Here is a 57,671-nt window from a genome sequence, read left to right as displayed (position 1 = left end):
ATTATTGTTGCGCTTGGATTTAGTACGATTTTGTGGTTGAACTGGTGGAGTAGACGGAATATGAGGCGATATTCAAATGAAAAGTAAAGTAGGTGTGCCCATGCTTGAAGTGACGATACAAAAACAACTTGCGCACTTTCCATTGGATGTTTCGTTTACGATGAGAGATGAAATTCTTGTGCTATTTGGACCTTCAGGAGCAGGCAAGACGACCATTCTGAATTGTATCGCAGGGCTAGCCAATCCAGATGGCGGAAAGATCGTGTTAAATGATCAACCGTTTTTCCACTCACCGAACAATTCACTACCCACTCAAAGAAGAAATATTGGCTATCTTTTTCAGGATTACGCCTTGTTTCCACATATGACGGTCGAGAAGAATATCTATTATGGTGTAAAAAAAACAACGGTCAAGGTAAATACCATCATTGAGCAACTTATGAATGTGCTTGGAATTGAACATTTACTGGACAAGTATCCGCACCAAATTTCCGGCGGTGAAAAACAACGTGTAGCATTAGCAAGAGCGTTAGCGACGGAACCATCCATTCTTTTATTGGATGAACCGTTATCCGCACTGGATAAGCAAACGCGTATCGAGTGTCAGAATGAGCTCATTCGCATCCATGAAATGTGGAAAATCCCGTTCATTATTGTGACACACGATCAAGAAGAAGCTGAAAAATTGGGGCATCGGATGTTATTGATGGAGCAAGGAAAAATCATTGAAGAAAGAAGATGTAGAATAAGTACATGAATTCATACTACACAGTGCCTTCTGAACATCATACGGATGGTGCTTTTTCATTGTAAACCCTTGAATAACTAGACGATCAAGCGCATACTTAATAAGTTACTTATCTAATTTAGGAGTTTTGATCATATGACAACTTACAGTATTGAAAACCGTCCGATGACTGTTGAAAACGATCCGTGGGAAGCGTATATGGATGTCAAACAACACGGTCAATTGACGTTATCGAGTATCGAATTTACTACGACTTATTTATGTAATATGCGTTGTGAGCATTGTGCAGTCGGATACATGTTACAACCGAAAGATCCGGACGCTTTGCCGATCGAACTATTGACCGCTCGATTGGATGAAATTCCACATTTGCGGACAATCAGCATTACGGGTGGCGAGCCGATGTTCTCAAAAAAATCGGTTGAACAAGTCGTGTTACCCCTTTTGAAATATGCACACGGACGTGGCGTCAAAACGCAGATGAATTCTAATTTGACAATGCCACTCGAACGTTATGAGCAAGTAGCCCCTTATTTAGATGTATTGCACATCTCACACAATTGGGGGACGGTAGATGATTTTGTGGAAGGCGGATTTGCCAACATGGAAAAGCAGCCGCCACGTGAACGAAGAGCAGCGCAGTTCCAACGCATGATCGATAACAGTAAAGCTCTAGCTGATATGGGTGTGATGGTTTCAGCAGAAACGATGCTGAATAAACGGACATTGCCACATTTACAATCTATTCATAAACAAGTAGTCGAAGAGATGAAGTGTGCACGTCATGAAATCCACCCGATGTATCCGAGTGATTTTGCAAGTTCTCTAGAAGTATTGTCGCTTGCAGAAACGAGAAAAGCATTGCATGATTTGCTCGATGTCCGTGATGAAGATACGTGGATGCTATTCGGCACGTTACCATTTTATCCTTGCAGCCCACTCGAAGAAGACCTTCAACTGTTAAAGCGGATTTACAACAGCAAAAATGTTTCCGTTCGAAATGATCCGGATGGACGCTCTAGATTGAACGTCAATATCTTCACAGGAGATGTCATTGTCACAGATTTTGGTGACACACCGCCGATGGGGAACATTACATCGGATTCGTTACCACACATGCTCGATCGTTGGTTAGAACGTCCACTCGCCAAGTCGATTAGTTGCCATTGCCCAGCTGTTCAATGCCTAGGGCCCAATTTACTTGTCAAGGATGCCTATTACAAGGACGTCGATTTTACTACGCGAAACGCAAAGATTACACGCTAATCAGATGGAACCATTCTCTAACAATTTCGTTTAATGAGTAGAAAGAAGTTTGTCGGAGGAGGTGTTCCATTGTCCGCGCCATTTGTCATGTTTTCGACCGTCCACATCGCTACATTATGCGTCATTTTAGCGTTGATGATCAGTTTGTTTGCATTCCGGAAGAAATTCCAATTTGACATGCAAACAACGAGACGTATAGAGCGGGGAATTGCACTTTCATTAATTGGGATGGAAATCCTTTATCATGTATGGATGGTACAATCGGAGCGTTGGCGATTAGTCGATTCATTGCCATTGGAGCTATGCAGCTTGTCGCTACTCGTTACAGCTTTTCTGTTATGGACGGGAAATAAGCATGTCGTCGATTTTGTTGTTTTTGCGGGGATTGGAGGCGCGCTCCAAGCAATTGTAACACCCGTGTTGGATATGGATTTCCCACATTTCCGTTATTTTCATTTCTTTTTTACCCATGCAATGATTATCCTAACGGGTTTATATTTCATCTGGATAAAAGGATATCGACCGACTTTTAAAGGTGTTGTTAAAACGATGGTCGTCTTAAATATTCTATTGCCAGTGATCTTGCTTGTGAACAAGTTAGTTGACGGGAATTACATGTTTTTACGAAACAAGCCCGATAATGGTAGTTTATTAGACGTGCTAGGACCGTATCCATGGTATATTCTTTCACTTGAGGCGGTTGCGTTTCTCATTTTTACACTTTTGTGGCTAGGATTACGAAAATCTACTCGTCAATCTCGATCTGTGAGCGGAGACTGACGAAACTCTAAAGCGACGTATATAGGTACGTTCCATCCTCGAATTTATGTAGACAATGCTATAAGGGAAATGGTACGATTTAGGAACTACGATGAAGAAAACCAAGGAGGACATGCGATGACTGAACAAAAAACGAAAATCAGTTTAAAAGACGCAGTCAAACAACAGCTTGAAGCAAAGAAGAACAAAGCTTCCGTTAACAAACGAACTGGCAACCCTATTCAACAAGGCCCTAAAATGAAAAGCCAGCAAGCAAAACCGGTCACACAGTCAAGTAGAAAAATGGGGATTTAATGATAATTAGGTAGAGGGGAAGAATTCCCTCTACCTTTTTAATGAAATTTGTTATGCAAAGTAATCTCTTCAGCCTGATTGAAAACGCTTGTCGGGTGGAAGGCAGTCTAAATTCGGGACTTCCTGTCCCAACGACTGCATGACCTGCATCCTGCAGTCCCCCGCGAAGGTGAGAGAAGACGCGAATAGAACTAAAGTTCATGAGCGGACGAGCGAGACGAGCAACAACGGATGCGAGCGTTTGTCAACAGGCTGCGTAGAGGGGAAGATCCCCCTCTACTTTTTTTATGCCATCGCTTTGATCAAGTTTGCCATTTCAATGGCAGCCATTCCAACATCCCAACCTTTGTTACCCGCCTTCGTGCCTGCACGCTCGACAGCTTGTTCAATCGTCTCTGTCGTCAACACACCAAAAAGCACGGGAATCTCTTCTGTCATATTCAAAGAGGCGATCCCTTTTGCCACTTCATTACATACATAGTCAAAATGAGGAGTTGCTCCTCTAATGACCGTACCGAGTGCGATAACGGCGTCATATTTCTTTGAGGCAGCCATACGCTTGGCTATCAAGGGAATCTCAAATGCACCTGGCACCCAACAGATTTCGATATCTTCCGGTGCGACACGATGTCTGACTAAAGCGTCTTGTGCTCCGCTTAGTAGTTTGCCGGTAATAAACTCATTAAATCTTGAAACGACGATGCCTATTTTTAAGCCATCACCTATTAAATGTCCTTCATATTTTGTATACATCGCTCATTTCGCTCCTTCGTATAAAAGATGTCCAAGTTTCTCTTTCTTCGTTTTCATATACTGTTCATTCGCTTCGTGTGTCGGTATTTCAATTGGAACTCTGCGCGTGATTTGAATGCCATGCGCTTCAATACTGTCCATTTTTCGTGGGTTATTCGTTAACAACTGGATTTGTGTACAACCGAGCTCTTTCAAGATTTGTGCACTGACGTCATACGTACGGCAGTCATCGTCAAAACCTAAAAGGGCATTCGCTTCGACCGTATCATAGCCTTGTTCTTGCAACTGATACGCTTTCATTTTATTGACAAGCCCAATCCCACGCCCTTCTTGCCGCATATAAAGAAGGACACCGACTCCAGCTTGTTGGATAGTCGCAAGTGCGGCATGTAGCTGGGGGCCACAATCACATCGACAAGAACCGAAGACATCTCCTGTTAAACATTCGGAGTGAATTCTGACGAAAGGGGCTTCGACAGTAGCCAAATCACCCATTACAATGGCAATATGCTCTTGACCCGTCCATTTCTCTACATAGGTATACGCTGTAAATTCTCCATATGTCGTCGGTAAATGAGTTGACACAATGTGTTCGATAAGTTTTTCGTTCTTTTTCCGATAGGCAATTAATTGCTCAATTGAAAGGATGACTAGGCCTAAACGTTCAGCAAGTTCTTCAAGTTGACGTCCTCTCGCCATCGTTCCATCTGCATTCATAATTTCACATATAACACCTACTGGCTCAGCGCCTGCAAGTTTCGCCAAGTCGACCGCCGCTTCCGTGTGGCCAGGTCGTGTCAAGACGCCACCTTGTTTGGCAACTAAAGGGAATATGTGGCCAGGTCGTCTAAAATCGGTTGCCACAGAAGTATGATTCAACATTTTCATAATCGTTTCCGATCTTTCGAATGCAGATATGCCAGTATGTGCATCCGCGTGGTCGATACTGACCGTAAAAGCGGTACCATGCGCATCTGTATTCGTTCCGGTCATCGGGGAAAGCCCTAACTGTTCACTCTTTTCCTCTTCAATCGGCACGCAAATGAGTCCTCGACCTTCCATCGCCATGAAATTGATCATTTCAGGTGTGGCAAATTCCGCAAGTGCTACGAAATCACCCTCGTTTTCTCGCTTCTCGTCATCGACAACAATAATGGCTTTTCCTTGTTTAAGTTGTTCGAGTGCTGTTTCTACCGATGCAAACACGTTCTCAGCTCCTTATGCGTAAAATCCGTTTTTGACGAGTGTATCCATTGTCAGTACGTCTTTTTGATGTTGTTTTTGAGTCGCTGGGCGGCATAGTTGCTCTACATATTTCGCAAGTATGTCACATTCAACATTTACATAATGGCCAACTACCTTCATGCCAATAATGGACTGTTGTTGCGTCGTTGGAATTAATGAAATTGTACAGCCAGTTGAAAACACATCAAAAATCGTCAATGAAGTTCCGTCAATTGTGATGGACCCTTTCGGAATCATGTATTTCAACAACGATTCTTCTAGTTGAATGTCCATATACAGTGCATTTTCGTGTTTGCGCATTGAAGTGATTTTTCCTATGCTGTCAACGTGACCTGATACGATATGTCCGCCAAAGCGGCTCGTCATGGCCATTGCTCGTTCTAAATTCACTTTGTCTCCCTTTTGGAGTTTGGATAACGTAGTCGACTGAAACGTTTCCGGCATGACATCTGCAGTAAAATACGTTGATGTAAAAGATGAAACCGTCAAACAGACGCCATTCACAGCTAGACTATCACCGAAATTGACATCCGCAAGAACAGTCGTACAGACGATCGTTAACGACATAGATCGGTTTCCTCTGTTTACTGCATGCACCGTTCCAATTTCTTCAACAATTCCAGTGAACAATTAGTCATCACCTCGCTTGTTGAAAAGGGCATGGATACGTACATCCTCATGAAGTGTTTTCATATCGAGGATGTCGAGCATTTTCCCTTCAGCGATACGGGTACAGCCGTGGTCCATGAAAAGGGAAGGACCGTTTCCAATCAGTTTCGGGGCTACATACAAATACAATTCATCCGCTAAACCTGCTGTGATGAAACTGGAGTGTACTTGACTGCCACCTTCAACGAGTAGTTTCATAATCCCACGTTTACCGAGACGTTTTAACACCTCGTGTAAATAGTCGACATCAGGAGGAATCGACTCAACGGTTACGAGGGGGTATTTTGCGAACTGGTTCGTCAGTGTGTCTTGTCCGACAGTAAAAATGATTGTTTCTGCAGCATTGTCCTGAATGACATTAGCTGTTTGTGGCGTCCGTAGATGCCTGTCTAAAATTATGCGAATAGGGTTCTTTCCACCATGGGGCAAACGGGTGGTGAGGAAAGGGTTATCTTGAAGAATCGTATTTACACCTACTAGTATCGCATCATGGGTATGGCGGAGGGTATGGACATCCGATCTTGCGTGTGACGAAGTTATCCATTTGCTGTCCCCAGTGTGCGTCGCTAGGCGGCCGTCCAATGATGTGGCGGCTTTTAAGGTGATATACGGTGTTCCGTGTTTTATAAAATGAAAATATGCCCGGTTACTAAAATCTGCCTCTTTTGTACAAATAGCTAAAATGACTTCAATGCCTGCAGCTCTAAGAAGCCTGATCCCTTTGCCATTGACGGCGGGATTAGGGTCCAATGACGCAATGAAAACGCGTCGTATACCGCTCTCAATAATGGTATCCGTGCACGGTGGCGTTTTCCCCGTATGTGCACATGGTTCCAGTGTCACATACAAATCGGCATTCTGTGCTTGCGCGCCGGCCATTGTTAAAGCGTGCACCTCAGCATGCGGTGTCCCTGCACGTACATGCATACCTGTTCCGACAATTTGGCCGTCTTTTACGCAAACAGCGCCGACAATCGGATTCGGAGAAGTGTGACCTTCAGCAGTCATTGCAAGATCTAAAGCGAGTTTCATATAAGTTTCATCTGTCATTTTGTTCCCCCTTTCAACATGAAAAGGGCAGACGTATAGTGGGCATGGCAAAAAAACGCCTGCAACTTCTCCCATCCAGACTTTCACTGTCGGTGCCGGAGTTACACCAGCTCCACCGTCTTCAAGTAGAGAAGAACGGGTCACGGACTGACGAGCGCGATTGCTCGATCACCGCCGGTAAGGAATTTCACCTTGCCCCGAAGTTGCAGTATTTTATTTACCGCAATCAATTTAGCACAAAAATAGCGACTTGCCAAACTCTTTTTATAAACAAGAAAGCGTCAATTGTTGATTAACCGTCGTTTTTAAGCGCTTAAAATGCTATCATGAAGTGTATTTAGAGTCATTTAGCTTATACAATCTGAACGGATTGAAAGAAAGATAGGTAAAATAGATTGAACTGAAAATGAATCGTTTGAAACATTCAAGAATGGAGGCGACGAATGGAAAATCGTACAATTGAAGAATTACAATCACGGCAAGAACTACTGGAAGGATTTCATGTCATGCGGTACCTACGACCTCAATTTACTGAGCAAAGTTATATCGCACTGGTGGAAGAAGCTCAAAAGAACGAGACCTACCGCCAATTCGCATTGCGAGTAGATGGACGTATCGTAGCTGTGATTGGTTTTCAACCAATGATTACGCTTTATTACGGAAAGTATATTTGGGTCTGTGATTTAGTGACTGACATAGCATTTCGATCAAAAGGATTTGGTGAACAGCTATTGACGTTTGTCCATTCGCTTGCAAAGAAAGAAGGATTTGACCGGATTGCACTATCTTCTGGTCTCCAACGAGAACATGCACACCGGTTTTATGAAGAAAAAATGGGGTATGAGCGTGCGAGTTTTGTTTTTACAAAAACGCTGTGATCCATTCATAAAGCCAAATAGCTGAAATAGGGCACTATGTACTTTATAATGAGGAAGAATTAGCAGGTTTACACCAGTGAATCGTTGAATTTTGTTGAAAAAGTGAGGAACACACGCATGTCAAGAGAAGCAGAAGGTAAAGCACACGGAAAAGTAATCCTCATCGGAGAACATTCCGTTGTTTATGATAAACCTGCAATTGCCTTGCCATTTCCGGTTGTGAACGTCGTTGCGACTGTAAGGGAAGGTATTGAAAATGATAATAAAACGTCAATTTGTGTAACAAGTCGATATTTTAGTGGTGAGCTTCAACAGGCACCTGTCGAGTTATCCGGTTTTAAAGCGAGTGTAGAAGAATCGCTGCAATTGTTACATGCCACGGATACGAATTTATCGATACAGATCGATTCATCCATACCGTCAGGAAGAGGATTAGGATCGAGTGCAGCAGTCGCTCATGCTGTCGTAAAAGGGATCTTTCATTACTTTGATGCACCTTTGCCACATGATGTGCAAATGCACCTCGTTCAAATTGCCGAAACGCATGCGCACGGCAATCCGAGTGGCATTGATATGGAAGCTACTTCAAATGAAGCGCCCATTTGGTTTCAAAAAGGAAAGAAGACAACAGCTCTTTCTTTCAAGAAACCTTTACATATCGTCATCGCGGATTCTGGACAATTCGGGGATACGCGAACGGCTGTGGAGAGTATACGCCATATGTATCGAAACCAACCGACGTCTGCTCGGGCATCGATTGACTTGCTAGGTGCGTACACGCATGCGTGTAAAGATGCATTGCTGGAAGGCAATAGCACAAAAGTTGGCGAGTTGTTGAGTCTTGCACAAACGGAATTAGTCACACTCGGTGTCAGTGATACAAAGCTGGATCATTTGATCACAATCGCTAGAGCGAACGGTGCACTTGGCGCTAAATTGACGGGCGGCGGTCGTGGCGGCTGTGTGTTATGTTTGGCGGAAGATGAACAACATACGCAAAAGTTGGCAAGTGCGTTAGAAAAAGCTGGAGCTTGTCAAACATGGACGAGTCGTATTAGCCATCCATAACAAGAGCAGAACAGATTATGAAGTGAGGGTTTTTGATGAAAGCAACTGCAAGAGCGCATACGAATATTGCGCTAATTAAATATTGGGGGAAACGAGACGAACAATTGTTCCTTCCGATGAATAATAGCATTTCCATTACACTCGACCAGTTTTATACTACAACTTCGGTTACTTTCCAAGACGACTTAGCATCTGATGTGTTCGTATTGGACGGAGTGGAACTTGGTGGTGCAGAACAAAACAAAATTTCAACTTTTCTAGACCTCGTCAGAAGAATGACGAAGCATCATGGGCATGCAGTTGTGGAGTCCTCTAACAATGTCCCGACTGCTGCAGGTTTCGCCTCATCCGCTTCAGGCTTTGCAGCATTGGCTGCAGCTTCTACGAAAGCGCTTGGGTATGAAATATCTGATGCAGGACTATCAACTCTTGCTCGACAAGGATCGGGTTCTGCGTGTCGGTCGATATACGGGGGATTCGTCGAATGGCATATGGGTGAAAAGATTGATGGAACCGATTCATTCGCCACGCAACTTCTTTCAGAAGAAGACTGGCAACTGAGCATAATATCCGTCATGGTCGAAGCGAAACAGAAAAAAGTGTTAAGTCGAGAAGGGATGAAAAGGACGGTTGCAACATCGCCTTTTTACGACGGTTGGTTAGCTTCGCTTGAACCGGATCTACTTGCAACGCGTGCAGCAATCGCCGACCGTACGTTTGAACAATTAGGAACGGTGCTTGAACGGAATGCGATGAAAATGCACGCCACAATGTTAGGTGCTAATCCTCCATTCATGTATTGGATGAGCTCCACGATTGAAGTGATGCAAGCAGTTCAGGAATTGCGAGAAGACGGCATACAGGCATATTTTACAATCGATGCAGGTCCGAATGTTAAAGTGATTTGCCAACCGGCAGATGAAAAGGCCGTAATGGACAGGTTAAAACAGCTGATGTGCGTGAAAGATCTATTCCTTTGCCATCCAGGACCTGGTATCCACTATTTAACTACATGAAGGAAGGAATCGATGTATGAAACCACCAACCTTAACCGTCAGGGTACCAGGTAAGTTGTTTATCGCAGGAGAATATGCTGTGTTGGAACCAGGAGGGCATAGTGTAGTTGTAGCTATCGACCGGTATGTGTATGCGCATCTGACAGACAGTCCGGAATTTGTCGTCAACTTACACCAAATCGGTTTTTCAAAAATATCTTGGTCCGAAACGGATGACGGATTACGCTTCTGTAAGTATGCGCCAAAACTAACCTTCATCCAAAATGCCATTACCGTTTGTCATCAATACATACGACATGTTGGTATTCAAGTGGAACCATTCAGCTTATCAATTGACAGTGAACTGGATGATTTCGCTACGGGCAAAAAATACGGTTTAGGGTCAAGTGCGGCGGTCGTTGTTGCAGTTATAAGCGCTATTTTACAAAAACATCATGCTCATGGAATTCCTTTGTCGCATGAAGTGATTTATAAGTTAGCAGCAATTGCACACTTCACGACGCAAGGAAGTGGTTCTTGTGCTGACATTGCAGCGTCAACTTACGGGGGATGGCTTCATTATCGTACATTTGATGCGAATTGGTTGATCGAACAACTTGAAGACGGGGTAGACGTCCATACACTTGTTGCCAAACAATGGCCTGGTTTACAGGTGAAAACTATTCAGCCACCAGCCGACTTGGAATTAGTCGTCGGATGGACAGGGAGCGAAATGTCGACAGTGAAGATGATCGACCGTATTCGTGCATTACAAACGCAGCGGCCACATCGCTATGCGGCTTTTATAGACCAGAGCACAGAGGCAGTTTTATCTATGGTTAAACATTTTTCAGCGAACAATTTAGCGGGTGCTCTACAGAGTCTAACCGCAAATCGTAAAGCATTAAAAGCGTTAAGTGAAGAAGTGGATGCCGTCATTGAAACACCTAGTTTGCAAGCTTTGATACAGATTGCGAATGAGTACGGAGCTGGTAAAACATCAGGTGCTGGCGGTGGTGATTGTGGTATTGCGCTCGTTTCAGAAAAATCGTTTGTTGATTCATTAAAGAGAGAGTGGCGACAAGCGGGCATCGAACCATTGAATTTGACTGTCTGCATGGAAGGCACAAAGAGGATAGAAAAGGGGGATTTAATCGTATGACGGATTCGATCCATACACGGAAAGCCGAACACATTGAGATTACGCTTAATGAAAAAGTAACGGGTACAAACATTTCGACTGGACTTGAAAAAGTTCAATTTATTCATAATGCACTACCTGAGATTGACTTTAATGAGATTTCCATTGAAAGCAAGTTCTTAAATGAGCAAAGACCGACACCGTTCGTTATTAGTTCGATGACAGGTGGAGCTGCATTTGCCGAAACAATCAATCGGAACTTGGCCATTGCTGCTGAAAAACGAGGATGGGTGCTTGCGTTAGGTTCGATGCGTGCATTAATCGAAAGTGAAGAACACCGTGCATCTTTTCAAGTGCGTAAATATGCACCGAATGTGCCAATCATCGCTAATTTAGGCGCTGTTCAATTAAACTATGGATTTGGCGTTGAACAATGTAAACAAATTATCGAAATGACAGATGCGAATGCATTAGTGCTTCACTTAAATACGATTCAAGAAGTCATCCAACCGAATGGAGACTTGAATTTCAAAGACTTACTCTTAAAAATCGAACAATTAACGAAAGAATTAGGCGTACCGATAGGCGTGAAGGAAGTCGGTTGGGGAATTGATGGGAACACTGCCAAGAAACTGTGTGACGCCGGCATTTCGTTTGTCGATGTAGCTGGTGCAGGTGGAACTTCTTGGAGCCAAGTCGAAAAATTCCGTTCAAACGACCCAGTAAAACGCGCTGCCGCAGAAACGTTTAGTGGTTGGGGCAATCCGACCGTCGACTGTGTTGTAGGTGTTCGTGAGCAGGTTGCAAATACATCGATCGTAGCAAGTGGCGGCATGTATACGGGGCTAGATGCTGCGAAAACAATTGCGTTAGGTGCTGATATGGTAGGCTTCGGCAGATCAATTTTAAAAGAAGCAACACTTTCTGTTGAAGACGTAATGACGGTCATGGAAACGAAAGAATTGGAATTGCGAATGGCTATGTTTGGAATTGGCGCTAAGGATATTCAAACTTTACAAGCAACCGATCGAGTTGTTTATCATCGATAAAATTACTCAACATGTCTTTTCTCATGAATCTTGAGAGAGGGCATGTTTTATTTATAGAGTTACTTGCATATAGGAACTAAAGTTCGTATGATGGAAATGAATAATGATTCAAATATGCGATGGGGTGGGATGAGATAAATGGCTAGGAAAAGGGGAATTACGGACGAACATATTATTGAAATGTATGTAAGTGGTATGTCCTATGTAGAGATGAGCTCAATTATCGGCATAACAAATCGTGCTATTCGTAATGTATTAGTCAAACATGGTATTGAAAGAAAGCCAATCGGTAGACCACGTATTTACCAAGTGAATGAACATTTTTTTAAGACGTGGACACATGACATGGCTTGGATACTTGGGTTAATTTATCACGGATGGAAATGTCCAAAAAGACCTTCACAGTATTAGCCTTGCACAAAAAGATGAAACTATTTTGTGGAAAGTTGCGGCAGTTATGGAAGCACATCCTGTTATCAGGGATCCAGTAGGGACACGAAAGACACCGTTGTTAATCATCAACTCAAAAATTATTAAAGAGGATTTAAAGCAATTAGGCATTACTTCAAACAAGTCTTATACTGTGCCATTTCCTGACGTCCCTGAACAATACTTGCCTGCATTTATACGGGGTGTGATTGATGGGGATGGATGGGTTGATCGGGAAGGATATAGCTTAAATATTACGACTGCGAGTTTTAAATTCGCTATGGGTATTATGAAAACTTTTGAACGCTGGAATATTAACCCTTTTCTACAGACGACCAAGAGTACTTCATCTCAAAAGAATATTTATCGAGTCTGGGTTAAAGGAAAACAACAAGTACTTACACTAGCCCAAATTATTTACTTGAATAGTGACTCTAATTATATTGCCTATAAAAAGAGTCGAATGTTTTTCCATAGTGATCCTAATAATCTAAAATTATTAGGGAAATTTCAAACTGCACAAGGACGCATTCGCTTTAGAACTACAATAAGCATAGAACGATTAGAGCCCGTTAAACAACTTGCGATAAAACAAAACGTTCCAATCAATCCGAAAGACCGTATTCATTTTAAAACAACTTATCAAAAATCGTTACTTGAAGAGTTGAGAGTACTTGCGAAATCCCGTGGATTGTATATAAATGATCTAATCGAATATAGTTTAAAATTTCTAGGGGATCGTGGTAAATAATCTCCTATTTCTTTGTTAAAAATTTAAGTTAACATAATATTTATTTTGGGTAGTTAAATATCATCATTAAGTATACTTGAAACAGTGAGACGAAACGCGATTTTTTACATAAAAACCCGCAGCAAATCATTTACACGATTTCTGCTGCGGGTTTTTCAATTTGTGGCTGTTCAAAAGTGATATTTTTCTTTTTCATCAATACATAAAATAACACCGTTAACGTTAAACTGATCATCCCAAATAGTATGACCATTGTTTGCAACCCAACGATATCTAAAAATGCGCCTGTGCTCACTAACACGACTTGAAACATGACCCGTTCTAACATATTACGGAATGAGAAAAACCGGCCGTGATATGCTTTTGGCATTTGTTTCTGAAAAATGACCATTGCTGTTGGGAAAAAACAACCTAACGCAAAACCTAACACAGCAAATGCGCTAAGCGTCATAACGACACTACTTGCAAAAAAGAGCATGAATTCTGCAACTGCAACCATCGTTGCAAAGAAAAATAAGATAACCGTCGTCTTCCATTTCTGTGCGATGTATTTGACCGCAAACGATCCAATCATGAACGCAATGCCTTCAAACGTATAAATGAGTCCTTTTATGGATGAAGAATTTTGGATTTCACTAATGTTAATGACGATCAAGTTAAAGGAGCCGATAAATAATAACGGGATTAACGTCATAACAAGCGTCATACCGACAGTAGGAAATGCTTTTAACACTGGGAATACGTCCATGAAACCACTATTCTCGCGTTGCTTTGCACTTTTCCCTTCGTCTCTCCCCTTCCCTTCATCAATTTTCAGCATAAGTGTAAACCCTAGTAACAAGCCGTATGCCAATAAGGAAACCCAGTACAACGATGCTAATGACCAGTACACAAGCATGACGCCAGCTAATGCAGTGCCTGCTACCCTTGCTATCGTTGCTACGTTCATATGCAAGCCGTTCATGGCTAACAGATCTTTATCCTTCACAACAAGCGGAATTGCAGCTTGTAGCGCCGGAAAGTAAAACGTTGCCGCTAATTGAATTGAGACGATGAATGCGACCATCCACCAAACAGAGCCCGTAGCAATGGCAAGCAGCATGAAAACGACACTGATCATTCTCCCAATACCTGCTATAAGTAATACAGTCTTTTTACGTGATTGGTCAATAATCCGTCCTGCCGTTGGACCTGCAATAATACCTGCTAGTAATCCAATCGATAAGATAATGGCTTTGACAAAATCAGAGGGTATTTTTGCTTGAAGAAACTCAAGATTACCGATGATTCCCGTCCATAATCCGAGACCTGCAATCATCTCACCACTCAGGATAATCCAAACATTACGATTGTTCCACATGGCACTTCCCCATTCTTCTATATATTTCGGTTGTCGAATTAGTATACGGCAAATCAAAGGAAAAGTCACTCTTTTTTTACGAAGCAATGAAAAATACGCCCGTCTCATCGTGAACTGATGAGACGAGCGTATTTATTAACTTTTTGGATCAGCTGTCACTGGTTTAATGACGGCTTGTACTTTACCGTCCCTTGTTTCATCCACGAGCGCACTACCATTGGATAAACGATCGACTAACCGTAAATTCCCTGTTTCAATTGGAATTTTATTATCTTTTGTCGTCGTCAAAATGACTGTATCTCCAGGTTTGACGAGTGCTGTTCCGACAATTCGATGCGGATTTGCCTTCAACTCTTTTAGCACGACCATCCCACGTTGTGCTCTTGAAGCTTGCTCAAATTCTTTCAAGGCAATGCGTTTAATGGATCCTCGTTGTGTTCCAATGACGATGGATTCCGCTTCATCACGCAGTACGAGCATGGAAACAAGCTTATCGCCAGACTTTAAGTTAATGCCTTTAACACCTGAAGTACGAACGCCAGTAATCGATAACTCCGTTAAAGAGAAGCGTAATGCATAAGCTTGTTCCGTGAAGAGAATAACATCTTCCTCGCCTGTTACAAGCTGTACATTCGTCATTTTGTCGCCTTTCTTCAAGTTCATCGCTTTGAAAGTCCTTGAATAGCGTTGTACTTGGAAGTCGGCTAACTTGGATAGTTTTATGTTTCCATTGTCTGCTACTGTGAGAACAGCTGTTTGCTCGTCGAAACTTTCGATGCCGATTGCTGCAATGATCTCTTCGTTCGGTTCTAAGGAAATGATACTTGAAATATGTTGGCCTAGATCTCTCCATCGAATATCCGGTAATTCATGTACAGGTTGATATAAATAATTACCGAGTGAAGTGAACAATAGCAAATGATGCTGTGTGTTCATGACTGCTTCAAGTAAACTATAATCAGAATCCTTCATTTCCTGGCCAGTGCCGTTTGACGCGCTGTACGAACGCATGCTCGTGCGCTTCACGTAACCATCTTTCGTTACAGACACGACAACTTCTTCACTAGGAACGAGGATATCAAGGTCTACTTTAATACTTTCAATCTTTTCTTCGATGACCGATCTACGTTGTTCAGAGAATTGCTTCCGAATTTCCATCAGTTCTTTCTTAATGACGGAAGCTAACTTCTTCTCACTTGTTAAGATGGCGTTCAACTTTTCGATCAGTTTCCGTAGCTCTTCATCTTCTTTACGAAGCTCAGTTATATCCGTATTCGTTAAGCGGTACAACTGTAGGGAAACAATTGCTTCCGCCTGTACTTCTGTAAACGAAAACTTTGTAATTAAGTTGTTTTTTGCATCCCGTTTATCTGCTGAAGCCCGAATCGTTTTAATGACTTCATCCAAAATGGACAAAGCTTTTATTAATCCTTCAACAATGTGTAAACGGTCTTTTGCTTTCTGGATATCATACGTCGATCTTCTCGTTACGACTTCTTTTTGATGATCAATATACGCATCTAGCAGCATCGGTAATGACATAAGTGTAGGTCGACGATTTGAAATGCCGACCATATTAAAATTATACGTAATTTGCAAATCTGTGTTTTTTAATAAATACTGTAAAATCGCATTGCCGTCCATATCTTTCTTCAACTCAACAACAATACGGAGACCAGAACGATCTGATTCATCACGTACATCGGCAATTCCATCAAGCTTACGATCGACTCGAAGTTCATCCATTTTCTTGACGAGGTTTGCTTTATTGACATCATACGGAATTTCAGTGATGACAATTTGTGACTTACCGGCTTTTAATTGCTCAATTTCTGATTTCGCACGAATGACAAAACGTCCTCGTCCCGTTTCATATGCGGTTTTGATACCATCCGTTCCTTGGATAATCGCACCTGTCGGGAAATCAGGACCTTTCAATACTGTCATTAATTCATCTACAGATACCGTAGGATCATCCATGCGCATCAATACAGCGTCGATCACTTCATGCAAAGCATGCGGTGGAATGTCTGTCGCATACCCTGCAGAAATCCCCGTAGAGCCGTTGACGAGCAAATTAGGAAAACGAGACGGTAAAACAGTCGGCTCCGGTTCTGTATCGTCAAAGTTCGGCACGAATTCAACCGTATCTTTGTTAATATCACGGAGCATTTCAGAAGCAATTGCGGATAGTCTTGCTTCTGTATACCGCATTGCAGCTGCCGAATCGCCGTCTACCGAACCATTGTTCCCATGCATATCAATCATCAGATGGCGAAGTTTCCATTCCTGACTCATCCGTACCATCGCATCGTAAACAGACGTATCACCGTGCGGATGGTAGTTACCGATTACATTCCCCACGGTTTTTGCAGATTTACGAAAGGCTTTATCGTGCGTATTTCCTTCATGGAACATTGCATATAAAATCCTTCTTTGTACGGGTTTCAAGCCATCTCGTGCATCTGGTAGTGCTCGATCTTGAATGATGTATTTACTATATCGACCAAAACGATCCCCGATTACTTCTTCTAGCGGCAGATCTTGGTACCGTTCAGTTGAAGTCATTCAAAGTCCCCCTCAACATGCAAAAATTCATTCTCAAGTATATTCTTTTCTTCTGTACCGAAGTCCACGTTACTTTCAATCCATTTTCTACGTGGCTCGACTTTATCTCCCATTAACGTCGTCACACGTCTTTCCGATTGTGCGCCGTCTTCAATCGTTACACGAATCAGCGTACGTGTATCAGGATTCATCGTCGTTTCCCATAGCTGATCGGCATTCATTTCACCAAGACCTTTATAGCGTTGGAGCATATACCCTCTACCAATTTTCTTGATTGCTTCGTCAAGGTCAGCTTCTGTCCACGCATAAGCGATTTGTTCTTTCTTGCCTGTCCCTTTGAAGACTTTATAAAGAGGTGGCAGTGCAATGTATACTTTTCCTGCTTCGATTAATGGTTTCATATAACGATAGAAAAACGTTAGCAAAAGGACTTGGATATGGGCACCATCTGTATCGGCATCCGTCATGATGATTACTTTGTCATACGCAATATCATCCAATTGAAAATCGGCTCCTACGCCGCCACCAATCGCGTGAATAATCGTATTGATTTCCTCGTTCTTCATGATGTCTTCAAGCTTCGCCTTTTCGGTATTAATGACTTTACCACGTAACGGCAAAATAGCTTGGAATGTCCGGTCTCTACCTTGTTTCGCAGAACCGCCTGCTGAATCACCCTCGACAAGATACAATTCGTTTTTCGAAGCGTTTCTTGACTGTGCAGGCGTCAGCTTACCTGTGAGAAGTGTATCTGACCGTTTACGTTTTTTCCCTGAACGAGCATCTTCACGGGCTTTACGTGCTGCCTCACGAGCTTGTTGTGCACGAATCGCTTTTCGGATCAGACTCGCGCTCAATTCCGCATTTTCTTCCAAGAAATAAAGAAGGTGCTGAGAAATGATGGCGTCTGTCGCCGTACGGGCTTCACTCGTACCAAGCTTCCCTTTCGTCTGTCCTTCAAACTGTAGAATTTCTTCAGGAATACGGACAGACACAATCGCAGATATCCCTTCACGAATATCCGAACCGTCCAAATTCTTATCCTTTTCCTTTAAGATGCCTGTCTTGCGCGCATATTCATTAAACACGCGCGTCATCGCACTTTTCGCTCCTGTTTCGTGCGTACCGCCATCTTTCGTCCTTACGTTATTGACGAACGATAAAATGGTTTCTGAGTAGCCATCACTGAATTGAAATGCATATTCAACTTCAATTCCGTCAGCCTCACCTTCAAGATAAGCGACTTCATGCAAGACATCTTTTTCTTCGTTCAAATATGCGATGAACGCTTGAATGCCCGTTTCATAATGAAATACGTCGTGTTTATCGGAACCTTCTTCTGTTAAGACGATCTTTAAGCCTTTTAGAAGAAAAGCTGATTCTCTTAACCGTTCTGCTAAAATTTCGTATTGGTATTTCACTGTAGAAAACATGGTTGGATCCGGTTTGAAATGAATCAACGTACCCGTTTCTTTCGTCGTTCCGATTTCTTCTAACGTCGTTACAGGCTTACCGCCACGTTCAAATCGTTGGCGGAACTTTTTTCCGTCACGGCAGATCGTCACTTCTAGCCATTCGGAAAGCGCATTTACTACTGATGCACCTACACCATGTAAACCGCCACTCGTTTTATAGCCACCTTGGCCAAATTTCCCGCCAGCATGCAAAACTGTCAAAATAACTTCCGTCGTCGGTTTTCCGGTTTTATGCATTCCGGTCGGCATCCCACGCCCGTAGTCACGTACGCCGATGCTGCCGTCCTCGTGTAATGTCACATGTACTTCTGATCCGTAGCCGGCAAGTGCTTCGTCAACCGCATTGTCGACGATTTCATACACGAGGTGGTGCAGTCCCCTCGAATCCGTCGAACCGATATACATACCAGGTCTCTTTCTAACTGCTTCGAGTCCTTCGAGTACCTGAATGGAATCATCATCATACGTATAAACTTCTTCTTTCTTCGTCAAATCGCAACCCCCATCAAACGAATGTTCTCTTTGTTAAATATCTGTTATCGTAACGCTTCCTCTAAATGTTGTCAAATCAACGTTTCAAGAAGCTCGCTCAATTAATTGTATAGAAGAAACCGCTTTATTGCAATTACATGAGGAAAATGTTAGCACAACGTTAAAAAGTTCACGTGATTTTTTACCGTGTAGGTGACCAAATTACGTGCATTGTCGGTTTCCCTAACTTCTGCTACACTTATTGTATTGAATTACGCTATAAAGGGGAGCATTATGGACATTTTTTTACTAATTTTGAGCGCATATTTGCTCGGATCCATTCCATCTGCATTATGGATTGGCAAAGTCTTTTACAATACGGATGTACGCGAACATGGAAGCGGAAATTTAGGCGCCACGAATACATTTCGCGTATTAGGGAAAACAGCTGGTCTTATCGTTACGATCATTGATATTTTAAAAGGAACTGCTGCAGTTCTTATCACATTTATCCCGTTTTTCAGCTCGACAGGCATCCATCCCCTTTTCATCGGCTTTTTTGCGGTCATCGGACATATCTTTCCGATCTTCGCGAAATTCAAAGGTGGAAAAGCGGTTGCAACATCAGGGGGTGTCTTACTCGGTTATAACTGGCCAATTTTCATCATTGTACTTCTGACGTTTCTGTTGGCACTCAAAATGACGAAAATGGTTTCTCTCTCATCAATGATCGTTGCGGTCGTCGGTTTCGTGTACTGTATTGCCTACTATGTGTGGACAGGAGATTTCTATTTAATGATTGTCGTTGGATTGATGGGCATTTTCATCTTTTACCGACACCGTGCAAATATCGGCCGCATTAAAGCCGGAACTGAACCGAAAGTAAAATGGTTGTAAGAATAAGCACGACACTTGAAAGGTGGATGCATGATGCAAATCGTAATTTCTGACGAGGCACTACGCTGGTTTAAACAGGATATGGATGCAGAACATGGGGATGCCATCAAGTTTTTTGCACGTTACGGTGGCTCAAGTCCGTTACATGAAGGTTTCTCATTAGGTGTTACAAAAGAACAACCAGATGACGTATATGTGCAAATTGAAAAAGAAGGCATTCTATTTTATGTTGAAAAGCGCGACCATTGGTTTTTTGATGAACATGATTTGCATGTACTTGTCGATTCTGCATTGAACGAACTTACGTATACATACAAAAAAGCGTGATAGCGATGAGCTACACGTTTTTTTGTTCCGTAATTTACCTATTTTTCGTTGTAATGTAATTGTAAAAAAGCTGGATGAACGTATAACTACCAGTTGTTTTCGAAAACCCTACCGAAGAATGGCGAATATTCCCTCCAAAAATGGATTGTAAATCATGCTACGATCGTTTTCGAAGCGAACAAATCTTTTTCTTGGAGGTCAGTATCAGATGAAAAGACAACTACTTTCTGCAGCACTTGTTACTTGTTTGAGTGTTAGTTCATTCGCAGTTCCAGCGTTAGACCAAACAACTACAGTATCAGCTGCTACGCTCACTACGCAAGCTAGTCAACAAACGGTCAATGCAAAAGCAGACCAGCTCATAAATACAGCTAAAAGCCTGATCGGCAAAGCGACTTACAGTACAGCGGTATATAAGCCTACATACCCTTACAAATTCTCTTGTGCAACATTCTTGATGTATGTATTTGAGGAAAATGGTGTCGATTTAGCAACTTATAATGAAAATTACATGATGCAACAAGGAACACCTGTCGCAAAAGGACAATGGCAAAAAGGAGATCTTCTTTTCTTTAAAAGCAAAACAACAGGTACAGATCCCGACCACGTTGCCATGTACATCGGAGATAACAAAGTCATTCATATGGCTGATTCCAAACAGAACATCGTTATTTCTGATATGGATAGCAAACCCTATTATACCGAAACATATATGGGTGCAAGAAGAGTGATTCCTAGTCTTCTACCTGCAAATCCAGCAACGACTGGTGACAAAGTTGTGAGCCTTGCCTATGATTTGAAAGATACAGCTACAATCGGATCGGTCAATAATGAAAGTGCAAAGAAATTCACGAGCACAGGATTTGTAAACTACGTATACAAGAAAAACGGTGTGAACTTGAATGCAACGAACCTTAAAACATTACAAGCAAAAGGAACTACAGTTTCCCGCTCGAATTTACAAAAAGGTGATCTTGTATTCTTTAACAGTGTAAAAGGGTCAACAAACCCTAGTTTAGTCGGTATTTACGCAGGCGAACATCGAGTCGTCATTCCGAATTCAGGTGGTGTCATCTCACGTGTATTGCTTGTGGACTACTACAACGACCACTACATTACAGCAAAAAGAGTCGTTACCAATCAGATGGACACAACACCAACTAAACCAACACCTCCAAGTACGAGCGCAACATCGGCAGATAAAGTCGTCAATTTTGCGACGAGTTTGACTGGAAAAGCGAAATTTGGCTATGTCTATGATGAAAAGTCCCTTACTTTCACTGGCGCTGGATTTACGTACTATGTCTATAAAAAACAAGGAATTGACTTAACGTATAAAATGGCCAGCCAACAAGCAAAAGTAGGTACAGCCGTCGCAAAATCCAATTTACAAAAAGGGGACGTCTTGTTCTTCTCCACAGACAACAAACGTACACGGATCACACAGACAGGCATTTACATGGGTGGTAACCAGTTTATCAGTCTTTCAACTTCAGGCACAGTCGTGAAGCAAAGTTTATCTTCCACTTGGGCGAAGTTAAATTATGTCCAAGCACGTCGTGTACTATCAAAATAAGTAAAAGAAGCTACTTAACGGATTTCGTTAGGTGCTTCTTTTTTTCACCTCATCGTTTTAAACTTTTCGCAAAATCGATCATCGCTCGACTTGACATCGGGCCTTTTAGCAATACAACAGAATCAGCATCAATTACATGATCTAGTTGGTGGCCAATCTCTTTTGCACTTTCATACATTTTTATCATTGCGTTGCTCCCGTCCTTTTTCGCCTGACGAGCAATTTCTTCTGCCTTTTTCCCGATTGTAACGAGTGTGTGAATCTCTCGCGAGGCGATGAGACTGCCGATTTCCTGATGGTATTTCTTTTCGAAGTTACCAAGACGGTTAATATCACCTAAAATGAGTACAATTTTTTTATCTTTCCCAATTGAATCGATGACATTGAGCGCCGCCTTCACAGACGTTGGATTATTTGTCCATGTATCGTCCACGATTGTACTCCCTTTGATTCCTGTAGACACTTCCAAGTGCCGCTCCATTTCTTTATAGGTGCGTAAACGTCTAATTGCCAGTTCGAGATCTACCCCTAATTCATGCATTGCTGCCAGTGCCGCTAACGCATTACTCACTTGATGTTCCCCTAAGCCAGGCACATAGGCTTTCAACGCTTTCCCCTCAAATTGCACAGTGAAATGCATGCCCTTATTTCCATACACGATTGAAGTTGCCGTAATCGTCGCCTTTTCGCGAATCCCAAAATAGATTATTTTCCCCTTAAACATATCTAAACGGACTTTCTTCGTATTTTCATCGTCCGCGTTCAGAATTAGTGTTCCACCTTCCCGAACTCCTTCAACAATTTCTCCTTTTGCTTTTATATACCCTTCCAGATTCTTGCAGCCATCTAAATGATGCACACCGATATTCGTCAAAATGCCAATTGTCGGTTGGTAGATCATGCACTGATGTTTAATATTCCCGGAGTTGCCAAGCCCATGTTCAAACACTGCAGCTTCGGTATCGTCGTCTATTTTCAATAAATAGGGGAAAGATCTTCGCGGTTCATTCTGGCTACTAATGGACGTTTCGATTTTTTTGTCAAAACTTAGCATATGCTTAAGCATTTCTTTTGTCGTCGTCTTGCCGCATGTCCCGGTAATTGTCACAACAGGAATGTCGAATAGATTCCTGTAATAGTTGATGAATTTCCAATACGATTGTACGAGGCTTTGTACTTTTAAAATCGTCGTCTGTGTAAGGGATGTCGGTAACGAATCGACGGGTAAATCGGTAATTACGAGTGAAGGGCCTTTTGCATTAATTGACGTCCAATCGACATGATCGACTCTGCTAACAAATAGTAACGTATGTCTTTTTGCATGTTCATGCCGTTTGTAATAGATGGCTTCGTGAACCGCCCAATCGACATGACCTGCTACGAGTTCACCTTTCACGAGTCTTTTAATATCCTTAACTTGTAATGGCTTCACATTTTCACTCCTTTCTACTCAATTTCGTTGCTCTTTTTCAATCGAATGAAATGATGAATGTTCTCATACATTTCGTTATTCCCTAGTCCATAAAACATGGACAGCGCAGGTGTATAATTCGCTTCCAATATCCATAGCTTGCCGTTAGCATCCATACCGACATCAAAGCCAATCATTCCTAACGGTGCAGTACGCTCTTCCAATATTTTGGATGCTTTTAGACAAAGTTTTTCAATGGCCTTCTTACTTCTATCTAATGAAAAATCGTGCAAAGTATCGATCGTTAAGAGCTTCTGTGCACGATTTGTCACAAAATATTCCGGCGCAGCCACTTTTATGAGCATGCCTGTCACTAACCATTTGCCTCTATCCAGTTGTGTAATGACCCGGATGTCATATGGACATTGATCGACCGTCCGTAAGTGGATGAATTGCTGAATCAGATAGTCATTTTTCGTTAAATACGTTCGTTCCAAGTGGCGATACAATTCTTCAAACGTTTGGAAAATTGTTTTTTTGTTTCTATACTGCACTTCGTAGGTGCGACTTGTTGTCACGTGGATTTTCACAATTCCTTTCCCTTGTTGCCCAATGCATGGTTTTAAAATGACATCGTCCATTTTGTGAAGAAATTGTTCTACAGTCCATTTTGTACACAGTTCAGTTTTAGGAATAAACGAACGGGAAAACCACTTGTTTCCTAAGGAATGGAATTGGCTCCATTTACTATTTCGATAATGAACAACCGTATCAATACATAAAAAATCAGTTTCGGAATTGACGATTTCGACGACAACGGTTGAACATCGAGGAAAAGCTTCGCCAAGTGTCTCGCCTATTTCGAGTAACACGTTCATTAAATTCCATTGTCTGAACAAATCATATCGTTTGATTTCATTTCCTTGTCTACTCGTTGTTTTGTGAAGGACATGCCAATTAGCAAACTGTGTTTTTCGATGAAGGGTATAAAAAGAACGTTGGTGGATGGGCTCTTCAAGTGGGAAAGATTGTACGACATATTGTTTTTTGTCAATGAGGTTTTCATGGATTACTTGATAAAGTGTAGGAAGGTCGCTACATTGGATCTTCTCTCCTTTATGCTCCACTTCATATTCGTCAATTCCAAAACGTCTCACTTGCATACAGGAAGGTCCAACTAACGGTCGAATCAATAGGTTGTTGGATTTCTCTAAGCACATTGTTAAACTAGCCTGCGAAAAGAGATGTGTCTCGACTAAATGTGTTCGTATGTTGGCATTTTTTTGCAACAGTTGATAATAGCCATATCTGCCAGAAAGCACTTTCATCAAATTCTCACCACCTCCTCCATCCATCAGTAGGAAGACAACTATGGCCAATCAATTCATTCACAACCGAGCGCTTGAACTGAACCTTGTGCAACTGGTGCAGTCCCGTTCTGATCAAAAAAGCCAGTTATGACAAAACTTTTGACAAGGTCCACGTTTGCCATCGGTGTTTGATCGACAAAAACGGCGGTAAATGGATACTGGATATTGTTCACAACACCGCTGCCACTCACAGTCACTTCACAATTCTGACCTTGTTGGTCACATTCGACAGAAGTAATCGCGTTAGAGACAAACAGGAAACTGTTTTTCCCTCCACATGTTTCGGTGTCTTCAAAATCTAGTGATAAGAACGATGCTGCTAACGTCGTTACACAGACGTCGGCGTAATACGTTAAGTCACCTCGTATAGTCCCTTGTTGCTCTTCAAACATCACTTGATGCATACAAGAAAAGGCATCTACCTTAACACCACATAAACATTCTAATCCCACACTAATCCCTCCCTTTCATCTTTACTATATTAGCTTTGCTGTGTTAGCCCTTGGTGTTTGTCCTATCTGAGCTAACAAAACGTTGGCGTTCTTTATAGAGGCGGTTGACCCGCATCGTCTTTTCGAATCAGTTGCGCTAACTCTTTGATCGATTCGCTATACATATCGCCTTTAATGAGTGTAATCGTCTCTTTGTTCATCCGTTCTTTCAACAACAAGTACGCCGCATGATGATTCATACACGCATGAACTTCAGGCACAGAATGCATTCTTTTCGCAACATCCGCCATGATTCGTGCATGTTCACCAACTGTAATCAGTACATCAATTCCACTAGTCGCAAGCATTTTCCCTGCCTGCTCATGGATAATGTAACCCCAAGACCCTAAATCCGTAATCGTCCCGATGACAGCAATTTTCTTTTTTTCTTTCCCGATTGCCTGCAACACTTTTAAGGCAGCCCCTAGTGAAGTAGTCGTTATACTCCACGTATCATCGATGATGGTTGATTGATTCATCCCTTGCAGCACTTGCACTTGTTTATTCATCGGTTCATACGTTCTTAAACGTTCAGCAATACTAGACATATCCATTCCTACCAACGATACTGCTGCAATTGCCGCAAGTGCGTTATACACTTGGTGTTCGCCTAGGCCTGGTACATACATGCGATAACGTTTCCCTTGATGAAGAACGGTCATATACATGCCATTTTTTGAATAGGCCAGATCTTCTGCTCGAAAATCACTCCGGTTATTAATCCCAAAAGTAAGTAGCGTGCCTTTAAATTTTTCTAATTCCAATCTCCTCGTATTGGCATCATCTGCATTTACGATTAATAAACCATCCGGTTCCAACGCTTTACGCATCTCACCTTTTGCAGCAATGTACCCTTCGATCGTTTTACAATAATTCAAATGATGTTCGCCAATATTCGTAATAATCCCGATAGTTGGTTGTAAATAGGCAGCCGCATTCGTTAAATCTCCAGGAGCGCCTACAGCCGTTTCAAACACGGCTGCTTCCGTCTCTTCATCTATACTTAGTAGATGCATCAAATGGGCGGTACGTGAATTGTTCGTACTATTTGTATGCGCAACGGATAGATGGCCCGATAACAAATGATAGATCATTTCCTTTGTTGTCGTTTTTCCAGAAGTACCGGTAACTGCAATGATTGGAATATTCATCATAGACCGATAGTTGCGGACAAATTTCCAATAAGCGACATCGACATCATCTACTTTTACTATGGTCACTTCTTTATAGGCTGTTTTCAGTGGTTTATCAGTTACAATAGCAATTGGAAAAAACGGCTTTAAACGCTCCCAATCAACGATTTTTCGTTTAATGAACAAAATCGTATTCCGTTGACGTACTTGCTTTAGTCGATATGCGCCATGTTGTATGAGCAATTCTTCACTTCCTTGCAGTACTGTTCCCGTAATCAGTTTTCGTATATATCGTATGGATAGTGGCTTCAATTTTTTCACTCCTTTCGCTTTTATTATTTTATGTCCCTCTCTGTCATGTAGCTTGTACGAAACACCCGAGCAATTTTTTTCATTCAGTCAGCCGCCTATAGGGTGTATAACCATACAGATTGAAATTCTCCTCATAACCTATATAGACTGTCTTATATATGAAGGGGTTGACATTTTGAAAACGATCATTTTTATCGGCTCAAATAAATCCGGGTCGAGTAGAGAAGCGATCAGAGCGGCTGTAAAACTCGGCTATTTTACGGTCTTATTTACACATAAAGAGAGACAACTTGAACAACGGCATGAGTATGTTGACGTACATGAAATGATTTTCATCGATACAACGGATCTACCAGCGATGAAAAAGGAGATTGTCTCGCTTCAGAAAAAAGGAAATGACATCAAGACAATCGTTAGTTTCATCGATTCACATGTGTCTATCGCATTAAAACTATGCGAAGTGTTCTGTCCGAACGGCTTATCTTCCTCTATTGCCGAAGTAATGGAGAACAAAGCAAGCACCCGTTCATTGTTAGACGGGCTACCTTTTTCACCTAAATTCGTAACGATAAAGCCGAATGAGCAAGTAGACGTCCAGACGATTAAAATCTTTAAGGGCTTCCCGCTCATCGTAAAATCATCGTCATCGACCGGTTCAAAAGATGTGCTTCGAGCTGAAAACTTGGACCAATTACGTTCCCATGTACGTAAATTACAAGAAAAGAACGAAGACGAAGCGGTTATGATCGAAGAATTCATTGAAGGGCAACAATATTTAGTAGAAGCGATCGTTCATCGGAAACAAATACACATCGCCGGTGTCATCGAGCAGGAAATCACATTCGGTAAACGATTCATTATTACAGGATATGGGGTTCTAGCAACCATTCCTAGACACTTAACAGAAGGTATTGAGAAAGTATTACAATCGATTGTGGAAAAATTTGCGATTGAAAACGCAGCACTTCACGTAGAGATGCGTTTCGTGAACAATGAATGGCGGTTAATTGAAATTAATCCCCGCATTTCCGGAGGTGCTATGAACAACATGTTGCAAGCCGCATTTGGTTTTAATCTCGCTGAAGAAACACTAAAACTATACTTAGGCGAACGTCCTCAACTTGAGCACCAACATAAGCACTTCATTTTCACGCAATACGTCATCGTTCATGAGAAAGGCATCTTAGAAAAAGTGACCGGAAAAAACCGCGCGAGAAAGATGGACGGTGTCGTTGAAGTATATGTGAAACCTAAAAAAGGCTCGCTACTCGTACCTCCCCTATCAATGGGACATCGGTACGCGTATGTCATTGCGAAAGGACGAACAATGACAAGTGCCAAAGTGATTGCGAAGAAAGCTGCGAAAGAAATACAATTTCATTTACAAGATTATTAAAAGAGAGGACTCCAGTGGATTGGGAGTCCTCTCTTGTTATCGAAATGTCCGGTCGATGAATTGTACCGTTTCAAACATGTTTGTTTTACTTGCCCCTTTAATAAGAATCGTATCCTCTTTTTGGAGCAAATCTTTCAGTAACGCATGGAGTTTTTCGCGGTCTGTAAAATGGTGAACGTTACTTGCTTTCATTCCTTTAGCAATCGCATGCGCCCCGATTTCTTCTGTTCTGAAACCGTACGTGATCAAGATGTCAATTCCTTGCTGTTGAACATACTCCCCAACTTTTTGGTATTCCGCTTCACGCAAGTTGCCGAGTTCGCGCATTTGACCGATTATGGCGATTTTACGTTTTTTTGCGATGTTTGTCAGAACGTCTATCGCAGCACGGACCCCTTCAGGATGGGAATGGACTGTATCGTCGATTAGTTTAATTTGGTCTTTGCAGTCGTAAATTGTTAACCGTCTCGGCGGCTTCTTGAAAATGAGTCCTGTTTTGATTTCCATTGGTGTGAAGCCTAACTGATCAGCAATCGCAATGGCCGACAGAGCATTATAGATGTGATGTTCACCAAAGATCGGTATGAACAACTCAATTTCTTCGTTGTGAAGCTTCATTTTGAAGTTCATGCCGTTTTCTGCATATTGAACGTCATATGCACGATAATGGGCATGGCGATGAATTCCTACTGTAACAATCTTCCCTTTAAAATTGTCCGTTTCGAGGTATTTTGAATTGTCGTTATCCCGATTAACACAAAGAATTCCAGTTTGGTCCATCCCGTGAATTAGTTCAGACTTTGCTTTCGCAACGCCGCGAGGGTCCCCGTTGAAGTTACCGACATGCGCCAAGCCAATGTTCGTAACAATACTCATATTTGGTTTAATGATGTTGCAATGTTCTGTAATGACTCCTGGATAAGCCATCCCATATTCAAGGACGACTGCCTGGTGGGAAGCATTAATTTCTGCGGCATGCTTTTTTGTATGTTCCGTTGTATTCCAGTAATCTTTTGATTCGAAAACGTTCCACTTCTTCGACAAGATTGAGGCGAGAAACGCTTTCGTTGTCGTTTTCCCAGCACTTCCTGTAATCCCGATGATCGGAATTTGGTCCTGTTGTTTTGCACGACTTCGTTTAACTGCTCGAATTTTTTTCTTGATGACTTCTTGGTTGTTTGCAAGATACATTGCATATTGAATGGTGTTTTTCACGACATCCATTTCCAAGTAAAACGTTGGAGGACAACCGGGACGCCAATTCACTTCGTAAATCCAGATTTTTTGGTTATCGTCCATCCCAATATCAACACCGATTTCATCGATGACTTCACCAAACTTCTCCATTTGCAACTCATCAAGATGTTTTGCCAAGGCTAAGGAAAAGTATTCTAGTTTTTTTCGAATATTATAGGCGTCTTGCTTGAATTCCTGTTCCAAAAAGGGATCCAAATAATTTGTGTAGCCGCCACTATTAATGTTCGCGATAATGGAACCTTTCGGCGCAACACGAGGGTAAATTGTCGTTATGACCCATTCCCCATTTCCATCTTTTTGTACGTGTAGACGGAAATCAAACACTTGGCCACTTTTTGTAACAGATTGAATGTAAGGTTGAACGATAAATGTTTCCTTTTCCAGTTGATTGGCGATGAATTCTTCGATTTGTGCGGTAAAAAATGTACGATAGAAACCGTGTCCTCTTACGACAAACTGTTCTTCATCTTTCACGATAAAATAAATCCCTTGCCCTTTTCGACCATCGATCGGTTTGAAAACAACTTTCTCAAACGCACTCATATAATGAAGGAAATGATCGGCATGTTTCACAACTTCTGTTGGGATTAAATAGCTTGCAAAGTCTTTTGCTTCTTTTAGTCGCCTACTAACGCTCCACTTATTTCCAATCGAATGCGTTGTGAATGGAATGTCATTTTTCAATTTCTTCATAACGTTCTTCGATTTTGCCAATTTCTCTGGACTGCCGGCATTATAAATGACATCCGGGAACGGCATGATTTTCGTCGTCCACTTCCCATTTTCATATACTTGTCCTTTAATGGTACGATTCACAAAATTGACTTCTCCCGGTGAAAAATAATAAAATTGTGCACCTTCTGCCGCCGCGATTGCCGCAAATGCATAAGCTTTCACGACGGTTGTCGGATCTTTCCGATGGTGCAACATCCCAATAATCGTCATTCGCAAACTCCCTTTCTCGTTGACAGCTCCTTCTAGTACATGCAAGTGTTTGCGTTTATGACAAGGACACGCGCATAGAGCATGAAACTTTCCTATACTTTCACTTCAATGAAAGGAGGCGTTCTGTCAACAAGTTGAGGCGCTAATGATTCAATAGCAACGAAGCAACAGAGGTTGACGTGGATACACACATCAGTCTTTTGCAACGTATACAAATCACTTACACAATTCGTATACCGACCTGCAAGGTTAGAAGGTTTCAGCAATCGAAGTTTTGCGCAACAAGTTGAAGGTATCAGGCTTTCTATTCTGAAAAAAGGTGTCAGTCCTTTATTGTACATCGCTTGGAAGTGGCTAAATTTGTAAGTATTGACTAACATGAATGGAATTGTATCCATCTTTCTTGACAGCTGCAAGTACCGGCAATCTTTCCCGAAGCCCTCCAACAGCTTTTGTTCATTCAGCAATTTTTCCATCTCTTTGCAAATACAGCAAGTATCCAACGTATATCCCTCCGCTTCCATGTATGGATGTTCAGTCGATCGGTTCCAAGTAAAACGTCAGTAAGTTTGCCGCATGTTCCGCACGATTTTTCGCTTCTTCTTGGGTGATCCCCTTCGCCATGACGTATCCATAGCGACAGCCCATCGACAATGGAGGCATCATGAGGGAGCCAATTGCTGCAGATACGTGTACCTCAATCATTCCTGGTGTCGATTTCGCTTGTTCTGCACCTTCTATTTGTAATAAATAGCCTGCCTTTGCAAGCGTTATATAGGATGTATAAACGGGTTGCATTTTCTTTTTGTGATAATCTGGTTCTTTACCAATAAACAACTTGATCGTTTCCTCCACAATCGAAATACCAAACGCTTCTTCCACCATGCGGTTCATTGCCCCACCCGCTATTCTCGGATTTATTTCAATGAGTTTCCATCCCCGATCTGTATAGCGCATTTCTAAGTGGCAAGTGCCGTGATACAAACCGATATCTCGAATGATTTCATCGACCGCAGAAGTTAATTCTTTCTCCATTTTCGGTTCGATCGTCATACAAACGTCATATCCGGTCACGACAAACGTTACGTCATGTGTAATTTCCTGTTGAATGATCGCAATAACGTTCGGAATTCCTTCGTATACAGCCAACTCGATAATGTATTGAATCCCTTCGACATAATCTTCAAGGAGCCATTGTTCATAGCCATTGGTCATCGTAATTTTTTCGATTACTGCTTCCAATTGCTCCGCTGTTTCAATTTTATAGAGATCTTTTGAACCGTTTGATGTAGCTTTCTTTAATATTTGTGGGAATTTTCTATCGGTCGTAGAAAATGAAGGTTGGATTGCGGAAGGAATAAAAGCTTCATAGGAAATAGACGTAGAATTTGTTCTTAATACGTTACGTGTTTCACATTTATTTTCTAGGACCTTCAATGCCTCTACGGAAATAGCGGATTGGCAATATTCATTAGAAAGTGTAGCCGCCATTGAGACATACGGGTCTACAAAGCTCATAATTGCACGAATCATATAGCCTTTTTGCCTAAGTTCTTGAATCGTCTCCCGAATCACGCGCTCATTTATATGATCTAAACAATAGATTTGAGTACTTGCATCAAACTGACATAAAAACCGCTTTTTACATGTTAGGAGGATGGGTGTAAAGCCTAACCGAGTAGCTGCCGCTAATGCTTCACGGCTTGAACCCGACCGCGCGGATTCGATAAATAAAATCGATTCCATCCAGGACAACACCTTTCAGTTGGACATTCGCCTTTATGTAATCGTATGCGGCGCACCTTTTGAGCAATTAGGCGAATCACTCGGTTAGCATTGTGAACAACAGAAAAAAGCACAAAGGTTGCCCCCTTGTACTTTGGTCTCCATGGTGTAGTTGTTATATGTAGCAAAAGAAATTTGAATGAACACTACTTTGTTCATTCAATGAATCCATCTGTCAAGTCGTCTCTCGTGTTTCAAGCAAACTGAAACGGTTAATTTGTTCCATAAGCCCTTCGTCCATCAATACTTGAAGTTCTACTTTGCCAAACAAATCATAATGAGGAAAGCCGGGTTTATAGTCAATCCATTCAGGTTTCAATCCGTACGTCTTACCCCAATCCTTTAGTCTTTCCACATTCGCACAACCTGCTTTTGTAACGGTTTTGCAACCTGGAAAACGATCATCTAGCCAGTAATGTGTTAGAAAAGCCATCTCGCCAGAACGAACCGCCAATTTCCATTGTTTCAATTCATCTCGATCGATGCCGAATGCCATTAGTCGGCCACCCGGCAGATTTCTACGTATTTTGCATCCCATGCAGGATCAATCTTTCGTAGAGAAACAGGTCGGAAACTATCTTTTTTAACGAGAACATGCTCAGAAGTTGCCGTAGCAGCAACTGTTTTATCCTCATGTAAAATTTCATAGCCATAGACAGTACGTAACTTCCCATGTGATTCCACCCAAGTACGAACGGTTGCCGTCTGTCCATATTTCATAGCAGCCTTGTACTGGATCGACAAATCGATAACAGGAGAAAGATACCCTTCAGCTTCAAGCCCAGCATATGTGAAACCTAAATCTTGTATCAAATTCGTCCGTCCAATCTCCATCCACACTAAATAATTGGCATGATAGACAACTCCCATTTGGTCGGTTTCTGCATATCTAATTTCAATCTCTTTTTCACTAACGAACACTTTCTTCACCTCAATAATCATTATACAAAAGAGAGATGAGAAATGCTGTTCTTTTAACCTGTGTACGGGTCTGATTTCCGTTGCAAGTTAATCTTTGAATGATCAATAGAACAGCACTCTAATAATGCAAATATAAAAAAAAGCACCCGATTGTTTCGGATGCCTTTTCTTAATAAATTAGTTATTCTTCATTTTATCACGAAGAACCATTTGTAGGATCCCGCCGTGACGGTAGTAGTCTACTTCTACATCAGAATCGAAACGTGCAAGGACGTCGAATTCTTTAACAGAACCGTCTTTTGCAGTTGCCGTCACTTTTAGGATGTCACGTGGTTTTACGCCTTCCGCAATGTTTACGCTGATTTCTTCTTCACCTGTTAGGCCAAGTGATTCAGCGCTATCGCCATTCATGAACTGAAGTGGAAGAACACCCATCATGACTAGATTTGAACGGTGGATACGCTCGTAGCTTTCAGCAATGACTGTTTTGATGCCGAGTAAGGAAGTACCTTTTGCAGCCCAGTCACGTGAAGAGCCCATTCCGTAATCTTTACCAGTAATGATTGCAAGGCCTGTGCCGTCTTCTTGATACTTCATCGCAGCATCATAGATTGGCATAATTTCTTTTGTTGGCCAGTACGTAGTGAATCCACCTTCTGTACCTTTTGCAATTTGGTTACGGATACGGATGTTTGCGAATGTACCGCGCATCATGACTTCGTGGTTACCACGACGGGAACCGTATGAGTTGAAGTAACGAGGCTCTACGCCGCGCTCACGCAAGTATTTTCCAGCTGGTGTATCTTTACCGATCGCACCTGCAGGAGAGATATGGTCCGTTGTAATGGAATCACCGAATTTACCGATGACGCGAAGTCCTGATAGCGCTTGGATATCCGCAGGCTCTTTCGAGAGTCCTTCAAAGAACGGTGGGTTTTGGATATATGTTGAGTTTTCATCGAAATCGTACAAGGAATCATCAGTTGTTTCGATTGCATTCCATGCTTCGTTTTCAGTGAAAACACGTGCATATTCTTTACGGAAGAGTTCAGGTGTAACAGTCGCTTTAACGACTTCCTGTACTTCTTCAGTGGATGGCCAAATGTCTTTGAAGTACACATCTGTACCGTCTTTTGCTTTGCCGATTGGATCCTTTTCAAAATCGATATCGACTGTACCTGCAAGTGCATAGGCAACAACGAGTGGCGGTGATGCCAAGTAGTTTGCTTTCACAAGAGGGTGGATACGGCCTTCAAAGTTACGGTTACCAGATAGGACCGAAGAGACGAGAAGGTCGTTATCGATAATCGTTTTCTCGATTTCAGGGAGCAATGGACCGGAGTTACCGATACATGTCGTACAACCATAACCGACTGTATTGAAGCCGATTTGATCCAAGTATTCATTTAGACCGGAGTCTTGTAAATAACCTGTAACGACTTTTGAACCTGGTGCGAGTGAAGTTTTCACGTATGCAGGTGGTGTAAGTCCTTTTTCAACAGCTTTTTTCGCAACAAGTCCAGCACCTAACATAACGTAAGGGTTGGATGTATTTGTACAAGATGTAATCGCAGCAATTGCAAGGTCACCTGTCTTCATACCAACCGTACGTCCATCTTCAAACTTGACAGTTGCTTTCTTGTCAAATTCTTTTGGCGTTAGGCCGAATCCTTGGTTGCCTTCAGGTGCTACAACGGAGTCTTTGAAAGAACGTTGTAAATCAGAAAGTGGAATCATATCTTGTGGACGTTTTGGACCTGCAAGATTTGCTTCAATTTTCGTAAGGTCGATTTCGAGAACTTCCGTATACGTAGGATCTTCATTGTCGACTGTGAAGAACATATCGTTTTCTTCAAGGTATTTCTTGACGACTTGAATGTGCTCCTCGTCGCGTCCTGTTAAACGCATGTAGTCAAGTGACTCTTCGTCTACCGGGAAGAAACCGCAAGTTGCACCGTATTCAGGTGCCATATTGGCAATCGTTGCACGGTCGGCAAGTGGCAATTTAGATACACCTGGTCCGAAGAACTCAACAAATTTACCAACAACACCATGCGCACGTAATGTTTGAGTTACTTTCAACGCAAGGTCAGTAGCAGTTGTTCCGTTTGGAAGTTCACCTACTAGTTTTACACCGATAACTTCTGGAATTGGGAAGTATGAAGGTTGACCAAGCATTCCTGCTTCTGCTTCAATACCACCAACACCCCATCCAAGTACACCGATCCCATTGATCATTGTCGTGTGGGAGTCAGTTCCAACGAGTGTATCTGGGTACGTTTCGAATGTACCATCTTCATTTTCAATCGCATGAACGACACTTGCAAGGTATTCCAAGTTTACTTGGTGAACGATACCTGTTGCAGGTGGTACTGCACGGTAGTTGTCATACGCTTTTTGTGCCCAGCTTAAGAATTGGTAACGTTCAGCATTCCGTTCAAACTCAAGTTCCATGTTCAGACGCAATGCATCATCGGAACCGTAACGGTCAACTTGTACGGAGTGGTCGATGACGAGGTCAACCGGGATTTCCGGGTTGATTTTGTCAGGGTTTCCACCCATTTTCGCCATTGCAGAACGGAGCGCTGCAAGGTCAACGACTACAGGTACACCTGTGAAGTCTTGTAGGATGACGCGTGATGGTTTGAATGGCACTTCTGCATCCTTATCCGCATCTTTGCCCCATTTTGCCAGGTTTTCAACATGATCATCTTTGATGACATAGCCGTCATATTGGCGTAAGACGGATTCAAGTAACACTTTTACTGAGTAAGGCAGTTTGGAAACATTCGCGATGCCTGCATCTTCAAGCGCTTTAATATGGTAATAGTTATACGTCTTACCATTGAGCTCAAACGATTTGCGGCTGTTATGCAAATTACTTTTAGCCATGTGTGTATTCCTCCCTTTATCTACTGAAAAGGCTGTAAATAAGCATCTTTTCTCTATTACATCATAATACAGCTACGTTCATAAGTAAAATACTTAAAAATTATAGTCTTTCATAAGAAAAAGTAATGACTTAGAAAATAGTTGTCGACAATGTAAGCTAGCTAGCAACAGCGGTCAATGAGTAGGCATTTTTCTCATTAAAGACGTTAACAATTCTGTAACCAGTCTTTTTCCCGTCATCCATCTTATAACCTATTTCTTCTATCTAAAACATCAATTTAGCTGATAATTTGCCGATGTTCTGGATTTTTTTGTTTACAAAAGGCCTTTCATATAGTCTGTAAGAAATATGCCTTGTGGATCACACTGTCTTCTTACGGCATGAAAGTGTTCAAGATGCGGATAAAGCTTTTTTGTATCGTTCGAAGTTAACGTGTTTAATTTCCCAAAATGGGGACGGCCACGGTACTTTCTCATAAGCGTGTCCACCCATTTGAAATAAGGACCGTTGTCCATCCCTTTGTACATATGGAAAGCTAGATAAGCGACAGCTACTCCTTGCGTAGGGCTTAGAAAAGCGTCTTCACCTGCGCTCACCCGACATTCGATTGGAAAATGCACGTAAAACGGATGTGCTTTCAGGAAGTCATGCATCTCTTCCAGGCACGCTTCAAAGTCAACAAGTGGAATGGCGTATTCGCATTCTGTGAATTTTACAAGTCTGTTTGACGGAAACATTTCGTAGTAATAGCCGTCTTTACTACCCGTCGGAATGGTCGCGGCGGCAAATTTTGTCACCTTTCTTGAAAGGCGTGGCTTCACACGGACCATTTCAGACATCAGTTTAAAACCGACCGTTTCAATGACGCCATCTTTAATGAATTCAAGAGATTTAGATCGGAAGTTTTGCTTAGCCAATGGAATCATGTCCATTGATTTCACTTGTACGGTTTCAACACCCGGAAAGTAAAACCATTCAATATGCCGATGAGCTTCAAGTGCGTTTGTCCACGCAGCCTTTGCATCTTTAAAAGACTTTTTTTCTGTGGTCACCGTAAGACTATAGAGCGGAACCGTTCGTATTGTTACTTTGACGAGGACACCTAATAGCCCTAGAGAGATGCTTAACGCTTTCGATAAATCGTCATCCTCTCGACGGTGATGTCGAATTTGACCGTTTCCGTCCACCCAAGTCCAAGCGACGACTTGATTGGAGAGGGATGCTAAGTATTTACCAGTTCCGTGTGTGCCTGTACTAATTGCTCCACCAATCGTCTGTTCTTGTATGTCCCCCATATTTTCAAAAGCCATATTGGCGGATGCTAACAGTGGTGCCGCTTCGTATAAATATGTACCCGCCCAAAACGTCGCTTCCATCAAGGAACGATCGACCGCAATGAGTCCTCTCATTTCTTCCAAAGAAAGTGCTTCTTCGTCAGGTTTGGCAACCGCACTAAATGAATGGCTGGCTCCTACGACCTTTAACGTTTTTCCGCGAATTCTGCAACTGTCAATGATTTGTTGCACTTCTTCAATTGTTTGTGGGTAATGAAAGCTTTCAGGATGTGCAGAAAGATTTTCAGCCCAATTTTGCCAATACTCCCGTTTACCACGCATCATATGAAGCATCTCCCTTCACCTCTGTACGTTTTAAATGTTTTTACATATCGATCACCTCGTCGCGCATGAATTTCAGTGAAATGTTCACATAGTTCCCCTGCTTTTGCATGACGGAAAAATACCGTGTCGCCAATTTTCAACGTGCGGTCTTTATCATATAAAGGCGTTTGGACTTCCCCTGCTCCTTCATGTTTCAATAAAGTGAGGTTGGGCGGCCATAACGGAACTGGATTTTTATCCACACCGGTAGCGCCTGACGCTACATAGCCCCCACCATGACAAACGACAATTTGCTCGCTCGGTTTCCGCGTCACACGCAATGCGTACGTCATCGCCGGTTCATAGGGTGTGTGGTCGTATCTCGAGAATAATGCAGGATAAAAAAAGGCGGAACCGATCGTCAATTCAGTCACTTCTTCTGCTTGACTTGTAAACTCAATACTTCCTGTGCCGCCTCCATTGACAAATTGAATGGAAGGACAGGACTTAGTCATTTCACGAACGACTTCTTGCCGGAATTGAGCCAATTTCTTTTTGGAGTGTTGTTTCAACATGCGGATGACAGGGGTCTGCCACTTTGAAGACGACTGATCTGTAACACCTGCAATTTGCGCTTCATAGCCCATAATGCCAACGATGTCTGTCCATTTGTATTCCTGCTGTTTCGTACATAAACGCATAACATTTTCTAGCGTGTGTAAAGAAGAACGTCTTGTTCCAAAATACATCCACTTGTATTCAGTAGACAGGTTGATGTCTAAGCAAATGTCCAAACGGACTTCGAATGCTTCTCCGATTTTATTCAAGTACGCAAGTTGTTCTTCACAATCAACCATAAAAACGACTTTTGAGCCATTTGCTATATAAGGAACTAACGAAGCAATTGCAGCTTTTTCAATTTGGGGATAGCCTATTAAAAAATTATCAAATCCTTTTTCAAGTAAAAACTGTGTCTCTTCACAATCAAATGTCATCCACCCCACATGATTGGTTAGTTTTTGCGCGATATAGTGAAGCAACTCCACAGAACGAACAGATTTTGTTGCGATCCGGACTTGCTTCGTTTTTGAAAGCCTGTTGACCATGCCAATATTCCAATCCATCGCTTCCATGTCAAGACTTGCAAATGGTCGTTTCAATGATGCATATGCTTTTAAAGCGTCGTGCACTTCTTCATCCCCTTATGAATCTATCTATAGTTTAAGTATATTCTGAACACATTTCACGTGCAATCGTTTGAACTTTTCTGAATGATGGATTACTGATATAGTTGTCTTTGTATGGCATGATAGGTATTGAAAGAATAAAAGGGAGTGTGGGAACTGTTGAAAAAAGCGTTGTTAGTGATTGATTATACGTATGATTTTGTTGCTGAAGATGGCGCATTAACTTGCGGACAACCTGGGATTGACCTGGAAGATTACATTACGAATCTAACGAAGGACTTTTTACATGACGGTAATTTAGTCATTATGCCAAATGACATTCATGAAGAGAATGATCCTTTTCATCCTGAGTCAAAATTATTTCCTCCCCATAACATTAAAGGGACCACTGGACGGAATCTATACGGAAAGCTTCATACATTGTATGAAGAACGAAAAGAAGAAATACTGTGGATGGACAAGACACGATATAGTGCATTTGCAGGTACACCTCTCGAAATTCAACTACGCGCACGTGGCATAAATGAATTGCACCTTGTGGGTGTTTGTACAGACATTTGCATTTTGCATACGGCTATTGATGCGTACAACAAAGGATTCAAACTCGTCATTCATGAAAAAGGTGTTGCGAGCTTTGATCCAGCTGGACATGACTGGGCGTTGCGTCATTTTGAGCAAACATTAGGGGCAACAATCGTCCGGTGATAAAAATCCTTTTTAGTAATTTTTTTTGCTGAAAATGTTTGAGGTATCAAATAATCGGATATTCAAATACTACGTAAGCAATTATCAATTACTAAAAGGAGATGAAGGAAAATGAGCTTTATTTGGTTCTTAATTATTGGAGGCGTTATCGGTTGGCTTGCAGGACTTATTTTAGGAAAAGATATCCCTGGTGGCATTATCGGTAATATCATTGCTGGTATCGTAGGTGCTTGGATTGGTGGCATGTTGCTCGGTTCATGGGGTCCTAAAGTATCGGACTTTTACATCTTACCAGCATTGTTAGGTGCGATTATTCTCGTGTTCGTTGTAAGCCTCATTATGAAGTCTATGCGTAAAGCGACATGAGGAGAATGAAAAAAGAGAGCACTAAGAGTTTTCTCTTAGTTGCTCTCTTTTATTCGTTTGCAAGCCGTTGACTTTCGAATTCATTAAAAAACCAAAGAACATCTTCTACATATTTATCACTATGATTGTAATGAAAAATCGCTTTTTCGATATCTCCATCAGCTGCACCACTTTTGGATAAATAATTGGCTGCACTGAAAATCGCATCTTCAATATCGTATGGATCTGCAATTCCATCCCCGTTCGCATCGACGCCGTAGCCACCATGCTGCTTAATGATTGCTGGATCGGTTTTATCTTTTTCCGGGATGTCACCTTTACCTAATCCACTGCAACCCGGATACGACCAACCGACAAATGTACAGGGCATGAACTGCATATGCCCTTCTGCCCCAGCTGGCGATAGTAAAGGATCCATCGTGGAAAAACGCGTTTCGATCCGATGATGTGCAGCAAGCAGTGTCCATGGGATGTTGTATTCTTCAGCAGCATCCTTGTAAATTGGAATGTACTCTTCAGGAATTGTCGTCCCTGTATGTCGGTCTTGGAACTCCAGCAATGTACTTGCCGATTTTTTGATGAGTTCAGGATGTTGCACACTTGTCCAAATAATGGCAGATAGCGTGAAGGTGGTCACAGCTATCGGCACTAACAAAATGATCATGAACAGTTTTGTCTTGTTCGAAATCTTTTTTTGTTTACGTTTCTTCACTGCACCACCCTTTTCTATCCCCTACTCATGACTCGGAATCTTGTTTAATTAACGCCTTCATATCTTTAATGATTTGTTCATAAGGAACTTCTGTTGCCCCGTTATATGTTTTTACTGCAACACCATCTTTATTCACTAAGCTGAATGCAGTGCCGTGGACAACTTGGTCTTCCCCTGGCGCTTTATTCACAAACGTTTTGAATGAACCAATCGCAAAGTTTTCAATTGCCTTTTGGCTATATCCTGTCAACATTTCCCACTTGCTTTGGTCAACTGGATCGAATGAGTCCAAGTACGTTTGTAAAGCTTCAGGTGTATCCGTTTGAGGATCGATACTAAAAGAAACGAGCTTATAATCTTCTACTCCTTCATCTTGGAGTTGCTGTTGAAGATCAGTCATATTGGCCATCATCGGCAAACAGACGGTTTCACAATTTGTGAAGACAAACTGCGCTAGCCAAACGGTTCCTTTCAAGCTCTCCAATGAAACTTTTTCATTGTGCTGATTCGTAAATTCAAACGGCTCGATTTTGTATTTGTGATCTGCTTTAAACCCGCCGAATGAACATGCACTCAATAGAAGTATAATGGACATCATTGCTGAAAACACTATTTTTTTTCGCATCTACAAATTCCTCCACATCACTGTTTACTTTATCATAGAGGATAGGCGATTTACAAACAACCGCACTACCCTCTCCTTCTTGACGATTCATTGTCAGATCCGTGAAGTTTACTTCACTTTTAGAGAAACGAGCGCATTGTGGATTGCTTCGAGTTTTGTCTCAAGCCGGTGCAACAGGTAAAAGGATACAAAAATCGGAAACCCGATTTGCTGTATGAAAGTTAGCCATTGTTCCATCTTCACAACCTCCTTTTTAAATGCTAAAAGCTCTCCAGTACGGAACTGGAGAGCTAATCGGTTACACTTGTACTAATTCGGTGACATTTCGCTCAATAATGCGCGCACTTTTGACCGCTGCAAATGGAGATCCATCGACTTCAAATGCACCTGCACTGATGATTTGCGCCATGGCCAATTCAACTTCAGTCGCTGTCAAACCTTCTTTCGGTTCGTCCACCGTCAGGGATGCTTGCTTACCCGCTGCTGTTGTGAAGTTTAGTTGTAATGTCTTTGCCATTGTTCATTCCTCCTTTTCCATTAGTTCATAATGTCAGCTGTTTCGACTTTCTCTGCTCCAATGAATGGGTAGGCAGAGAGTTGAGCCAATTGCGATAGCGCGTTGTACAGGCTATCTGCTGTTACATCTTCTACGATGTGGCGGTAGGACTTCGATTTACGAATCATCTTACCGTCTTCCGTCTGACCTCCGTCAAAGTACACTTTTCCAACTGCGTGTCTAAATTCGAGTGTCGCCATTTGTCATCCCCTCCTTTCACACACTATATAGCTACGAAATGCAGAAAAGGATACATTGTTCGTGTAATTTCTTTTAATTGCTCTTATAATGGATAGTAGAATGGAAGAGGTGAAGACAGTTGCAAGATTGGTTTATGTGGTTCATCTTGTTTTGGTGCATTGTACTTGTAGGGTTATTCGGAATCGGCGGCTTTTTCATGTTCCGTAAGTTCCTGAAAGTGTTTCCGAAAGCAGATGGCAAATCAACACTTGATTGGGAAGAACATTACGTCAATGAATCCCTTCATCTTTGGAATGATGAAGCGAAAAGTATGTTGAACGAATTAGTCAGTCCCGTTCCGGAATTATTCCGTGACGTAGCTAAACAGAAAATTGCTGCCAAAATCGGCCAAATTGCTTTGGAAGATCGAGCAAACACAATTGGCTTTGATCATATTATCCGCGGGTACATCGTCGCCACACCAAAACGCGATCATAAATTTTTACGCAGGAAGTTGGATTCGATGGAAGTCGACCTGACGCCCTATGAGCATTTATTTAATTGAACGAAAAAGAGGCCCTCTTGTATAACTACCGGTTTTAATACACGGGGAAAAACATTATATGACCTAACATTTTGGGACACTATTCGCATATGAATGAGTGTCCCTGTTTTTTTTGTACTACCAATGTATGGGCTGTTTCCATGAGAGAATTCGCACTAAAACTAGAAGTGAATTAGCAATAGCACGTAAATTTATGCGTCATAGCTAATTGCCTTGTTAAAACACTTGTTAAATTGCTGGATAAAATGGTTAATGTAAAAATACCTTATTTGGCACGAGTGAATATTTTGAAAATGATTAGAGGTTACGTGTTATAATAGATGAATCAACAAACGGCACAGGTTGAGCAACAAAGATAAGTAAGGGGTGTCACTACTAGTGGAGGGGGAGTGTAGATGTTTAAGTTCTATATTTTTATTGCTATCATATATGTTATCAATTACTTGTTAACAAAATTCATAAGACAGAAATATAACATTATTGACCCGCGAAGAATTAGATATGTGAACGATACACACAAATGGGTAGAAATATCTTTGGTTGTTTTAGCCGTCATTGTCTTTGTTCTTTTCTTGTTCAATCTGAATTTGGTATGGCTCTCTTTGTTCATTGCCATTTCTATTGTTGGAAAAATATTCCGAGCCATTTTTGAATATAAATACGAACGAGAAGAGAAAGAATTTATTATTACTCTTGTGGATTTAGGAATTTGGAGCGTATTCTCTGGTACATTACTGGTTTATTATATTAATACGATCAACTAACGGTCCTGATTGAGGAGTGAGAAATAAGAAAACTATAACAAGAAAATATGGCAAATAAAAACGCACAATACTTTACGTCTGTGCGTTTTTACTTGCTTTTTCTACTGTTAATTGTTGTTTAAATCATATGCTAATTGGGTTACTAATTCAATTGCGTTTATGCGTTTTCTCACCATCAACCGCACCCGTTATTGTATAACGAAGGCCTCTTTTTTATGCTTTCACATATACGAACGATATAAGTAGATAAAAGACTTAACTTATTGGATCATGGGGAAATTCATTTTTACTTAGACTAACATCCGCTTAAAATGATGCTGTTGGTATATAGAGGTCTTCTAATTACCCGGAAGTGCTCAAAAATGGTGATGACGGGCAATTAGAAGCGTTCTCATTATACTTGACCCCTACAAAACGGTGTACTGAGTCAAATAAGAAGTACAATAGCTCTTACTTCTCGTACGACACTTAACCACAAGTATTTAACCTCATTATCCGCTCATTCAAAATAGTGATTACTAAAACATGTTACATGTCCTTCAATTCATCGTGGATGTTTTCGTATACTTCACTAACATCCCGATTCGCCAAGGCAGAATCATGGCAAATGCTAAAATCCAAAACATCCCTGCCAGCTCACCGACATCAATGGAACTGCTTAACACGAACTTAGCAATAAGCCGGATGATGAATAACGTCAAAAGTATGATGAGGAACACTTTCGACTTCTTGACATAGAGGTTACCGTCTCGTTGTTCAAAATTTGTTGTTTTGATTAGTATTGATGAAAAAACGAGTCCGACAAGAGAAGCCTCGATGACTTGTGCAAGCGGTACTCTGAATTCCTCAAATAAAAACATGAATGCACCGGTTGACATGAATAGTGGTGGTAAAATGATTCGTTTAGCATTAATCGGTCTTTCTGCCGCCTTTGCACGTACGAAAAACGCAAGTGTTCCCATAAAAAGAAAGACAAATGTTGAGCCGACAATTAAGTAAACGGAAGGAATTTCATTAAAAACATAGTCGACGAACTGTTCCAGTTTAAACATCGTTCCGCTCCCACTCCGCAAGCTCATTCATACGATGCTTCAGCTCTTCCATTTGAACAAACCGCGCGAACCGAGCTGTTTCTTTTCCTTCATGGAATAAAAGAACGACAGGTGCTGTGAATAATGACAATTGCCCGGCCATTTCAGGAACAACTGCCACATTTACTTTGTAAAAAGGAAACGAATAATTGTCTTGCAGTGCTGCTACTTGGGGATATAACCCTTCACATACAGAACAATGATCTGTCTTCACAAACAATAATAGCTGTTTTTCAGTTGCTGATACTTCCAACCATTGGCCAAAACTTCCGATTTCGTTCATCGGCTTTTCCTCCACTTCTATAAGACATGCCGTTAAGCTCCATGCTTAACGGCATTAAACGTTATTAAAACCCTTGGAAATCACCAAAAATTGGACTGAGTAAACTTGTAATGAATGTGATGCCGTCAAAGAACAACAATAGACCGAACGCAATCATCACATATCCACCAATTTTCATGATCATAAGATTGTTTCTTCTGATCCAGCCCAGTCGTGTAATAAAAAATGACAAGACGAAGAATGGAATGGCAAAACCTAATACATACATCATCATATACAACATACTGGAACTTGGGTTAGCAGCTGCTAGGCCGATGATTGCACCAATGATCGGTCCCATACACGGTTGCCAACCTGCTGAAAATGCAAGCCCGATTAAAGCTGTTCCTAAATAACCCGCCGGTCTGTTTTTAAACTGAAGTTTATGTTCTTTCATTAAAAACTTCGGCGTAAACAACCCGATAACCATTAAGCCGAATAAGACGATGAAAATTGCACCAATTTGTCTTAACAAATCTTTATACTGGATAAAGAAACTTCCTACAAAAGACGTACTGAAGCCCAAAAAGACGAATACGACTGAAAATCCGAGTAAAAAGAATACAGTGTGAAGCATCCCGTTACGACTCATGCGTTTGGAATCCGACTTCAAGTCTTCAATGGACATTCCGGTAATGTAAGATATGAACGCCGGGTATAATGGCAGGACACATGGCGATATGAAACTGAGAAAGCCCGCTCCAAAAGCGAGGAAAATATTTAAATCTGTACCCATCATTCTCTCCCCTTTACGTAATCTTTCCTCATCGTATCAAATTCAACTGGAAAATACGCGATATTTGACTGTGAACAGTTTATGAACAAATTATTTGCGAGTTTCCTGTCCACAAAGAAAACCAGCCGTGTTCCACTCATTTCTTGAGTGAAAGGGCTGGTTTTTCATCAACTGACGTCGTCCATAATACCGTTTTGTAGTTGGTACATCATATAGTACAATCCCTTTTGAGAAAGTAACTGCTGATGCGTTCCACGTTCAACAATTTCTCCCTGATGCAACACGAGGATTAGTTCTGCATCTTGAATCGTACTTAACCGATGAGCAATTGCAATTGTCGTTCTTCCTTTTCTCATCTTCTCCAAGCTAGCTTGAATGGCGACTTCTGTTTCTGTATCGATATTTGCGGTCGCTTCATCTAGTACAAGGATTTTAGGGTTGGTTGCAATTGTTCTTGCAAACGCGACGAGTTGTCGTTGTCCACTTGAGAACGTCGAGCCGCGTTCCGTCACTTTTTGTGCATACTTATTTGGCAGCTTCTCAATGAATTCATTCGCATGGACGAACTCGGCCGCACCGCGAACTTCTGCGGAAGACATTCCTTGATGGTGCAAGCGGATATTGCTTTCTATATCCCCATAAAAGAGGAATGGATCTTGTAGGACAAGGCCGATTTTCTTGCGCAGTTCCGGTTTCGGTAAGTCTTTCAATGACACACCATCAATGAGGATTTCGCCTTGATTGTACTCATAAAAGCGCATGAGTAAATTGATGATTGAACTTTTTCCACTACCCGTATGTCCGACAAGCGCGACAGTTTCCCCGGCATTCGCTGTAAAACTAATATTTTTCAGCACATCGTTTTTACCGTCATAAGAGAACGTCACGTTTTTAAATTCAATCGTTCCGTTTTGAATTGCTTTGTGTGCTGTGTCTTGTTGTTCTGGCTCCATATCGGGATCATCCATTAGCTTGAACACACGCGATGCTGATACGAGTGCTTGTTGAAAGATGGACATTCTTTGCATAACTTGTTGAACAGGTTGGAATAATCGTCCAATCAACGTAGTAAATGCATAGATAACACCTACTTCTACAGCACTGTCCAGTGATAGAAATCCAAAATAACCTAAGACAAAAACGATTGCTACGGCATAAAGTAAATCGATGAATGGACCAAGCAAAATACTATCGAACTTAATATTTCGCATACCTGCTTTGTAATGGCCTTCATTTATATCATCAAATTCATTCGCCAATCGTTGCTCCTGTCTAAATGCTTGAATCATGCCCATGCCTGATAATGATTCTGCAATTTTCGCATTTAATTGACTGAGTCGCTCTCGAATATCCTGATAAAAGTCTGCACTGTATCGTCGATAAACAATGATAATCGCCATGAATAAAGGCAATAGCAGCATAGAGACAAATGTCAGTTTCACGTCAAGCGAAAACAGTGCGATGTAGACGCCGATAATGACAAAGAACGCTTGTAAAAACGTGACGACGACACTGACGAACATTTCCTTAATGGATTCGGTATCATTTGTTACACGTGACACGATGCTTCCTGCAGGTGTTTTGTCAAAATAACGCATTCCGAGACCCTGTACTTTTGTAAATACGTCGATCCTCATTTGCTGAATGACCTTCAGCGCAATGTCTTGGAAGCGTAACAATTGAAAGTACGAGACAACGACGATGAATACTTGGAGTCCGATATACGTTAGTGCGAGTGTCATTACTTCATTCTTTGGAAACTGTAACGGTGTTAAGTGATTATCAATGAATGATTGGATAATTAAGGGCCCCACAATACTTCCTGTAATGGTTAAGAGTAGGAAGAACAATGCGATAGAAATGCTCACTTTATGCGGAATGGCATAGCGCATTAATCGCTTAAACACGATCCATTGATCTTTTGCCGTCAATTTCGGTTGTTTTTCCATTTGCATCACTCTTCCCCTCCTTGCTCGACAAGTACTTCAAGCTGCTGCAAATCGTACATTTCTTTATACTTTCCATTAAGTGCAATCAACTCTTCGTGGGTTCCTTCTTCCACGATCGTCCCTTCATCCATGACAATGATTTTGTGGGCATGTTGAATCGCACTAAGTCTGTGGGAAGTGATGACTGTCGTCTCTCCTGTACGTGTACGTTTTAACGATTCAAGGATCGCTTCTTCTGTTTTCGCGTCAACTGCCGATAATGAATCATCTAAAATGAGCAATTCTGGTTGCATGATAAGTGCTCTGGCAATTGACACCCGTTGTTTTTGACCGCCGGATAATGATACACCACGTTCTCCTACGATTGTTTCATAGCCCTGTGCAAAACCGAGTATATCATCGTGAATATGCGCGAGCCTTGCCGCGTCATAAATTTTTTCGCGGTCAATTTTAGGATTTGTGAAGGCGATATTTTCTGCGATCGTTGTCGAGAAGAGGAAATGATCTTGCGGCACATAACCGATCGACTCGCGTAACCGCTGTTGCTTATACTGGTTAATCGGCTTTCCGCCATAAATGATTTTTCCTTTATAGCCTTCAAACTCTCTTAGCAACAATTTAAGGATAGCTGTCTTTCCTGAACCGGTCTTCCCTACGATACCAAGTGTCTCTCCCCGATTTAACGTGAAATGCACGTTTCGGAGTGCAGGACTTTTATCGTCAGGAAACGTAAATTCCTCAATATTAAAATGAAGATTTCCTTCTGGACGTTCATCAATTGCACCTGTTATGTCCTGGATATCAGGTGTAATGGATAGCAACTCCGTAATCCGACTATATGATGCGTTCCCGCGTTCCACAATATTAAACAGGAATCCGAAGGCGAGCATCGGCCATGTCAATAACCCAAGGTATGTACCGAAAGCGACCATATCTCCAATTGTCATTTGGTCTGCGATGATGAACTTTGTTCCAAAATAGAAAGACAAAATGTAGGAAAGCGCAAAAATACCCGTAATGGTCGGATCGAAAAGTGCATCCACTTTGGCAACTCGCATATTTTTTGCAACGACATCAGTCGATAAGTCTGTAAAATCGTCAATGTCTTCTTTTTGCTGCCCAAATGTTTTAATGACTTTAATGCCTGAAATACTTTCTTGCGTTTTATCGTTCAAGTTGGAAAACGCCTCTTGCGCAAATCGGAAACGGCGTCTCAACAATCGACCATAATAACTTGTCAAGAATATCATGAGAGGGAATGGAATGAGAGCGATCAATGTCAATTTCCAATTGATGGTCAATGCCATCGTCAAAATGACAAATCCTCCTGTGGAAATTGAGTCAACTAATGTCAGAATCCCCATTCCCGCAGTTTGTTGAACCGCATTAATGTCATTTGTTGCATGAGCCATTAAGTCCCCAACACGTCTCTTTTGATAAAAAGACGGTGACATTCTTGTAAAATGATTGAACAACTTTTCCCGCATCGTCCTGGACAGCAAGACTGCAGAACCAAAAATCATGACACGCCAATAATAGCGTGACACATACATCAAAACCCCTGCGACTAACAACACAATTAGCCATTTTGTCAGCTCACTCGCTGACAATGTCCCCTCAGTAATATCATCGACAATGAAACCGATGATCTTTGGAGGAAGCAGCTGCAGTAAAGAGACAAATACAAGCGCTGCGATTCCGAGCCCGTATTGTTTCTTCCGTTGTTTGAAAAACCAGCCAAGCTGAACTAGAACTTTCACAGTATTCCCCCTCTTTTCTCTATCTTTGAATAGTCTATCAAAAGTGTGAACAATAGAAAAGGTACGACACACAAATTATTCGAAATCTGAAATACTTTTTATATCGACAAATGGAATGCGATGTGCTACACCAGTTGGAGATTGAAGTTGCAGGACCCCTTCCAGCACATCTGCTTTTTGAATGAAACCTTTTGCACACACTACGTCAGGCTCCCGCCAATAGTGGACAACAAGTTGCTCTTTCGTTTCGAGTGCTTCCTGTATGCGCAAATTCCATTCTTCGATTTGTTGCTCATCAGGCTGTCTCCTGACTTCATAGCCATCTTCCTTTTGCCATTCACGCAGTTGTTCCACGTGTTCCGGTAGCATCATCGCTGTCCATTTAATACGCCCGCGATCTCGGATCATTGCATAACGTCCTTTCTTGAGTTTGTATGCTTTTGCCTTTATCTAATTGGTTTTCCGGCAACGAGTTGCTATAATGGAAGAACCATCCAATAAAACGAGGTGAATATGTAGGTCTCGATTTAACTACATTCATTTTGACGATCATCTTCGCTTTCGTCATCGGCTCCTTTCTTTTCTTTTTCATCGTGCGCAATGCGATAGACTCTTCACGACTGATGAAAAAAGTGGAGCAATTAGAGGCCGACATAGCTGAATTGAAACGGAAGAAACAACTAAAACGGATTGACTGTCAACCTTCTTACGAACCCCATCATGTAACACTATTTAGCATGTAGGAAATAATCTTTTGTGTATGAAAAGTACTTTAATTTTCAGTTGTCTTAATTAACCTCTTATTTACAAGTAGACTTTATTGAACCCGTCGGCTTGCGTTTCGGCGCACGCTTTCCGCGGGGCACGGGTGAGCCTCCTCGTCCGCTTCGCTTCCTCCGGGGTCTCACCATTCGTGCTATTCCCCCGCAGGAAAAGCCGTAACGTAGAACGGCTTTTGCGAGCAAAAGCGTAGCGTTGGGAGCACATTTTTGCTCTTCGGCGCCTGCACTCCAGCCGACTAGCATGTGAAGACACTTGTATGCTGAAACTGCTTGTCAGGTTAGAGTGAATCGGTAGTTATAGTTTTTTTATGACCAGCCTTTTATATAATTTGTTATTAAAACACCTGATTTTTGATAAAAATTACGAGGAGTGAAACGTGTGTAAAAACTGCCCTGTATTAATCAGATCACTACGATTGTAAAGGGGTAGTAAGAATGAACAGTCAGTCTTTCCGTCTTCTATGGATGAGCCAGGCATTGGCGAATTCCGGAGACATCATTTATATTGTCGGGCTCATCGCAGTGCTTTACCGTATTACTGAATCGCCTTTCATATTGGCTTTAGTTCCTTTCCTTACGATGATCGGCCGTTTCATTAGTGGATTGTTGTCACCGCTGTTATTGAACCGGTATCCGCTTAAGCAATTACTCGTCTATTCACAAGTTTTCAAAACGATTGCACTCGGCATCCTCGTTGTACTCGTTTTCCAGTCATTCAGTGTGCTGTCGATACTTGTTTTCGTATTCGTCATTGCCTTTTTGGATGGATGGGCCGCACCGGCAAGCCAAGCGATGGTGCCGCGTCTCGTCACACCACATGAACTTGTCAAAGCCAATAGCTTTTTCTCGATTGTTTACGAAACGGTCAATTTAGGTGGATGGGCGCTCGGCGGTTTATTTGTTGCGTTTGCAGGCGGACACTTTGTTTTACTGTGGACGGTTGCCATCTATATCATCGCCACAGCGCTCCTTATGAAGCTCGTTGACCCAACCGTTTTCACAAAGCAAACGCCATCCATTCGGAGACGGAATGAGCTCGTTGAAGGGTGGATGCTCATTGTAAAACGGCCGCTTTTTAGAAGTTTGCATGTCACTATTGCTTTTGAGGCAGTCGCCAGTGTCGTCTGGATTGCGTCCATCCTTTATGTGTTTGTCACAGAAATTTTAGGAGAAACCGAAGCTTGGTGGGGCTATTTGAATACAGCATTTTTTGTCGGTATGCTCGTAGGTGGAATTTTCTTTTCCCGCTTTGCATCTGCAACAAAAAAGTTGCTGAAACGCATTTTGCTCATCTCGTCCTTTGGCATTTGTGGCGTCACAATCCTTTTTGGTTTTACGCAGATAGGTTTGGTCGCCCTTGTGCTTGTCGGCTTAAGTGGTGTGTTCCAACAACTGAAGGGCATTGCAACGGATACGTATTTGCAACAACATGCGACTACTGATGAACTGCCTAAAGTGTACGCGGCGCAAAGTGCGCTCGTTTCCCTTTTGTTTGCAATCGGCTCAGTAGGGTTCGGTTTATTGGCCGAATTATGGGATGTGCGGATAACGTATTTGCTGTCAGGTGCATTACTATTGCTTGCATCTGTCCTTCTCTACAAACAACGCCGACATTTGCCTACTATCAAATAAAAGCGGAACTGTTCGGCTACTTGATGAGCCGGACAGTTTTTCTTATTTATAATGGCCGCCAATTAATTTCGATCGATGAATTGCTGTCCCTGCATCTGTGTAAGAGACTGCACGTAAGATTGCGGTAGATCCGTATTTCTTTCGCAAGGCATCCATGGTTTTCCCTAACTGACGATTGCGCCATTTATGTTCATCAAACAGACTGAGCTGCATCGTGTATTCATTCTCCAAATTGGAGAGACTGATGGCAATGCGCCTGACCGGTCGGCCGTCATGGAATTCGTCGAGCAACTTCGTACACAATCGGTAAATCGCCATCGTGTCATTCGTCGCCTCAGGCAAGGAGCGAGAACGTCCGAAACCACCGCCAAGTGCGTTTTTGGAGTAACCGATGGACAAGTGGACGGTTCGCCCTGCTTTTCTCGCTTCCCTCGCCCGCAGTGCGACATCTTCACACATTTCAAGTAGAACCGCAAGAATATCTGCCCGCTTCGTATAATCACGATACAAAATTTGCCCTTTCCCATAGCTGATTTGTCCCTCAAGGAGAGGTGCCCCCATATCGGACAAGTCGATGCCATGCGCGTGGTGATACAACTGATTGCCCATGACACCAAACTTTTTTTCTAGACGTTCCAGTGGCGTATGTGCCAAATCTCCAACTGAAAAAATCCCCATTGTATTTAATGTTTTTTCTAATCGATTGCCGATTCCCCACATTCTGCTTAACGGTGCTACCGGCCATAACTTTGCAGGAACATCGGTATAATGCCAACGGGCAAATCCCGTCTTTTTTGCATCCAAGTCTAACGCAAGCTTTGATAGCAACATATTCGGTCCCATGCCGCATGCTGAACGCAGCTGAAATTGTCCAAATAGCTCATCTTGTATGTGTCTCACAGTATCCTCTGCATTTCCCCATAAGCGCTCCGTTCCATCCAGGTCGATGAAACTCTCGTCGACAGAGTACACATGAATCGCCTCTTTAGGTACGTATCGATTCAAATGCTTCGCGATTTCCATCGATACGTCGATATAAAACTGCATTTTCGGTTCAATTAATCGAATGGAAGGATCATCAGGAATTTCATAGAGGCGCATGCCCGTCTGCACACCAAATTCCTTCTTTAGCGCAGGCGAAGCAGCTAAGACGACTCCCCCTTTTCGTTCTTTATTGCCAATAATAGCGATTGGTGTGTCCATGACGTCCAATCCTTCCATGGCCGCTGCGCAACTTGCATAGAAACTCCGCATATCAAGGCAAACAACTTTTCGGTCCGGCAAATTTTCATACATAACGCATTCCTCCATAATAAAGAACACTTGTTCTTTATAGTATATACAGAACAAGTGTTCATATTCAATGGTTTTTATTGGGTAGTTGATTTGCGGAAGGATTTAGCTGTGCAAATAGAGGGGAATGGGAAGGAAGTTAAACAGAAAATACCGTCTGAAACACTAAAAACAAGAAATATACAATCCATCCAACACCCGTGAAAATAACTAAAAACCTTATAATCCAAGGCCATCTTTGTTTGAAAGAGGCAAGAAAACCTACATATAAAAACAATAGACCGATGAAAAAGCTAACAAGCATTTCCAATTCACTCACACCTTTGCGTTATAATCTCTGTCGCCACATTATTAATCAATCCAATAAAAAATGGCATCCATCACTAAATAGTCTTTCGGCCTCCGATAGATCGTCGGGATATTGGTTTGAAAAGTTAACGGGTGATGGATAAGTTGTTCTTCTAACAAATTGTAATCGAATTCTACTAAAGCTTGACTCAACGTTTGTGCTACTGTTTGAAGTTGCTCTCCTACAGTCAATCGGCGCGGGTCATCTAACAATGTGCCATACGCCCCACCAACTAGTTCGTTCGTTTCTGTACAAATCGTTTTATATCTGTCGTCCTCACCCATGATGGCGACAGGGGCTAAACGACAAACATCAATAATGATTCCTTTTGTAATAAGCGTCCGACGATTCCCCTTCTCTTCAAAGAGGGTAACATCTTCTTTTCGATAGCAAAAAAACTCAACAAAAGACGCATAACCGCTTCCAAAATGATTCCACTCCGCTTCACATACCAAGTTCGGAATACGGTTGATTCGATAAAATAGCCTGCGGATATGTGCTTCAATTTCTTCCTCGGAATAGGAATCATAGGGGAATTGATGCCCGATAATTTTTCCTTCCATTAAGTTTTGTAATTGTTCATTCGTAAACATACAGCACACCTATCCTTTTCTTCATCAAAGACCTCCATTACACAAGAAGTCATTATTCTCCATACTTCCCGCTATTAATCGCTTTTCGAAAGGTACCATTTTCCTCAATTGCAATCGCTTCATCTGTAGGAATCCCTTCGATGGAATACAACTTCGTCCCTTTTTTGTATGTGTTTGAAAAAGTCCCAGAATACGTTCCTTCTCTATCGGAATCCTTCGTGACTTTACCGATGTTTTCATCACCCTCAACGTATTCTTCAGTAAGTTCATACATATCTCCCTCCCATACAACAAATGACGCATTCCAGTCAGCACTTGACGAACAGCTAGCCAAAATGAACAGAATAAGTAAACCGATAAAAGGTCGTTTGCTTCTCATATGCTCGCTCCTCTTCTACTTTAATGAATTCAGAAAGCGATAAGGTCTATTAAGATCCCCCACCTTATGTAGTAAGTTCACCAGTAATCCAACCTTTTATAAACGTTTCCAAAGAGGAAGCGACCCACGTCCTGCTATCGTCTTCATGGTTCCATACGTAAATATCTTCCGTTTCAATACAGCCGTTTAGTATTCGATAGCCGAATAAATCACCACAACCGTTATCCGAAAAAAATAACAGATGATCAAACGGCATATACAAATCCTGATAGTCAGTGAAATTTCTAAAAAACGAATTATCCTTTACGATTTGAGTGGTCGACCATATTAAGGGGCAGCCAAATTGATCAAACACCCCATTTGTTTCAACATATAATTCTAGTAACTTCCTTGGTAATTCAACATGTAACACATCGGTAATCTGACGTAATTCAGCTTCAGAAGCTGGAGATTTGAATGCGTATTCTTTTGATATAGTGCCTATATAATCCTTCCACATCTATGCAACACATCCTTAACGAATTAAAATAAACAACGATAAAAATCAAAACGTTCACGCATATTCTCGATGTCCAGATTGCTTTCGAATTGTCCGATAAAGCAAATAGCTGCCCGCAACAAAGACTGTGAAAACACAGATAAATTGCAATGCAAATAGGTCTACTCCAATGATTTCTTTTATCAAAGCGATCGGATTAAAAAATAGATCCCAACTGTTGAATCGCAAAAATCTTCCAATGTACACTCCTAGCCCCGTAAGAACAGCTACGACAGAAAGTGCACAAAAACTACTAGCGACTGAATATTTCCTTCTCACGTTCCGTTCAAAAATATAGAAAGACTCTAACCCTGCTACGATCGCAAAAAAGAAACCGAATCCAATCACGAACAATTTTGCCCAAACGATAATTTCATTACTGTACGCAACACTCGATTCCGACGAGTACCTCCCGACGTCTAGCAACCATAAGAATTTATCATTGGAAATGTGAATAAAATCTGTTACTACATAAACCGAATTTGGAAAGAATAATAACCAAAGAAGGAGCCAAATCACAGTTACGCCAAGCTTTTTCTGTTTGATCGACATCTCAGCTTTTATAATGAATAACAGAGGCAATACAGCTAACAAGACATTCCACGATAACATCACATAAAGGAAACTACCATCCGCCAAAAGCATAGCAAAACAAATCCCCCAGTAGATAAACATGAACAATAGTAACCCTTTATAGTTCTCAATAAATTCTCCCATAGCCCCACCCCCATTCAGAAAGTTTTAGTATTTCTTGTTACGATAGAAAACACGTTTTACTAATCTTCCCTTTCATTCGGAGACAATAATTCTTTTAATTCCATCAAATCGTCTATTACGTAATGCGCATGGGACAGCTCATCTTCTTTTGCATAATCGAAATTACATCCTATAGATAGTAACCCATTATCTCTAGCTGCATTGAAGTCCGATAGACGATCACCTACCACCGCCGCATTCGTTATTCCGTATTTCTCAATGATCCGCTTAACAAGATCAGTTTTATTTAATGAGTCAATCTGTTGAATACTGAACGTCTCTGTAATCCATTGATCTAGCTGATAGTGACTTATGATTGCTTCTAGGTATACAGTTAACCCATTGCTTGCTATGTAGATGGCATAATGTTTCTCATGTAAATAACTCAAAATTTCTTTCGTATTTGGATACAAGCTCCCATTGCCATCACTTATGTTTTTCAGTAATTTTTCTAGAAAATACGAATCGATATATTCTCGATCTTTAGTGGAGTGATTCGGCAAAAGCGTTTTCCACACTTGCGGCAAAGGAACCCCCATAATTTCCCGATATTGCTGGAGTGGTATTGGATCATTCCACTTACCCATAGAGCGCAAATGCTCAAACGTATCTTCAAGTGCGTATTCTAATATCAAATCTGTTTGAAAAAGCGTTCCGTCCATATCAAAAATAATCGACTTTGACATTCTGTTCCTCCCTTATTTATAAACTGCAACTACATAGAAAACACTGAATGAAAAGTCATCGCATCTTAAGCAAACGAACGGAATGTCATATTTTATACTCCTTAAATTGCTTAAACGACAGTTTATCAGCGAATTTTAATGAAAAAGATACCCATTTAATTCACTTATTCATCTCGCCTTCTAAGAGATTAATTAATTTTGTTGACTTCTCGGCAGATAAATATTGGGCTTTTCCATTGTGCTCAATTAACCCTTCAGATACACCAATCGCTGGGTGTGGATAATAGCCAACTTCACTAATGTAAATATGATAATACTTATCTGACTTAATACTTGTTTGGGTTACTTCATCTAATTCTAAATCGCTCAATAGTGATGTAACTTGACTAATGAAATCTATATCACTGCTAACAACCGATTTGTTAGTAGTAATCTCCAATACTTCAATACTAGCTATATTCATGCGCTCGATTTCACCAAAAAATGAATATTGCTTAGTAAAATTTATATTCTTTATCGCGATAATTACAATAATAGCGACTAATAGGAAAGCAATAGAAATAAAAATTTTATTAACTTTCATTCAAAATCCTCCCCGTATCCGCTCAGAAATGTCTACAAATTATCCTTCTGCAATCTTGCATTCTCGTACCATGTTCATGGCATACAAAAGATCCAAATCTTCATCTATGTGCTTAGGTGTCCAAGGGATATAATGATCAGGTTGGATTCCCTTCCCGTGCAACGGATCGTTTGACGTTTTATGGATACGGCGAGACATCGGGTAGTAGAGTGCGTATATGCCATCCCACTCCTTGATGAGCAAATCGCTGTAGTCATTGATGCCCATTGTTGCGCGTCCAATTACGGTCGTTTTGGATGATTCCATGCAAATTTCCACAAAATATTCGGCGGCACTTGCGCAATAGACATCCGTCATCACGATTACATTCTTAGGGGAATCAGTACCTTCAAACTCAAGTGCTTCCGTCTCCAACTCATCCGAAAAGTCCATTGTCACAAAACCTTGACCGCGATATTTTTCACATTCTTCTTCAATCGAATCAAAGAATTTTAGTGTCTCAACATCAGTGATGTCTTTTCTTAGCTGCTGGCAGAGTTGGATGAACAGCTCCGAGTTGCGATTGGTATAATTGAACTCCTTCAACTCACCGCCCGTGCTTGGGTGTTTATCTGGTGGAAAAATGTACAGCAATAAGTTCGAAAAAGATTTTCCATTCCCTCCATGATTGTTTCGTACGTCGATAATCAGATTTGTACATGCTTTTAGCTTTTCTTCATGGTTCTTCACGAAATCCAACGTCTCGTCAACGTTGGCGAAGCTTGGTAAAGTGAGCTGTAACGTCTCCTCATCAACTTCCTCCAACGAAGGTGCTAACTTTTTGAAGATGGGTTCATAATTCTTCAAATCGAACGTTAATCGTTCGCCGTTATCATCCTCTATTTCAATGGATGATGATTTATTGAGAAGATGTGTCCAGTCCTCACGTTCTGCACTTGTCTCCCGCAAAAAGCTTCGATCCGAAGTGATGATCATTTCGATTTCCTGTTGATCAATTGAAATGATCTTGGAGCCGACCGGAAACCTATCCTCCACGCAAGTCTCCACGACATAGAGCGCATCTTCATATCTTCTTATCCGGAAACCTCGAGTGCTCGGTTTTACGTCATCCGCCCCTTTTAGATTGAAAGACATATGTCGATCTTGAAAAGCCATGAGATATTCGCTGACGAGATCCGTAAAAACTTGCGGTGTAATTTGCTGACCGGATATCAATCTCTCAATTTCTCCAAAATAATGGGCAGGCTCATCCCAGCCTCG

Annotated in this window: 59 protein-coding genes and 1 riboswitch (1 of these 60 running past the window's edge); of the genes, 21 read left to right on the top strand and 38 right to left on the bottom strand. The window is 41.7% G+C overall.

Annotated features, from left to right (window positions below):
• The 5 genes from modB to NRI27_RS14720 all read left to right on the top strand — a co-directional run.
• Positions 1-87: the final stretch of a molybdate ABC transporter permease subunit gene (gene modB / locus NRI27_RS14740; RefSeq protein WP_371391406.1), read on the top strand. It extends 600 nt beyond the left edge of the window; 87 of the gene's 687 nt are visible here — the last part of the coding sequence; its start codon lies beyond the left edge, outside the window; it ends in the stop codon at positions 85-87.
• Between the two features lie 13 nt (positions 88-100).
• Positions 101-757 (top strand): ATP-binding cassette domain-containing protein, encoded by a 657-nt coding sequence (locus tag NRI27_RS14735; protein WP_371391453.1) that lies wholly within the window; start codon positions 101-103, stop codon positions 755-757.
• A gap of 126 nt (positions 758-883) precedes the next feature.
• The gene (yfkAB, locus tag NRI27_RS14730) at positions 884-2,014 is read left to right on the top strand and encodes a radical SAM/CxCxxxxC motif protein YfkAB (RefSeq protein ID WP_371391405.1); all 1,131 of its coding nucleotides are present in this window, start codon (positions 884-886) and stop codon (positions 2,012-2,014) included.
• Between the two features lie 69 nt (positions 2,015-2,083).
• The gene (locus NRI27_RS14725) at positions 2,084-2,794 is read left to right on the top strand and encodes a YwaF family protein (RefSeq protein ID WP_371391404.1); all 711 of its coding nucleotides are present in this window, start codon (positions 2,084-2,086) and stop codon (positions 2,792-2,794) included.
• Between the two features lie 117 nt (positions 2,795-2,911).
• Positions 2,912-3,088, top strand: coding sequence for a hypothetical protein (locus NRI27_RS14720; protein ID WP_371391403.1), 177 nt, complete (start codon positions 2,912-2,914; stop codon positions 3,086-3,088).
• Between the two features lie 285 nt (positions 3,089-3,373).
• On the opposite strand, the gene ribH is transcribed toward NRI27_RS14720, so the two are convergent.
• The 4 genes from ribH to ribD are packed head-to-tail and all read right to left on the bottom strand — an operon-like array spanning position 3,374 to position 6,805.
• Positions 3,374-3,841: a 6,7-dimethyl-8-ribityllumazine synthase gene (gene ribH / locus NRI27_RS14715; RefSeq protein ID WP_371391402.1), complete on the bottom strand. Its 468-nt coding sequence runs from the start codon at positions 3,839-3,841 to the stop codon at positions 3,374-3,376.
• Positions 3,842-3,844: 3 nt separating this feature from the next.
• On the bottom strand, positions 3,845-5,047 hold the full coding sequence (locus NRI27_RS14710) for a bifunctional 3,4-dihydroxy-2-butanone-4-phosphate synthase/GTP cyclohydrolase II (protein WP_371391401.1): 1,203 nt from the start codon (positions 5,045-5,047) through the stop codon (positions 3,845-3,847).
• A 12-nt stretch (positions 5,048-5,059) separates the two neighbouring features.
• Positions 5,060-5,716: a riboflavin synthase gene (gene ribE, locus NRI27_RS14705; protein ID WP_317946091.1), complete on the bottom strand. Its 657-nt coding sequence runs from the start codon at positions 5,714-5,716 to the stop codon at positions 5,060-5,062.
• A complete protein-coding gene (gene ribD, locus NRI27_RS14700; RefSeq protein WP_371391400.1) occupies positions 5,717-6,805 on the bottom strand; it encodes a bifunctional diaminohydroxyphosphoribosylaminopyrimidine deaminase/5-amino-6-(5-phosphoribosylamino)uracil reductase RibD in 1,089 nt (362 codons plus the stop codon).
• Between the two features lie 59 nt (positions 6,806-6,864).
• A riboswitch (FMN riboswitch) is annotated at positions 6,865-7,014 on the bottom strand.
• A gap of 234 nt (positions 7,015-7,248) precedes the next feature.
• Between ribD and NRI27_RS14695 the strand changes: the two genes are divergently transcribed.
• The 7 genes from NRI27_RS14695 (at position 7,249) to NRI27_RS14665 (ending at position 13,116) form a co-directional block, all read left to right on the top strand.
• Entirely contained in the window at positions 7,249-7,683 is a 435-nt protein-coding gene (locus tag NRI27_RS14695) for a GNAT family N-acetyltransferase (RefSeq protein ID WP_317946095.1), read from the top strand.
• Between the two features lie 117 nt (positions 7,684-7,800).
• Positions 7,801-8,751, top strand: coding sequence for a mevalonate kinase (gene mvk, locus NRI27_RS14690; protein WP_371391399.1), 951 nt, complete (start codon positions 7,801-7,803; stop codon positions 8,749-8,751).
• A gap of 35 nt (positions 8,752-8,786) precedes the next feature.
• Complete coding sequence (gene mvaD / locus NRI27_RS14685; RefSeq protein ID WP_371391398.1) at positions 8,787-9,767, top strand: diphosphomevalonate decarboxylase; 981 nt, start codon at positions 8,787-8,789, stop codon at positions 9,765-9,767.
• Positions 9,768-9,783: 16 nt separating this feature from the next.
• The gene (locus tag NRI27_RS14680; protein ID WP_371391397.1) at positions 9,784-10,908 is read left to right on the top strand and encodes a phosphomevalonate kinase; all 1,125 of its coding nucleotides are present in this window, start codon (positions 9,784-9,786) and stop codon (positions 10,906-10,908) included.
• Positions 10,905-11,936, top strand: a complete 1,032-nt coding sequence (gene fni / locus NRI27_RS14675; protein ID WP_371391396.1) for a type 2 isopentenyl-diphosphate Delta-isomerase — start codon at positions 10,905-10,907, stop codon at positions 11,934-11,936. The genes NRI27_RS14680 and fni overlap by 4 nt, the downstream gene beginning before the upstream one ends.
• Before the next feature lie 138 nt (positions 11,937-12,074).
• The gene (locus NRI27_RS14670; protein ID WP_371391395.1) at positions 12,075-12,347 is read left to right on the top strand and encodes a helix-turn-helix domain-containing protein; all 273 of its coding nucleotides are present in this window, start codon (positions 12,075-12,077) and stop codon (positions 12,345-12,347) included.
• A gap of 25 nt (positions 12,348-12,372) precedes the next feature.
• Positions 12,373-13,116: an LAGLIDADG family homing endonuclease gene (locus NRI27_RS14665; RefSeq protein ID WP_371391394.1), complete on the top strand. Its 744-nt coding sequence runs from the start codon at positions 12,373-12,375 to the stop codon at positions 13,114-13,116.
• A gap of 130 nt (positions 13,117-13,246) precedes the next feature.
• On the opposite strand, the gene NRI27_RS14660 is transcribed toward NRI27_RS14665, so the two are convergent.
• From NRI27_RS14660 to parE, 3 genes are all read right to left on the bottom strand, one after another.
• Positions 13,247-14,476: an MFS transporter gene (locus NRI27_RS14660; protein ID WP_371391393.1), complete on the bottom strand. Its 1,230-nt coding sequence runs from the start codon at positions 14,474-14,476 to the stop codon at positions 13,247-13,249.
• A 135-nt stretch (positions 14,477-14,611) separates the two neighbouring features.
• Positions 14,612-17,044: a DNA topoisomerase IV subunit A gene (gene parC, locus NRI27_RS14655; RefSeq protein WP_371391392.1), complete on the bottom strand. Its 2,433-nt coding sequence runs from the start codon at positions 17,042-17,044 to the stop codon at positions 14,612-14,614.
• The gene (gene parE, locus NRI27_RS14650; RefSeq protein WP_371391391.1) at positions 17,041-19,011 is read right to left on the bottom strand and encodes a DNA topoisomerase IV subunit B; all 1,971 of its coding nucleotides are present in this window, start codon (positions 19,009-19,011) and stop codon (positions 17,041-17,043) included. Before parE ends, parC begins: the two co-directional genes overlap by 4 nt.
• Positions 19,012-19,284: 273 nt before the next feature.
• Here parE and plsY point away from each other — a divergent pair, with 273 nt between their 5' ends.
• The 3 genes from plsY (at position 19,285) to NRI27_RS14635 (ending at position 21,790) form a co-directional block, all read left to right on the top strand.
• Positions 19,285-19,887 carry a glycerol-3-phosphate 1-O-acyltransferase PlsY gene (plsY, locus tag NRI27_RS14645; RefSeq protein ID WP_371391390.1) on the top strand — a complete coding sequence of 201 codons (603 nt, stop codon included), beginning with the start codon at positions 19,285-19,287 and terminating at the stop codon, positions 19,885-19,887.
• A gap of 33 nt (positions 19,888-19,920) precedes the next feature.
• Positions 19,921-20,214 carry a HesB/YadR/YfhF family protein gene (locus NRI27_RS14640; RefSeq protein ID WP_371391389.1) on the top strand — a complete coding sequence of 98 codons (294 nt, stop codon included), beginning with the start codon at positions 19,921-19,923 and terminating at the stop codon, positions 20,212-20,214.
• A 208-nt stretch (positions 20,215-20,422) separates the two neighbouring features.
• A complete protein-coding gene (locus tag NRI27_RS14635; protein WP_371391388.1) occupies positions 20,423-21,790 on the top strand; it encodes a C40 family peptidase in 1,368 nt (455 codons plus the stop codon).
• A gap of 49 nt (positions 21,791-21,839) precedes the next feature.
• Here the strand turns inward: NRI27_RS14635 and NRI27_RS14630 are convergent, their stop codons facing one another.
• The 4 genes from NRI27_RS14630 to NRI27_RS14615 form a co-directional block, all read right to left on the bottom strand.
• On the bottom strand, positions 21,840-23,222 hold the full coding sequence (locus tag NRI27_RS14630) for a Mur ligase family protein (RefSeq protein WP_371391387.1): 1,383 nt from the start codon (positions 23,220-23,222) through the stop codon (positions 21,840-21,842).
• Between the two features lie 14 nt (positions 23,223-23,236).
• On the bottom strand, positions 23,237-24,529 hold the full coding sequence (locus NRI27_RS14625) for a YheC/YheD family protein (RefSeq protein WP_371391452.1): 1,293 nt from the start codon (positions 24,527-24,529) through the stop codon (positions 23,237-23,239).
• A gap of 56 nt (positions 24,530-24,585) precedes the next feature.
• Positions 24,586-25,023: a hypothetical protein gene (locus NRI27_RS14620; RefSeq protein WP_371391386.1), complete on the bottom strand. Its 438-nt coding sequence runs from the start codon at positions 25,021-25,023 to the stop codon at positions 24,586-24,588.
• 92 nt (positions 25,024-25,115) lie between these two features.
• Positions 25,116-26,507: a Mur ligase family protein gene (locus NRI27_RS14615; RefSeq protein WP_371391385.1), complete on the bottom strand. Its 1,392-nt coding sequence runs from the start codon at positions 26,505-26,507 to the stop codon at positions 25,116-25,118.
• 175 nt (positions 26,508-26,682) lie between these two features.
• On the opposite strand from NRI27_RS14615, the gene NRI27_RS14610 reads away from it, so the two are divergent.
• Complete coding sequence (locus tag NRI27_RS14610; RefSeq protein WP_371391384.1) at positions 26,683-27,903, top strand: ATP-grasp domain-containing protein; 1,221 nt, start codon at positions 26,683-26,685, stop codon at positions 27,901-27,903.
• Between the two features lie 36 nt (positions 27,904-27,939).
• Here NRI27_RS14610 and NRI27_RS14605 read toward each other — a convergent pair whose 3' ends face one another.
• From NRI27_RS14605 to NRI27_RS14570, 8 genes are all read right to left on the bottom strand, one after another.
• Entirely contained in the window at positions 27,940-30,105 is a 2,166-nt protein-coding gene (locus NRI27_RS14605) for a YheC/YheD family protein (protein ID WP_371391383.1), read from the bottom strand.
• 92 nt (positions 30,106-30,197) lie between these two features.
• Positions 30,198-30,608 carry a CotY/CotZ family spore coat protein gene (locus tag NRI27_RS14600; RefSeq protein ID WP_371391382.1) on the bottom strand — a complete coding sequence of 137 codons (411 nt, stop codon included), beginning with the start codon at positions 30,606-30,608 and terminating at the stop codon, positions 30,198-30,200.
• A 31-nt stretch (positions 30,609-30,639) separates the two neighbouring features.
• Positions 30,640-31,851 carry an ATP-grasp domain-containing protein gene (locus NRI27_RS14595; protein WP_371391381.1) on the bottom strand — a complete coding sequence of 404 codons (1,212 nt, stop codon included), beginning with the start codon at positions 31,849-31,851 and terminating at the stop codon, positions 30,640-30,642.
• A gap of 214 nt (positions 31,852-32,065) precedes the next feature.
• On the bottom strand, positions 32,066-32,386 hold the full coding sequence (locus NRI27_RS14590; RefSeq protein WP_317946129.1) for a hypothetical protein: 321 nt from the start codon (positions 32,384-32,386) through the stop codon (positions 32,066-32,068).
• On the bottom strand, positions 32,386-32,811 hold the full coding sequence (locus NRI27_RS14585) for an acyl-CoA thioesterase (RefSeq protein ID WP_371391379.1): 426 nt from the start codon (positions 32,809-32,811) through the stop codon (positions 32,386-32,388). Before NRI27_RS14585 ends, NRI27_RS14590 begins: the two co-directional genes overlap by 1 nt.
• A gap of 177 nt (positions 32,812-32,988) precedes the next feature.
• Positions 32,989-35,703: an aconitate hydratase AcnA gene (gene acnA, locus NRI27_RS14580; protein ID WP_317946136.1), complete on the bottom strand. Its 2,715-nt coding sequence runs from the start codon at positions 35,701-35,703 to the stop codon at positions 32,989-32,991.
• Between the two features lie 315 nt (positions 35,704-36,018).
• The gene (locus tag NRI27_RS14575) at positions 36,019-37,323 is read right to left on the bottom strand and encodes a D-arabinono-1,4-lactone oxidase (RefSeq protein WP_371391378.1); all 1,305 of its coding nucleotides are present in this window, start codon (positions 37,321-37,323) and stop codon (positions 36,019-36,021) included.
• A complete protein-coding gene (locus tag NRI27_RS14570) occupies positions 37,320-38,492 on the bottom strand; it encodes a type III PLP-dependent enzyme domain-containing protein (protein ID WP_371391377.1) in 1,173 nt (390 codons plus the stop codon). The genes NRI27_RS14575 and NRI27_RS14570 overlap by 4 nt, the downstream gene beginning before the upstream one ends.
• A gap of 156 nt (positions 38,493-38,648) precedes the next feature.
• On the opposite strand from NRI27_RS14570, the gene NRI27_RS14565 reads away from it, so the two are divergent.
• Positions 38,649-39,194, top strand: a complete 546-nt coding sequence (locus NRI27_RS14565; protein ID WP_371391376.1) for a cysteine hydrolase family protein — start codon at positions 38,649-38,651, stop codon at positions 39,192-39,194.
• Between the two features lie 111 nt (positions 39,195-39,305).
• The gene (locus NRI27_RS14560; protein WP_317946142.1) at positions 39,306-39,560 is read left to right on the top strand and encodes a GlsB/YeaQ/YmgE family stress response membrane protein; all 255 of its coding nucleotides are present in this window, start codon (positions 39,306-39,308) and stop codon (positions 39,558-39,560) included.
• 49 nt (positions 39,561-39,609) lie between these two features.
• On the opposite strand, the gene NRI27_RS14555 is transcribed toward NRI27_RS14560, so the two are convergent.
• From NRI27_RS14555 to NRI27_RS14535, 5 genes are all read right to left on the bottom strand, one after another.
• Complete coding sequence (locus NRI27_RS14555) at positions 39,610-40,272, bottom strand: lytic transglycosylase domain-containing protein (protein WP_371391375.1); 663 nt, start codon at positions 40,270-40,272, stop codon at positions 39,610-39,612.
• A gap of 25 nt (positions 40,273-40,297) precedes the next feature.
• Positions 40,298-40,897, bottom strand: a complete 600-nt coding sequence (locus tag NRI27_RS14550) for an SCO family protein (RefSeq protein ID WP_371391374.1) — start codon at positions 40,895-40,897, stop codon at positions 40,298-40,300.
• Between the two features lie 108 nt (positions 40,898-41,005).
• Positions 41,006-41,134, bottom strand: a complete 129-nt coding sequence (locus NRI27_RS14545; protein WP_283732055.1) for a YvrJ family protein — start codon at positions 41,132-41,134, stop codon at positions 41,006-41,008.
• A 61-nt stretch (positions 41,135-41,195) separates the two neighbouring features.
• Positions 41,196-41,414, bottom strand: a complete 219-nt coding sequence (locus tag NRI27_RS14540) for a DUF2922 domain-containing protein (protein ID WP_371391373.1) — start codon at positions 41,412-41,414, stop codon at positions 41,196-41,198.
• Positions 41,415-41,434: 20 nt separating this feature from the next.
• The gene (locus NRI27_RS14535; RefSeq protein WP_317946150.1) at positions 41,435-41,653 is read right to left on the bottom strand and encodes a DUF1659 domain-containing protein; all 219 of its coding nucleotides are present in this window, start codon (positions 41,651-41,653) and stop codon (positions 41,435-41,437) included.
• 134 nt (positions 41,654-41,787) lie between these two features.
• On the opposite strand from NRI27_RS14535, the gene NRI27_RS14530 reads away from it, so the two are divergent.
• Complete coding sequence (locus NRI27_RS14530) at positions 41,788-42,198, top strand: DUF2621 domain-containing protein (protein ID WP_317946162.1); 411 nt, start codon at positions 41,788-41,790, stop codon at positions 42,196-42,198.
• A 395-nt stretch (positions 42,199-42,593) separates the two neighbouring features.
• Positions 42,594-42,962 carry a DUF4181 domain-containing protein gene (locus NRI27_RS14525; protein WP_371391372.1) on the top strand — a complete coding sequence of 123 codons (369 nt, stop codon included), beginning with the start codon at positions 42,594-42,596 and terminating at the stop codon, positions 42,960-42,962.
• Between the two features lie 539 nt (positions 42,963-43,501).
• Here the strand turns inward: NRI27_RS14525 and NRI27_RS14520 are convergent.
• From NRI27_RS14520 to NRI27_RS14495, 6 genes are all read right to left on the bottom strand, one after another.
• Entirely contained in the window at positions 43,502-44,014 is a 513-nt protein-coding gene (locus NRI27_RS14520) for a CcdC family protein (protein WP_371391371.1), read from the bottom strand.
• Positions 44,007-44,336, bottom strand: a complete 330-nt coding sequence (locus tag NRI27_RS14515) for a thioredoxin family protein (protein ID WP_317946156.1) — start codon at positions 44,334-44,336, stop codon at positions 44,007-44,009. Before NRI27_RS14515 ends, NRI27_RS14520 begins: the two co-directional genes overlap by 8 nt.
• Positions 44,337-44,400: 64 nt before the next feature.
• Positions 44,401-45,111, bottom strand: coding sequence for a cytochrome c biogenesis CcdA family protein (locus NRI27_RS14510; RefSeq protein WP_317946157.1), 711 nt, complete (start codon positions 45,109-45,111; stop codon positions 44,401-44,403).
• A gap of 167 nt (positions 45,112-45,278) precedes the next feature.
• Positions 45,279-47,060 (bottom strand): ABC transporter ATP-binding protein, encoded by a 1,782-nt coding sequence (locus NRI27_RS14505; protein WP_371391451.1) that lies wholly within the window; start codon positions 47,058-47,060, stop codon positions 45,279-45,281.
• Positions 47,061-47,065: 5 nt separating this feature from the next.
• Positions 47,066-48,820, bottom strand: a complete 1,755-nt coding sequence (locus NRI27_RS14500; protein WP_317941440.1) for an ABC transporter ATP-binding protein — start codon at positions 48,818-48,820, stop codon at positions 47,066-47,068.
• Between the two features lie 75 nt (positions 48,821-48,895).
• Complete coding sequence (locus NRI27_RS14495) at positions 48,896-49,228, bottom strand: YolD-like family protein (RefSeq protein WP_317941441.1); 333 nt, start codon at positions 49,226-49,228, stop codon at positions 48,896-48,898.
• Between the two features lie 809 nt (positions 49,229-50,037).
• On the opposite strand from NRI27_RS14495, the gene NRI27_RS14490 reads away from it, so the two are divergent.
• Positions 50,038-51,234 (top strand): MFS transporter, encoded by a 1,197-nt coding sequence (locus NRI27_RS14490; protein WP_371391370.1) that lies wholly within the window; start codon positions 50,038-50,040, stop codon positions 51,232-51,234.
• A gap of 42 nt (positions 51,235-51,276) precedes the next feature.
• On the opposite strand, the gene NRI27_RS14485 is transcribed toward NRI27_RS14490, so the two are convergent.
• The 8 genes from NRI27_RS14485 to NRI27_RS14450 all read right to left on the bottom strand — a co-directional run.
• Entirely contained in the window at positions 51,277-52,530 is a 1,254-nt protein-coding gene (locus NRI27_RS14485; protein WP_371391369.1) for a Y-family DNA polymerase, read from the bottom strand.
• A gap of 348 nt (positions 52,531-52,878) precedes the next feature.
• The gene (locus tag NRI27_RS14480; protein WP_371391368.1) at positions 52,879-53,469 is read right to left on the bottom strand and encodes a hypothetical protein; all 591 of its coding nucleotides are present in this window, start codon (positions 53,467-53,469) and stop codon (positions 52,879-52,881) included.
• Positions 53,470-53,521: 52 nt separating this feature from the next.
• Positions 53,522-53,848 carry a hypothetical protein gene (locus tag NRI27_RS14475; protein WP_371391367.1) on the bottom strand — a complete coding sequence of 109 codons (327 nt, stop codon included), beginning with the start codon at positions 53,846-53,848 and terminating at the stop codon, positions 53,522-53,524.
• 64 nt (positions 53,849-53,912) lie between these two features.
• Positions 53,913-54,347 (bottom strand): SMI1/KNR4 family protein, encoded by a 435-nt coding sequence (locus tag NRI27_RS14470; protein ID WP_371391366.1) that lies wholly within the window; start codon positions 54,345-54,347, stop codon positions 53,913-53,915.
• Positions 54,348-54,401: 54 nt separating this feature from the next.
• Entirely contained in the window at positions 54,402-55,103 is a 702-nt protein-coding gene (locus tag NRI27_RS14465; protein ID WP_371391365.1) for a DUF1361 domain-containing protein, read from the bottom strand.
• A 59-nt stretch (positions 55,104-55,162) separates the two neighbouring features.
• Positions 55,163-55,828, bottom strand: a complete 666-nt coding sequence (locus NRI27_RS14460) for an HAD hydrolase-like protein (RefSeq protein WP_371391364.1) — start codon at positions 55,826-55,828, stop codon at positions 55,163-55,165.
• A gap of 160 nt (positions 55,829-55,988) precedes the next feature.
• Positions 55,989-56,411: a hypothetical protein gene (locus NRI27_RS14455; RefSeq protein WP_371391363.1), complete on the bottom strand. Its 423-nt coding sequence runs from the start codon at positions 56,409-56,411 to the stop codon at positions 55,989-55,991.
• A gap of 39 nt (positions 56,412-56,450) precedes the next feature.
• Positions 56,451-57,671: S41 family peptidase (locus tag NRI27_RS14450; protein ID WP_371391362.1), on the bottom strand; the 1,221-nt coding region annotated here is incomplete at its 5' end.

Origin of the sequence: Sporosarcina sp. OR05 (assembly GCF_041414805.1) — a bacterium.
Taxonomy (GTDB): domain Bacteria; phylum Bacillota; class Bacilli; order Bacillales_A; family Planococcaceae; genus Sporosarcina; species Sporosarcina saromensis.
This window is presented reverse-complemented; position numbering and strand designations above follow the sequence as displayed.

Bases quoted from the DNA above. Each gene is read 5' to 3' on its own strand.
- NRI27_RS14735 (WP_371391453.1), top strand. From the start codon at position 101: ATGCTTGAAGTGACGATACAAAAACAACTTGCGCACTTTCCATTGGAT.
- yfkAB (WP_371391405.1), top strand. From the start codon at position 884: ATGACAACTTACAGTATTGAAAACCGTCCGATGACTGTTGAAAACGAT.
- NRI27_RS14720 (WP_371391403.1), top strand. From the start codon at position 2,912: ATGACTGAACAAAAAACGAAAATCAGTTTAAAAGACGCAGTCAAACAA.
- ribH (WP_371391402.1), bottom strand. From the start codon at position 3,841: ATGTATACAAAATATGAAGGACATTTAATAGGTGATGGCTTAAAAATA.
- ribD (WP_371391400.1), bottom strand. From the start codon at position 6,805: ATGACAGATGAAACTTATATGAAACTCGCTTTAGATCTTGCAATGACT.
- NRI27_RS14695 (WP_317946095.1), top strand. From the start codon at position 7,249: ATGGAAAATCGTACAATTGAAGAATTACAATCACGGCAAGAACTACTG.
- mvk (WP_371391399.1), top strand. From the start codon at position 7,801: ATGTCAAGAGAAGCAGAAGGTAAAGCACACGGAAAAGTAATCCTCATC.
- mvaD (WP_371391398.1), top strand. From the start codon at position 8,787: ATGAAAGCAACTGCAAGAGCGCATACGAATATTGCGCTAATTAAATAT.
- NRI27_RS14680 (WP_371391397.1), top strand. From the start codon at position 9,784: ATGAAACCACCAACCTTAACCGTCAGGGTACCAGGTAAGTTGTTTATC.
- fni (WP_371391396.1), top strand. From the start codon at position 10,905: ATGACGGATTCGATCCATACACGGAAAGCCGAACACATTGAGATTACG.
- NRI27_RS14670 (WP_371391395.1), top strand. From the start codon at position 12,075: ATGGCTAGGAAAAGGGGAATTACGGACGAACATATTATTGAAATGTAT.
- NRI27_RS14660 (WP_371391393.1), bottom strand. From the start codon at position 14,476: ATGTGGAACAATCGTAATGTTTGGATTATCCTGAGTGGTGAGATGATT.
- parC (WP_371391392.1), bottom strand. From the start codon at position 17,044: ATGACTTCAACTGAACGGTACCAAGATCTGCCGCTAGAAGAAGTAATC.
- plsY (WP_371391390.1), top strand. From the start codon at position 19,285: ATGGACATTTTTTTACTAATTTTGAGCGCATATTTGCTCGGATCCATT.
- NRI27_RS14640 (WP_371391389.1), top strand. From the start codon at position 19,921: ATGCAAATCGTAATTTCTGACGAGGCACTACGCTGGTTTAAACAGGAT.
- NRI27_RS14635 (WP_371391388.1), top strand. From the start codon at position 20,423: ATGAAAAGACAACTACTTTCTGCAGCACTTGTTACTTGTTTGAGTGTT.
- NRI27_RS14625 (WP_371391452.1), bottom strand. From the start codon at position 24,529: ATGAAAGTGCTTTCTGGCAGATATGGCTATTATCAACTGTTGCAAAAA.
- NRI27_RS14605 (WP_371391383.1), bottom strand. From the start codon at position 30,105: ATGACGATTATTGGGATGTTGCACCATCGGAAAGATCCGACAACCGTC.
- NRI27_RS14595 (WP_371391381.1), bottom strand. From the start codon at position 31,851: ATGGAATCGATTTTATTTATCGAATCCGCGCGGTCGGGTTCAAGCCGT.
- NRI27_RS14590 (WP_317946129.1), bottom strand. From the start codon at position 32,386: ATGGCATTCGGCATCGATCGAGATGAATTGAAACAATGGAAATTGGCG.
- acnA (WP_317946136.1), bottom strand. From the start codon at position 35,703: ATGGCTAAAAGTAATTTGCATAACAGCCGCAAATCGTTTGAGCTCAAT.
- NRI27_RS14575 (WP_371391378.1), bottom strand. From the start codon at position 37,323: ATGATGCGTGGTAAACGGGAGTATTGGCAAAATTGGGCTGAAAATCTT.
- NRI27_RS14560 (WP_317946142.1), top strand. From the start codon at position 39,306: ATGAGCTTTATTTGGTTCTTAATTATTGGAGGCGTTATCGGTTGGCTT.
- NRI27_RS14550 (WP_371391374.1), bottom strand. From the start codon at position 40,897: ATGCGAAAAAAAATAGTGTTTTCAGCAATGATGTCCATTATACTTCTA.
- NRI27_RS14545 (WP_283732055.1), bottom strand. From the start codon at position 41,134: ATGGAACAATGGCTAACTTTCATACAGCAAATCGGGTTTCCGATTTTT.
- NRI27_RS14540 (WP_371391373.1), bottom strand. From the start codon at position 41,414: ATGGCAAAGACATTACAACTAAACTTCACAACAGCAGCGGGTAAGCAA.
- NRI27_RS14535 (WP_317946150.1), bottom strand. From the start codon at position 41,653: ATGGCGACACTCGAATTTAGACACGCAGTTGGAAAAGTGTACTTTGAC.
- NRI27_RS14530 (WP_317946162.1), top strand. From the start codon at position 41,788: ATGTGGTTCATCTTGTTTTGGTGCATTGTACTTGTAGGGTTATTCGGA.
- NRI27_RS14525 (WP_371391372.1), top strand. From the start codon at position 42,594: ATGTTTAAGTTCTATATTTTTATTGCTATCATATATGTTATCAATTAC.
- NRI27_RS14520 (WP_371391371.1), bottom strand. From the start codon at position 44,014: ATGTTTAAACTGGAACAGTTCGTCGACTATGTTTTTAATGAAATTCCT.
- NRI27_RS14515 (WP_317946156.1), bottom strand. From the start codon at position 44,336: ATGAACGAAATCGGAAGTTTTGGCCAATGGTTGGAAGTATCAGCAACT.
- NRI27_RS14510 (WP_317946157.1), bottom strand. From the start codon at position 45,111: ATGGGTACAGATTTAAATATTTTCCTCGCTTTTGGAGCGGGCTTTCTC.
- NRI27_RS14505 (WP_371391451.1), bottom strand. From the start codon at position 47,060: ATGGAAAAACAACCGAAATTGACGGCAAAAGATCAATGGATCGTGTTT.
- NRI27_RS14495 (WP_317941441.1), bottom strand. From the start codon at position 49,228: ATGATCCGAGATCGCGGGCGTATTAAATGGACAGCGATGATGCTACCG.
- NRI27_RS14490 (WP_371391370.1), top strand. From the start codon at position 50,038: ATGAACAGTCAGTCTTTCCGTCTTCTATGGATGAGCCAGGCATTGGCG.
- NRI27_RS14485 (WP_371391369.1), bottom strand. From the start codon at position 52,530: ATGTATGAAAATTTGCCGGACCGAAAAGTTGTTTGCCTTGATATGCGG.
- NRI27_RS14480 (WP_371391368.1), bottom strand. From the start codon at position 53,469: ATGTTTACGAATGAACAATTACAAAACTTAATGGAAGGAAAAATTATC.
- NRI27_RS14475 (WP_371391367.1), bottom strand. From the start codon at position 53,848: ATGAGAAGCAAACGACCTTTTATCGGTTTACTTATTCTGTTCATTTTG.
- NRI27_RS14470 (WP_371391366.1), bottom strand. From the start codon at position 54,347: ATGTGGAAGGATTATATAGGCACTATATCAAAAGAATACGCATTCAAA.
- NRI27_RS14465 (WP_371391365.1), bottom strand. From the start codon at position 55,103: ATGGGAGAATTTATTGAGAACTATAAAGGGTTACTATTGTTCATGTTT.
- NRI27_RS14460 (WP_371391364.1), bottom strand. From the start codon at position 55,828: ATGTCAAAGTCGATTATTTTTGATATGGACGGAACGCTTTTTCAAACA.
- NRI27_RS14455 (WP_371391363.1), bottom strand. From the start codon at position 56,411: ATGAAAGTTAATAAAATTTTTATTTCTATTGCTTTCCTATTAGTCGCT.